Below are 57,671 nucleotides of genomic sequence, written 5' to 3'. Positions count from 1 at the left end.
TCCGCGCATGACGCCCGAAAAGGAAAAATCGGTGCGGGCATGGATGGCCGATGTGCCGCTGTTCATCGGCGTGGCGCAGAAGATCGCCCACGACAACACCAAGATCCCCGAGCAGGAGCAGCTGCTGGCCACCGGTTGCTCGGTGATGAACATCCTGAACGCGGTGCACATGCTGGGCTACGGCGCCTTCTGGAGCACCGGCATGGGCACGTACGTCGAAGACGTCCAGAACGCGCTGGGCTTTGACTCGCTGGATTACCGCTTCCTGGGCTTTTTGGCCGTGGGCACGCCTGCGTGCGCGGTCCCGCCCGCCAAGCGCCCGGACTACCGTGAATTCGTCACGGAGTGGACCGGCGCCGCCTAAGGAAAACCCGTAGTGCCGCAAGGGCCCGCCAGCCCGCCGGGCCCGCTCATCCGCCCTGTCCCCTGTGCTACTCTCGTCAACGGCCGCGCCCAAGTATCCCCGGGCAACGGCCGACGACGGCAGCGTCCGAGGTCACACGCCTCTGGCAACGCCTTGGTAGGAAGAAAACGCATGACACGATCAAGCGTGGAGACAAACCATGAGCCAATATGGGCCGCTGAAGTTGCACGTCCCCGAGCCGACAGGGCGACCGGGTTGCAAGACAGACTTTTCCTATCTGCATCTTTCGCCGCCCGGCGAGGTGCCCAAACCCCCCATTGATGTTGCCGCCGTTGACACCGGCCCCCTGGCGTACAGCCTGGTCCGGGTGATCGACGACGACGGCCGCGCGGTCGGGCCCTGGGCGCCCGAGATCAGCCACGAGATGCTGCGCGCCGGCATGCGGGCGATGCTCAAGACGCGCATCTTCGATGGGCGCATGCTGACCGCGCAGCGCAAGAAGAAGATTTCGTTCTACATGCAGAGCCTGGGCGAGGAAGCCATCGGCACCGCCCACGCGATGGCGCTGGAGAAGGGGGACATGTGCTTTCCCACCTATCGCCAGCAAAGCATCCTGCTGTCGCGCGACGTGTCGCTGGTCACCATGATGTGCCAGCTCATGTCCAACGAGCGCGACCCGCTCAAGGGCCGCCAGCTTCCGGTCATGTATTCCGACCGCGAAAATGGCTTTTTCACGATTTCGGGCAATCTGGCCACGCAGTTCATCCAGGCGGTGGGCTGGGCCATGGCCTCGGCCATCAAGGGCGATACCCGCATCGCGTCCGCCTGGATCGGCGACGGCGCCACCGCCGAAGCCGACTTCCATACCGCGCTGACCTTCGCGCACGTTTACCGCGCGCCGGTCATCCTGAACGTGGTCAACAACCAGTGGGCCATTTCCACCTTCCAGGCAATCGCCGGCGGCGAGGGCGCGACCTTCGCGGGCCGTGGCGTGGGCTGCGGCATTGCGTCGCTGCGGGTGGACGGCAACGATTTCCTGGCGGTCTATTCCGCCTCGCGCTGGGCCGCCGAGCGCGCCCGCCGCAACCTCGGTCCGACGCTGATCGAATGGGTGACCTACCGCGCCGGCCCGCACTCCACATCGGACGACCCCTCCAAGTACCGCCCCGGCGATGACTGGAGCCACTTCCCGCTGGGCGATCCCATCGAGCGCTTCAAGAAACACCTCATCCTGTTGGGCATCTGGTCCGACGCCGAGCACGACGCGGTCCGCGCCGAGCTCGACGCCGAGATCCTGGCGGCCCAGAAGGAAGCAGAGAGCTACGGCACCCTGGTGGACGGCCACGTCCCCAGCGCCGCCAGCATTTTTGAAGACGTCTACAAGGACATGCCGGAGCACCTGCGCCGGCAGCGCCAGCAGCTCGGAGTCTGACGATGGCAATCGATAACAACGCTGGTCCGGCCTCGGCGCCGATGACCATGATCCAGGCATTGCGCTCGGCCATGGATGTGATGCTGGAGCGCGACAACAACGTGGTGGTGTTCGGGCAGGACGTCGGCTACTTCGGCGGCGTGTTCCGCTGCACCGAGGGCCTGCAGGCCAAGTACGGCAGCTCGCGCGTGTTCGACACGCCCATCTCCGAAGGCGGCATCGTCGGCGTGGCGGTCGGCATGGGCGCGTACGGCTTGCGCCCCGTGTGCGAGATCCAGTTCGCCGACTACTTCTATCCGGCTTCCGACCAGATCGTGTCCGAGGCCGCGCGCCTGCGCTACCGCTCGGTGGGCGAATTCATCGCGCCCATGACGATCCGCATGCCTTGCGGCGGCGGCATCTACGGCGGGCAGACGCACAGCCAGAGCCCTGAGGCAATGTTCACGCAGGTCTGCGGGCTGCGCACGGTGATGCCGTCCAACCCGTACGACGCGAAAGGGCTCTTGATCGCCGCCATCGAAAACGACGACCCGGTGATCTTCCTGGAGCCCAAGCGGCTCTACAACGGGCCGTTCGACGGGCACCATGACCGGCCCGTCACGCCCTGGACGGGCCGGCCGGGCAGCGTCGTGCCCACCGGCTACTACACCGTGCCGCTGGAATCGGCCGCCATCGTGCGGCCAGGGGCGGAACTGACGGTGCTGACCTACGGCACCACGGTGCACGTGTCGCTGACCGCGGCCGAAGAGACCGGCATCGACGCCGAGGTCATCGACCTGCGCAGCCTGTGGCCGCTGGACCTGGACGCCATCGTCAACTCCGTGAAGAAGACGGGGCGCTGCGTGGTGGTCCACGAGGCCACCCGCACCTGCGGCTTCGGGGCGGAGCTGATCGCCCTGGTGCAGGAACATTGCTTCCATCATCTGGAGGCGCCCGTCGAGCGCGTGACCGGCTGGGACACGCCGTATCCGCATGCGCAGGAATGGGCGTACTTCCCCGGCCCGCGCCGGGTCGGCGAAGCGTTCAAACGCGCGATGGAGGCATGACATGGGGATTCATATCATCAAGATGCCCGACATCGGCGAAGGCATCGCGGAAGTCGAACTGGTGGGCTGGCACGTCAAGGTGGGCGACACGGTCGCCGAAGACCAGCCGCTGGCCGACGTGATGACCGACAAGGCCACGGTCGAGATCCCGTCGCCGGTGGTCGGCAAGGTGATTTCGCTGGGCGGCGACGTCGGGCAGGTCATGGCGGTGGGCGGAGAGCTGATCCGCCTGGAGGTCGAGGGCGAGGGCAATGTGAAGGCGGGGGCGGCTGCGCCCGCGCCGGCCGCGCCCGGAAAGGCGGCTGAAAAGGCGGCGCCCGAAACGGCGGCGCCTGAAAAGGCAGGTCCTGAGAAGGCGCCATCCGAAAAGGCCGCACCGGCGGTATCCGCGCCGCCGCCGGCCGCGGCGTCGGCGCCGTCCCGGACGCCGGCCTCGCGCCAGTCGGGCGGCGCGCCCGCCGCGTCCCGCCAGCCGGGCGAAAAGCCGCTGGCTTCGCCCGCCGTGCGCAAGCGCGCGTGGGACCTGGGCGTGGAACTGCGCTTTGTGCAGGGCAGCGGCCCGGCCGGGCGCATCCTGCACGAGGACCTGGACGCCTGGCTGCAGGGGCAGGGCTCGGCCAGCAACGCCCGCGCCGGCTCGGCCTACGCCGAACGCAACGATGAAGACGCCGTGCCCGTCATCGGACTGCGCCGGAAAATCGCGCAGAAGATGGCCGAGTCCAAGCGCCGCATCCCGCATTTCAGCTACGTCGAGGAAATCGACGTGACCGAACTGGAAGACCTGCGCGTGCAGCTCAACGCCAAGTGGGGCGAGTCGCGCGGCAAGCTCACGCTGCTGCCGCTGCTGGCCCGGGCCATGGTGGTGGCGCTGCGCGATTTTCCGCAGATCAACGCGCGCTACGACGACGAGGCCGGCGTGGTGACGCGCTACGGCGCGGTGCACATCGGCATCGCGACGCAGAGCGACGGCGGGCTGATGGTGCCGGTGTTGCGCCACGCCGAGGCCCGCGATCTCTGGTCCATGGCGGCCGAGATCGGGCGGCTGGCGCAGGCCGTGCGCAGCGGCTCGGCGGGGCGCGACGAGCTGTCGGGCTCCACCATCACCATCACCAGCCTGGGCCCCCTGGGCGGCATCGTCACCACGCCGGTGATCAACCATCCCGAGGTCGGCATCGTGGGCGTGAACCGCATCGTCGAGCGGCCCGCCTTCCGCAATGGCGCCGTGGTGGCGCGCAAGCTGATGAACCTGTCGTCGTCCTTCGACCACCGCGTGGTGGACGGCATGGACGCGGCGCGCTTCATCCAGGCCGTGCGCGCGCTGCTGGAACAACCCGCGCTGCTTTTCGTGGAGTAAGCATGAGCCAGATCACAAAGACAACGACATTGCTGGTGATCGGCGGCGGCCCCGGCGGCTACGTGGCCGCCATCCGCGCCGGGCAGCTTGGCGTGCCGACCATCCTGGTCGAGGGCGCGCAGTTGGGCGGCACCTGCCTGAACATCGGCTGCATCCCGTCCAAGGCCCTGATCCATGCGGCCGAGGAATTCGACAAGGCGCGCCACTACGCCGGCGAGTCCGCGCTGGGCATCGCCGTGGACGCGCCGCGCATCGATATCGCGAAGACCGTGGCCTGGAAGGACGGCATCGTCGGCAAGCTCACGGGCGGCGTGGGCGCGCTGCTCAAGAAGAACGGCGTGGAAGTCGTGCGCGGCTGGGCCACGCTGCTGGACGGCAAAACGGCGGAAGTCGACACCCCCGATGCGGGCCGCATCCGCATCCAATGCGAGCACCTGCTGCTGGCGGCGGGCTCCGAGCCCACGCCGCTGCCGTCCATGCCGTTCGGCGGGACGGTGGTGTCCTCCACCGAGGCGTTGTCCCCCGACAGCATCCCCAAGCAGCTCGTGGTGGTGGGCGGCGGCTACATCGGCCTGGAGCTGGGCACCGTGTACCGCAAGCTGGGCGCCGAGGTCGCCGTGGTCGAGGCGCAGGATCGCATCCTGCCCACCTACGACGCCGAGCTCACCAAGCCCGTGGCCGCCGCGCTGGCGAAGATGGGCGTGGCGCTGCACCTGGGCCGCAAGGTGCTGGGCCTCAATGGCAAAGGCGACGCGGTCCGGGTGCAGGACGCCAGCGGGGCCGAGACGCTGCTGCCGGCGGACCGCGTGCTGATCTCGGTGGGGCGCCGTCCGCGCACGCAGGGCTGGGGGCTGGAAAGCCTGCAGCTCGACCGCAAGGGCAACGCGCTGCGCATCGACGACCAATGCCGCACCTCGATGCGCGATGTCTGGGCCATCGGCGACATTGCGGGCGAGCCCATGCTGGCGCATCGCGCGATGGCGCAGGGCGAGATGGTGGCCGAACTGGTGGCGGGCAAGCGCCGCCATTTCCAGCCGGCGTCCATCCCCGCCGTCTGCTTCACCGATCCCGAGGTCGTGGTGGCGGGGCTTTCGCCTGGGGAGGCCGAAGGCGCCGGCCTGGACTGCGTCACGGCGTCGTTCCCGTTCGCAGCCAACGGCCGCGCCATGACGCTGGAATCCACCGACGGGTTCGTGCGCGTGGTGGCCCGGCGCGACAACCACCTGATCGTGGGTTGGCAGGCGGTGGGGCGCGCGGTGTCGGAGCTGTCGACGGCGTTCGGCCAATCGCTGGAAATGGGCGCGACGCTGGAAGACGTGGCGGGCACCATCCACGCCCATCCCACGCTGGGCGAGGCCGTGCAGGAAGCGGCGCTCAAGGCGCTGGGGCACGCGCTGCATATTTGAGGGCAGCACGCGGGCCGCGACGGCCCGCGTTTTCTTTAACGTGGCCCGCGGCCGTCCCTGAAAACCATATCAGGAAGCAACTGGGTTTGAGGTGAGGCCATTCTGGGGCCTTATCCCGGCTCCCTGCCCCCCAGCTCGGACATCAGCCCCAAAAACAACAAGGCCCCCAAAAGGGGGCCTTGCCGTCAAGCGGGCAAAACTAGGCAAAACGTCAATCAGCCTTGCGCCGTCTCCGCCAGCACGCGGCGGGCTTCCTCGGCCACGCGCTCGGGGGCGGTGCCGCCCACGTGCTTGCGCGCGGCGACCGAGCCTTCCAGGGTCAGCACCTGGTGGACGTCTTCGCCAATGCTGGCGTGGTAGGCGGTCAGTTCGGCGGTGGACAGGTCGGCCAGGTCGCAGCCGCGCTGTTCGCAGTCGCGCACGGCGTGGGCCACGACTTCGTGGGCGTCGCGGAAGGGCACGCCGCGCTTGACCAGGTAGTCGGCCAGGTCGGTGGCGGTGGCAAAGCCCTGCAAGGCGGCGGCGCGCATGTTGTCGGCCTTGACCTTGATGCCGCCGGCCATGTCCGCGAAGATCGTGAGCGTGTCGCGCAGCGTGTCCGCCGTGTCGAACAGGCCTTCCTTGTCTTCCTGGTTGTCCTTGTTGTAGGCCAGGGGCTGGCCCTTCATCAGGGTCAGCAGGGCGACGAGGTTGCCGTTGACCCGGCCGGTCTTGCCGCGGGCCAGTTCGGGCACGTCGGGGTTCTTCTTTTGCGGCATGATCGAGCTGCCGGTGCAGAAGCGGTCGGCCAGGTCGATGAAGCCCACGCGCGGGCTCATCCAGAGCACCAGCTCTTCGGACAGGCGCGAGACGTGCGTCATGATCAGCGCGCCGGCGGCGCAGAATTCGATGGCGAAGTCGCGGTCGGACACGGCGTCCAGCGAGTTGCGGCACACGCCTTCAAAACCCAGGGTCTTGGCGACGCGCTCGCGGTCGATGGGGAACGACGTGCCGGCCAGGGCGGCGGCGCCCAGCGGCAGGCGGTTCACGCGGCGGCGGCAGTCGGCCAGGCGCTCGGCGTCGCGGCCGAACATTTCGGCGTAGGCCAGCAGGTGGTGGCCGAAAGTGACGGGCTGGGCCACCTGCAGGTGCGTGAAGCCCGGCATGATGGTGGCGGCGTTTTCCAGCGCCACCGTGGCCAGCGCGTGGCGCAACTGGCGCAAGAGGACCTGCAGGGTGTCGATCTCGTCGCGCAGCCACAGGCGGATGTCGGTGGCGACCTGGTCGTTGCGTGAACGGCCGGTGTGCAGGCGCTTGCCCGCGTCGCCCACCAGTTCCACGAGACGCTTTTCGATGTTCAGGTGGACGTCTTCGAGGTCGAGCAGCCACTGGAAGCTGCCGGCGTCGATTTCGGACAGGATCTGGGTCATGCCGCGCTGGATGTCTGCCAGGTCCTGGGCGCCGATGATGCCCTGGGCGGCCAGCATGTCCGCGTGCGCGAGCGAGCCCTGGATGTCGTGGCGCGCCAGGCGCTTGTCGAAATCCACGGACGCCGTGTAGCGTTTGACGAGTTCGGAAACCGGCTCGGAGAACCGGGCGGACCAGGCCTGCGCCTTGTTGGCGAACTGGTTTTGATCGGGGGAGGGAGTCTTTGCCATGATGGGCGGGATTATAGGGCCTCGCGGCGCACCGGGCGCAGGCGGCCGCGGTTTTGCGGGGCCGGAACCCGCAGCCGGGGCGACTTGTCGGATAATCCCCGCTTGGTTTCAATGATCTGAGAAGCGAGTACGGATCCATGCCCCTGGAATGGGAAGAGCTAGTCACCCAATTTGATGCCCACCTGCCGCGCGAGATCTGGGCGCAGACGCTGATCGGCATCGGCGCGCTCATCCTGACCGCGCTGTTCGTCCAATGGGTCGTGGCCCGGGTCGTGCTGCTGCTGGCGCACCGGCTGCTCGTCGTCAGCGGGCATGGGGACTGGGACAAGGCGTTGCAGCGCCGCCGCGCGTACCAGAACCTCTGGTACGCGGTGCCGTTTGCGGTGGTGTCGATGGGCATCGGCCTGGTGCCGCACGCGGAAAGCGTGGTCACCATCGTGGGCCGCCTGGCGCACGCGGGCGCCTGGATCTGCGTGTTCGTGGCGGTTTCTGGGGTGCTGAGCGCCTGGCAGGACACCTATTCGGCCACCACCCGCGCGCAGACCCGCTCCATCAAGGGCTACATCCAGATCGGCAAGCTGGTCCTGGCGGCGGTCTGCACCGTCCTGGTGCTGTCCATCCTGATCGACCGCTCGCCGCTGTGGATGATCTCCGGCCTGGGCGCGCTGTCGGCGGTGTTGCTGCTGGTGTTCAAGGACACGCTGCTGTCGCTGGTGGCCAGCACCCAGCTCACCAGCAACGACATGCTGCGCATCGGCGACTGGATCGAGATGCCACAGTGCAACGCCGACGGCTTCGTCAAGGACATCGCGCTGCACACCGTGAAGGTGCAGAACTGGGACAACACCGTCACCACGGTGCCGACCTACAAGCTGTTCTCGGAAAGCTACCGCAACTACCGGCATATGTTCGAATCGGGCGGCCGGCGCATCAAGCGCACCATCCGCATCGACGCCGCCAGCGTGCGCTTCCTGGCCGACGACGAGGCGCAGCGCCTGATGAAGTTCCGGCTGCTGCACGATTACCTGCAGACCAAGACGCAGGACATCGTGCAGGCCAACCAGACCCTGGGCGAGCTGGCCAGCGTGCCGGCCAACCGGCGCCGCCTGACCAACATCGGCACCCTGCGCGCCTACGCGCTGGCCTTTCTGAAGCAGAACCCGGAGATCCGCCAAGACATGGCGATGATGGTGCGGATGATGGAGCCCACCTCCGAGGGCATTCCGGTCGAGGTCTATTGCTTTACCGCCGTGACCGCGTGGGTCGAGTACGAACGCATCCAGGGCGACGTCTTCGACCACCTGCTCGCGATCCTGCCGGAACTGGGCCTGCGCCTGTACCAGCAGCCGTCCGGGGCGGACATCGGCGCGATGGGCAGCTACCTGCGCGACAGCGCCATCCAGGCCGCGCTGACGGCCGAGCGCGACAGGCAAGGCCATGTCGCGGACGGCGACCCGGCGCTGCCGTTCGAGCGGGGCCTGACCGACAGCAAGATGCCGCGCTAGGCGGGCAGGCAAGGCCGCGTTCCGGAGCCCGTGAGATAATCCGGCGGTTGATTCCAGGGCCTCTTAACACCAGGCAACACCCCGCGAACCCCCAGGCGAAAACCCGATGTCGAACCCGTTCTTCAACCTGTATTCCCACGGCTTCGCCCGGGTCGCGGTCGGCGTGCCCGAGTGCCGGGTCGCCGATCCCGCGTTCAACGCCGCGCAGACCATCGCGCTGGCGCAGCAGGCCGCCCAGGGCGGCGCGGTGCTGGCGGCCTTCCCCGAGCTGGGCCTGTCGGCCTACACCTGCGACGACCTTTTTCACCAGAAGGCGCTGCTGGACGCTTGCGAGGCCGCGCTGGCCCGCGTGGTCGAGGCCACGGCCGAACTGGATATCGCCCTCATCGTGGGCGCGCCGCTGCGCGTGTCCCACCAACTGTTCAACTGCGCCGTGGTCGCGGCGGGCGGGCGCATCCTGGGCGTGGTGCCCAAGACCTACCTGCCCAATTACGGCGAGTTCTACGAAGCCCGCCAGTTCAGCGCCGCCGATTGCGCCATCGACGCCGAGATCACCCTGCTGGGCCAGACCGTGCCCTTCGGCGCGGAGCTGCTGTTCCAGATGGAAAAGCTGCCGCTGTTCCAGTTCCACGTCGAAATCTGCGAAGACGTCTGGGTGCCGATTCCCCCGTCCTCCTATGCCGCGCTGGCGGGGGCCACCGTGCTGGTCAACCTGTCCGCCTCCAATATCGTCGTGGGCAAGGCCGAATACCGCCACCAGCTCGTCTCGCAGCAGTCGGCGCGCTGCCTGTCGGCCTACATGTACACGTCGGCCGGTCGGGGCGAATCGTCGACCGACCTGGCCTGGGACGGCCAGGCCCTCATCTACGAAAACGGCGAGCTGCTGGCCGAATCCGAACGCTTCCTGAGTCATTCCCATCTGCTGTTCTCGGACGTGGACCTGGAGCGCCTGTCGCGCGAGCGCATGCGCCAGAGCACCTTCGGCCAGTCCGTGCGCCGCCACCAGGACGAAGTGCGTCGGTTCCGCCGCGTGGCGGTGCCGGTGAATCCCCCGCTGGAAGACGCCGAGCTGCCGCTGGAGCGGCGCGTGGCGCGCTTTCCGTATGTGCCGGCCGATCCGCAGCGCCGCGACGCGCGCTGCAAAGAGGTCTACAACATCCAGGTGCAGGCGCTGGCGCAGCGCCTGTCGGCCAGCGGCATGAAGAAGGTGGTCATCGGCATCTCGGGCGGGCTCGATTCCACGCACGCGCTGCTGGTCTGCGCCAAGGCCATGGACGCCCTGGACCTGCCGCGTTCCAACATCCTGGCGGTCACGATGCCGGGCTTTGCCACCAGCACTCGCACCTTGCAGCAGGCGCGCCGCCTGATGGCGGTGGTGGGCTGCACCGCGTCCGAAATCGACATCCGGCCGAGCTGCCTGCAGATGCTCAAGGACCTGGGCCATCCCTATGCGGACGGCGAGCCGGTCTACGACATCACTTTTGAAAACGTGCAGGCCGGCGAGCGCACCAATCACCTGTTCCGCCTGGCCAATTTCAGCAACGCCATCGTCATCGGCACCGGCGACCTCAGCGAGCTTGCACTGGGTTGGTGCACGTACGGCGTGGGCGACCACATGTCGCACTACAGCGTCAACGCCAGCGTGCCCAAGACGCTGATCACGCATCTGGTGCGCTGGGTGGCCGAATCCGGCCGCCTGGGCGACGACGGCGCGCAGGTGCTGCTGGACGTGCTGGGCACGGACGTCAGCCCGGAACTCGTGCCCGGCGGGGCGGACGACAAGCCCGAGCAGAAAAGCGAGGCCTCCATCGGCCCGTACGAACTGCAGGACTTCAACCTGTACTACACGCTGCGCTATGGCTTTGCGCCGAGCAAGGTCGCCTTCCTGTCCTGGACGGCCTGGCGCGACCGCGAGGCCGGCGCCTGGCCCGAGGGCGGCCACGTCGCCCGCAACCAGTACGACCTGGCCGCCATCAAGCGCAACCTGAAGATCTTCCTGGACAAGTTCTTCCGCCTCAGCCAGTTCAAGCGCACTTGCATCCCCAACGCGCCCAAGGTCGGTTCGGGCGGCTCGCTCTCGCCGCGCGGCGACTGGCGCGCGCCCAGCGATTCGGAATCGGTGGTGTGGATGCGCGAGGCCGACGGCATTCCCGACGAGGCGCCCAACACCTGACCGGCGGCGCCGCGCACCAAGTTGGGGCGGCCGCATGAATGCGCGCCGCAGGCAGGCCTGGCGCGCGTTTCCCCGTAGCCGCGTCCGCCGCTGTGCGGTGTTATTCTCTTATCCATTGCGCCCGGCGCCCGTCCGGCAGGACTGCGGGCGGCGCGGCAGGGCGACGCAACACATTAAAAACCCAGGACGACCAACGTGAAACAAGTCACCGCCATCATCAAACCCTTCAAGCTCGACGAAGTCCGCGAGGCGCTGGCGGAAGTCGGCGTCAGCGGCCTGACGGTCACCGAAGTCAAGGGTTTCGGCCGCCAGAAGGGCCACACCGAACTCTATCGCGGCGCCGAATACGTCGTGGACTTCCTGCCCAAGATCCGCGTCGAAGTGGTCCTGCCCGATGACCAGGTCGAAGCCGCCATCGAGGCGGTCGTCAAGGCCGCCCGCACCGGCAAGATCGGCGACGGCAAGATCTTCGTGACGCCGGTCGAACAGGCGATCCGCATCCGCACCGGCGAGAGCGACGAAGAGGCGCTCTGATCCTCGCTTTCCGCGGGCCGCCATCCAACGCGGCCCGCGCGCCTATCTGATCAACTGGTTCATCTCCAGGATCGGCATCATCACGGCCAGCACGATCAGCAGGACGAATCCCCCCATCAGCAATATCAGCGCCGGCTCCAAGAGGGCCGTCATGGCCATCGCGCGCCGCTCCAGGTCGCGCGAGAGATTCTGCGCGCCCCGGTCCAGCAGTTCGGGCAGGCGCCCAGTTTTCTCGCCGCTGGCGATCAGGTGCACCAGCAGCGACGGAAAGACCTTTTGCGCGCCCAGCGACGCCGATAGCGCCGCGCCTTCGCGCACGCGGGCCGAGGCCTCGTCCACCGCCAGGCGCAGCACGTCGTTGCCGAGCGTGCGACGCGCCGCCTCCAGCGCGGTCAGCAGCGCCACGCCGCTGCCGCACAGGATGGCCAGCGTGGACGCAAAGCGCGCGGCATTCACCCCCAGCACGAAGCGTCCGGCCAGCGGCAGCCGCAGCACGCGCGCATGCCAGGCCCGGCGCGCGGCCGGGGCGCGCAGCGTGTAGCGCCACAGCGCAATCGCCGCCACCACGCCTGCGCCCGTCACCGCGCCCCATTCGCGCACATAGTCCGACAGCCCCAGCATGATCTGCGTCAGCATCGGCAGTTCCTGCTTGGCCTGGCTGAACGCCGACACCACCTGCGGCACGACATAGCCCAGCAGGAAGATGACGATGATGACCGAGACGCTCGCCACCACCGCCGGATAGATGAACGCGGTCATGACCTTGCTGCGCAGGGTGTTGCGTTCCTCGATGTAGTCCGCCAGCTTTTCCATCACCTGCGCGAGGTCGCCCGATTCCTCGCCCGCGCCGATCAGCGCGCGATAGATCTCGGGAAAGTCGCGCGGCCGCGAGGCCAGCGCGGCGGACAGCCGATGGCCGGCGCGCACGTCGTCGCGCACGCCGCCCAGCGTGGCCGCGATGTGTTTTTTCTCGGCCTGTTCCAGCGTGGCGCTGAGCGCGGCATCCAGCGGCAGGCGCGCGGCGAGCAGGCTGGCAAGCTGGCGCGTCAGCCACGCGAGGTCCGCATCCGACAGGCGCGTGCGCAGCGCCGCGCCCATGCCTTCGGCGCGCGCCGCCAGCGAGGTCGACAGCGGCAGCAGGCCGCGTCCACGCAACTGGTTTCTGGCGCCGCGCTCGGAGTCGGCGTCGATCGTGCCGCGCACGATTTTCCCGAGCGCATCGGTGGCTTCATAACGGAAGGAAGGCATGACTGTAATAAAGCGGAAGCGCCTGCCGAAATCGCCAGGAGCCCCGAATTTAAAGGGTTTCCAGGCCGTTACCTTGCCTTGGAAATATGACCGGGATGTTGCAGTCACACCCCGTATACTCCGACGCGCTTTCACGTTTTTTCATACGACTTCACGTCTTGGGCACCTATCTCGTCATGCGTCACATCGCGCGTTTCAGTCTTGCATTCCTGCTTGCCGCAAGCCAACTCGGACCGGCCGCCAGCACGGCCCACGCACAACAGGCGGACAACCGCGTCAGCCTGAATTTCGTCGACACGGACATTCCCGCCGTGCTGCGTGCGCTGTCCCTGTTCACGCAGCGCAACTTCCTGGTGGATCCTCGCGTCAAGGGCAAGCTCACGCTCGTCTCGGACCGTCCCGTCGATAGCGCACAGGCGCTGTCCATGCTGACGGGGGCGCTGCGGCTGCAGGGCTTTGCGATCGTCGACGTGGACGGCGTGACGCGCGTGGTGCCCGAAGCCGACGCCAAACTGCAAGGCAGCGCAGTGGTGGGCGGGGCCAGGCCCGCATCCGGCGCGACGGCCGCGAGCAGGGCGCCCGTGCCGGTGTCGGCCTTCGCCAAAAATGGTGGCGGCAACAGCGGCGAGATGCTGACGCGCGTGTTCCCGCTCAAGTACGAAAACGCCGCGAATCTCGTGCCGGTGCTGCGCCCCATGGTGCCGCCCAACAATCCGATCAACGCCTATCCCGGCAACAACACGCTGGTCGTCACGGACTATGCGGACAACCTGGAGCGCATCGCGGCCGTCATCGCGCGCATCGACGTGCCCAGTTCGATGGACACGGACGTGGTGCCGGTGCAGTCCGGGATCGCGACCGACATCGCCATCCTGGCCTCGCAGTTGCTGGACACGCAGAGCAGCGATCCGACCCAGCGCATCGCAGTCGTGGCCGACCCGCGCAGCAACAGCGTGCTGGTGCGGTCGGGCAGCCCCGCGCGCACGCGCCTGGCCCGCGACCTGATCCAGAAGCTGGACGCACAGCAGAACCGCGCCGGCAATCTGCACGTGGTCTACATGCGCAACGCGCAGGCCACGCGCATCGCCGAGGTGCTGGGCGGGCTGCTGACGGGCCAGGCCAATTCCGCGCCCGGCGCGGCGCCGGGCGCAAGCAGCAGCGGCACGGCGCAAGGCGGCGCGCGCACGCAGAACACCGCCAACAGCACCAGCAACAAGGCCGGGCTGGGCATGTCCAGTTCGTCGGGGTCGTCGAGCGGCGGCCTGTCCGGCGAACAGGAGCGCATCGCGCGCGAAGACAATTCCTCGCAGGCGGTGTCGTACTCCGCGGGCGGCGCCACCATCCAGGCCGACCCGTCGACCAATTCGCTCATCATCTCCGCGCCCGAGCCGCTGTACCGCAGCCTGCGCGAAGTGATCGACCAGCTCGACCAGCGCCGCGCGCAGGTGCTGGTCGAAAGCCTGATCGTGGAGGTCAGCGAAGAAAAGGCCGCCGAGTTCGGCATCCAGTGGATGACGGGCGCGGGCAGCCTCAACGGCAATGGCACCAGCTTCGTCGGCGGCACCAACCTGGGCGGCAGCGGCATTACCGGCAACGGACCGACCTCGATCGACGCGCTGGGCGGCGGCCTGAGCCTGGGCGTGGTCAAGGGCACGGTGGACGTGCTGGGCAACGAGGTCATCAACCTGGGCGTGCTGGCGCGCGCCATGCAGAACACGGGCGAAGCCAACATCCTGTCCACGCCCAACCTGCTGACCCTGGACAACCAATCGGCCAGCATCCTGGTCGGCAAGACCGTGCCGTTCGTGACCGGGCAGTACGTGACCTCGGGCAGCAACGGCAGCTCCAACCCGTTCCAGACCATCGAACGCGAGGACGTCGGCCTGAAGCTGAACATCCGCCCGCAGATTTCCGAGGGCGGGGCGGTCAAGCTCGACATCTACCAGGAAGTCAGCAGCATCGACGAAAGCCGCTCGAACTCCACCACCGGCATCGTCACCAACAAGCGCGCCATCGACACCAGCGTGCTGATCGACGACGGCCAGATCATCGTGCTGGGCGGCCTGCTGGAAGACAACGTGACGCTCACCTCCAACAGCGTGCCCGGCCTGGGCTCGTTGCCCGTGATCGGCTCGCTGTTCCGCTACGACACCCGCAAGCGCACCAAGACCAACCTGATGGTGTTCCTGCGCCCCTACGTCGTGCGGGACGCGAACCGCAGCGCCAGCGTCACCATGGACCGCTACGATTACATGCGCCGCGCGCAGGGCGTGGTGCAGCCGCGCGAGCATTGGGCATTGCCGGACATGCAGGCGCCCATGCTGCCGCTGCCGGGATCGGCCCCGTCTGTGTCCAACAACGCCTATGATCTGCGGCCCGAACAGCAGGCGGCCACGCTGCGCCGCCCGCCGCCCACGACGGTGGAGACCTTTGCCGTGCGCCAGTATCCCGGCATGGCGCCCGCGCCCGCGCAGCAGCCCATCCGCGCGCCGCATCCCGTGATGATGACGGTGGCGGTGGACCCCGAGAAACTGCGATGAGCGCCCACCCGTTGCCCTATGCCTGGGCCCGCGCGCAGCGCGCGGTGCTGTCGCTGCGCGGCGGGCAGGCACAGTTGACGGTCAGCCCGCGCACGCCCGACTGGGCCGTGCGCGAGATCCGCCGGTGCCACGGCGACATCGCGCTCGCGCAGGTCGACGACGAGCAACTCGAAACGCTGCTGACCGCGGCCTACAGCCATTCGGAAGACGCGGCGTCGGTGATGGGCGTGGCCGAAAACGAAATCGACCTGGACCGGCTGCTGCAGGACATGCCCGAGGTGGCGGACCTGCTCGACGCCCAGGACGATGCGCCCGTGATCCGCATGATCAATGCGCTCTTTGCCCAGGCCGCGCGCGACGGCGCCAGCGACATCCACATCGAACCCTTCGAAACCCATTCCGTGGTGCGCTACCGCGTGGACGGCACGCTGCGCGACGTGGTGTCGCCGCGCAAGGCGCTGCATGCCGCGCTGATCTCGCGCATCAAGATCATGGCGCACCTGGACATCGCCGAAAAGCGGCTGCCGCAGGACGGCCGCATCGCGCTGCGCGTGGGCGGTCGACCCATCGACGTGCGCGTGTCCACCTTGCCGACCGGTCATGGCGAGCGCGCCGTGCTGCGCCTGCTGGACAAGGAGGCCGGCCGCCTGCAGCTGGAAAAGCTGGGCATGAGCCCCGGCGTGCTGGAACGGCTGGACCGCCTGATCCGCCAGCCGCATGGCATCGTGCTGGTGACCGGGCCCACCGGCAGCGGCAAGACCACCACGCTGTACGCGGCGCTAAGCCGCCTGGATGCCTCCACCAGCAACATCCTCACCGTGGAAGACCCCATCGAATACGACCTGCCCGGCATCAGCCAGACGCAGGTCAACGCCAAGATCGACATGAGTTTCGCGCTGGCCCTGCGCGCCATCCTGCGGCAGGACCCGGACGTGATCATGATCGGCGAAATCCGCGACCTGGAAACCGCGCAGATCGCGGTGCAGGCGTCGCTGACCGGCCACCTGGTGCTCGCCACGCTGCACACCAATGATTCGGTGTCGGCAGTCACGCGCCTGACGGACATGGGCGTCGAACCCTTCCTGCTGGCCTCGTCCTTGCTGGGCGTGCTGGCGCAGCGCCTGGTGCGCAAGCTGTGCCCGGCCTGCAAGGCGCCGTCGATGCTGGACGGCGTGCAGGTGTTCCATCCCGTGGGCTGCGAGGCATGCAACCACACCGGCTACAGCGGCCGCTCGGGCATTCATGAGCTGTTCACGGTGGATGATGAGGCGCGCCGGCTGATCCACGAAGGGCGTGATGAGCGCGAACTGCGCCGGGCGGCGGCTGCGGCGGGCATGCGGAGCATGCGCGAGGATGGGCAGCGCTGGGTGGATGGCGGGCAGACCTCGCCGGAGGAAATCCTGCGCGTGACGCGGGACGCGTAGGAATTACGGCGTCAGCGGGTGGGTGGTTTGCCGGGATGCGGTGTTTGATTAAACGAATCAGATGCTGGGCGGGGTGTCGTTTAAGTGCTTTGATCGAGGTGGCTTGGTAAATGCGCTACGCCTTTCCGATTTGCGTTGTGACATAGATTTTGCGTGCGCAACGTACCATGGCGCGAGATCCGCATGACCGGGCGAATGTATGCCGCGTTCGAGCCAGGCTTGCTAGTTCGGCGGGGCGATGCCTTCCGGATACTTTTCGGGTGGAATTTTGTCTTGAAGTTCTGTCGGACTGCGACTGGATGGGCAGTGGCGTAGGATTGCTTGGTGGGTTCGCATGAGGATGAGAGACTGCTCCCGGCCGATTCTGTTGAAAAACTCGATTGCGCGTCGCGATTGGTCGCGCTTACAACGCCGATGACCTGGCGGCTTTCGCCATTTTTTCGATTGGAACCGGGTACTGATGCCCGGTTGCCTTGTTAATCGGTGGGTTTCGCCTCAACTGGGGGGGCGTGTCAGAATTTTTGTGTTCTAGGCATTAATCTGACGTTGCCTCATTAACTAGCCAGCCGACTGCGATTCGATACGGGGCCGGGTAAATCGCTGCTCATAGAGGACGGCGAACTGTTGCATGGCCTCGGTCCAATGATGTGTTGCCGATCCCCATTTGACGGAGATGTTTCGTAGCGCCAACCAGAGCAGCTTAATGGCTGCATCGTCGGTGGGGAAGTGGCCGCGCGTTTTGATGATCTTGCGAAGCTGCGCATTTACGTTCTCTATCGCATTGGTCGTGTAAATCACCCGTCTGATCGCGGGTGGGAATACGAAGAACGGGATGACCTGCTCCCAAGCGTCTTTCCAGGCCTTGACGATCATGGGGTACTTCAGGCCCCATCGGCTCGCGGCGAACTGATCGAGCGCCTGTTGCGCGGCCTGAGCGTTCACGGCGGCGTAGATCGGACGCAGCGCCGCGGCGATGGTACGGCGCTCCTTCCAGCCCGCGTAGCTCAGGCTGTCGCGGATCAGGTGCACGATGCACGTCTGTAACGTAGTGGCCGGGAAGACGCAGCAGCCTGATCCGTAGGACATGTTCGCCGAGGCTGCTTTAGCAAACACCGGCTTGGGGCCTGTGGCAGGTGAATGCCATCTCAGTACAAAAAGCCAATTACGATATTGTTGCCACAATTCTGTGTCTTCGCTACGATGCCGGCTCCCAAGCGCGTCTCATCAACTAATCGTCCATGAGTTCGGAATGAAGCAATCAGAAAAGAAAAAAGGCCAGCTACCGAAAAGCGAAAATTCGGCGATGACTTGGCAAAGCCTTGAGCGATTGGTGCGCAAGTTCTCTGAAGTAAAGTTTGGCGCATCTGCGCGCGCCGAAGATATCGCAGGGGTAAAGTGCGATTGTGTAATTCGCCTGAACGACGGCAGTGCCGTGATCGTTGAGATCAGTAAGAGCGATACTGTTGAAAAACTTCGAGTAGATTTAGCGAAATTCAACGCGATAAGACCGTATTTCTTTCAAAGAAATATTTTTCCAAAGTGCTTCTTCGTAACTTTGGGAACGCCTACGCCACCGCTTATCGCGACAGGACAAGAGAACTATGTTTCAGTTTTCTCGATTGAGCAGTATTTCGATTTTTTGCTTGGTCATGACAAGTACGTAACTACGCGACAGGCGCATGCTTTTGGGTCTGCCGTAGATTTATATTCGGGGAAGCCTGATCAACAAAAGTACGTTTCTGTCGATTATTTCTCGGATGATGGTCACGCCTATAGCGTTGCGAAGATTGCCGGTGAAATAATTAAAGGAAGAACGGTTGTCCTGATAGGCGATTATGGATCTGGCAAAAGCCGTTGCGTAAAGGAAATTTTTAGTTGTATCAATGATACTCGTCAAAATCACTACCGTTATCCACTAGCTATTAATTTGCGAGAGAACTGGGGGTTGAAGCGTGCGACCGAGGTTTTAACCCGCCATTTCACAGATCTAGGGTTGGGTGAACTAGTCGAGGATATGCTGAAAACCGCGTTTTCTAAGGGAATCGTTTATCTGCTAGATGGGTTTGACGAAATTGGCGCTCAGACGTGGAGCGATGACCCAACGAAGTTGAAAGAAATTCGAAAGCAATCGCTCGTTGGAATTAAAGAGATCATTCAAAGGGCAGAGGGCGGAACGCTGATTACCGGCCGAGAGCACTATTTTAACGATGATGCCGAGATGGTAGAGTGTCTGGGGCTCGGATCGAAGGACGTGCTTGTACTACGTTGCAATCAAGAACTTGATCCAAGCCAGTTTACAGAGATGGTCGGGCGTCCCATCACCGACTTGCCCACTTGGGTTCCGAAAAAGCCGCTGATTGGTACGATCATTCGGGACATGGAGCCCGGGACTATCGATGCACTATTTTCTACAAGCACAGGACAGATTGACTTTTGGGATATGCTGTTGACTACGTTTTGCGAACGTGAAGCGAACATCAACCCCATACTGGATCCCTCGATCATTAGGGCCCTTTATTCAAGAATCGGCAGACTTTCTCGCACGACGGTAAATCCTCTTGGGCCAGTTGCAATCAAAGATATAAATGACGCGTTTGAGTCCGTTACAGGACGTCCGCCGACTGATGAGTCGGCTATTATTCTTCAACGTTTGCCGGGTCTCAGCCGAGTCGGCGCTGAAAGCCTTGATAGACAGTTCGTCGATTCATATATTTTGGACGGGCTTAAAGCTGAAGACGTGTTGGCCATTTATCAAAGTGGCGACCAGGCAGTTTTGAAGTTGGAGTGGCGTCATCCAATTGAATCGTTTGGGTCGTTCTATCTCGGCGCAAGGATCGAGAGTATAAAACAAGTCCCGGGGTTTATATCTTTTATAAAGAGACATAAGGATGTAAATAATAAAGTGCTGGTTTCCGATTTCATCTCGGCGTTATTTTTGACTGAAAGTGGAGTGTCCGATCTCGGAGGAGCGCAGTTGCGGCAGGGGCGGTTTAGTAATATTTCTTTATCCGGTCATAATGTTATTAATTTTGAGCTTGTTGATTGCTACATCGGTGATCTTGATGTGATTGATGCTGCGCCGACCGGCGTCAAAATTATTGATTCCGTTATTGATAGGCTTGACGGGGTAGCCGCACAGGAACACTTGCCCGAGTGGGTTGTGAATCCATTGGTGGGACAGTACCAATCGATCAATACGCTTTCGGCAATTCGTCATGCTGGGCTTACAGTTGCGCAGACATTTCTATTAAGCAGCTTGCGTAAATTGTTCCTTCAACCCGGTGCTGGACGAAAGGAAAGTAGCATGTACAAGGGTTACGGCGACTCTGCTACAAAGAAGATCTGCGAGAAGGTAATAACCTCGTTAATCCAGCACAAATTTTGCTCACGGTTCAAGGGAACGAGCGATCAGTTATTTCTCCCTAATCGTAGTCTGACACCACGTGTCCGAGTAATCATGAATCAGATGACGCAATCTAAAGATGATCTTTGGTTGGCGGTATCAAGGATTAGCTGATGGCGAAGGTTTCTCTCTAACTGATGGGATACCCTTGGCAGGCCTGTGTTCTTGGCACCTCGCACGACCGATCGAGCGACCGCTTCACCCGTGAGGCTGCCGGAGAAGTTGCGCTGGATGGACGGGCAGATCAGGGTCGGGAGCATTACCCAGCCCGCCAAGATTTCCCACCGCCATGACCCGGCCCATCTCCCCGCACGCATCGGCTGATGTCTTCCGTCGACGCAGCAGTCTCAGGCGTGCCAAACACCAGTTTGGCTGCCCCGCCTATCGCGCGGAGGCACCCGTCCCGAACCTCACCGTGTCGCCCGAGCGCCGGCCCAGCGTCGACATCAGCCCGTCCAGGGCGGCGCGATCGGCTTCGCTTGCCGATTTGGCGAACGTCGCTTCCCCCTGAAAGCTCAACCCACGGCCGCCCGTGCTGCCCTGGCCCTTCACATCCAGCAGTCCGCTCTCCGTGCTGAGGACCAGCGTGGCGCCGGCCTTGCCGCCGCCTTGCACGCGTAACAGGTAGGTGCCCACCGGCGTGACGGAGGTGAGCGCGGTGCCGGCGTTGCGCCAGCGCAGGTCCACGGCCGGTCCCGGCGGCAGCGGGGCGCCCAGGCGCAGCGGCTGCCAGTTGATTTCCAGCATGCCCTGCGGGGCCAGCGTGTTCCACGGCGCGCCCAGCGCGGGCAGCACCGTGGCGGGCACGCGCAGGGATTGCGCCGGGACCGCCAGCCCGTTCCATCCGGGCCGCGCGCGCAGCGTGCCTTGCAGCCAGGGGTGGGAAAGGTCCAGCGCCATGGCGTCCCAGCGCCATTGCCATTGCACGGGCTGCGGCAGCACCCGGCGGGTGCCCGGCGGGCCGAGCGCGATCCACGCGCTGCCGCGCCACAGGGTGCCGCTGGCGTCGGCCAGCGTGACCGGCGCGTCGTCGGGCAGTAGCGCCAGCACCCAGCGCGCGGGCAGCACGGCCGCGCCTGCCGCCGCGGCGCACAGCGCGCCGGCCAGCCACAGCCCGGCGCTGCGTGGGAAGGGAAGTCTCCAGCGCATCAGCGGCTCCCTGCCGCCTGCGGCGGCAAGAGGACGACCTTGCCGTTGACCAGGCCCGGCAGCGGGCGTCCATTGGGGTTGGCGGCCCGCGTCAGGTCCACCTGCGCAATGGCCAGGCCCCAGTCGCGCCCCGCGCCGTCCAGCCAGCGCATGAGCGCGGATGACGGCGCCTGGTTCAGCGTCAGTTCCACGCCGCCCGCCTCGCCATCCGACAGGGTCCACAGCCCCGCGGGCAAGCCCGCGCGTTCCAGGCTGGCCGCCAGTTCCGTCCGGGCGGGCATGGTTGCGGCGGGCGCGGCGCTGCGCTGGCGCAGGACCGTGGCCTGCGCCGTCAGGTCGGCGACGGTGGCGGCCTGCGCGCGCAGCCCGGGCAACTCTGCCTGCAGCGTGCGCATCGTCTTCAGGGCGGGCTCGATGAGGCCGACGAAGACGATCGCCGCGCCCAGCAGCAGCGCGGCGCCGGTGACGAGGCGGCGTTCGCGCGGCGCCATCGCGCCGTAGCGCTGCCGGGCGCGCGCCAGCGCGGGGTCCAGGGGTTTGCGGGCGGCTTGCCACGCGTTGTGCAGTCGGTCGAGCGGTTTCATGGTTGGCTGCGCACGATGCGCCAGGTGTTGTCGGTGTCGCCGCGTTCCAGCTTCAGCCCCAAAGCGGCGGCCTGCTGGATCAGCGCGGGGGTTTCGGCGACGCGCTGCGCTTGCGGGCCGGCGTCGGCGAGCTGCAGCGTGAGCGCCTGGTCGGCGTAGGTCAGGTGCGCGACCTTGTCGGCGGCGAAGGGCAGGGCCTGGGCCGCCGCGCGCGCGAGCGGCAGGAAGTCGCCGGCGCTGGCTGCGCCGCGATTGGCCAGCAGCGCGTCCAGGCCCTGCTGCGCCTGGCGTGCCGGGTCCAGCACGACGGGCAGGTTGGGAAAGGCGGCCAGCACCTGGTCGCGCATGCCGTTCTTCAGGGCATCGGCTTCGCTACGCAGTTGCGCGGCATGCAGGTTCAGGCCCGCGATCCACACGACGGCGGCCAGCGCGCCCCAGCGCCAGACCGGCCGCCAGCGCGACACGCTGGCCGGCGCAAGCTGCGGCATGGCCAGCGACCAGGGGGGCGAGGGCGCAAGCCAGCGCGGATCGGCCGGATCGCGCAAGGGCGCGTCCGTCGCCGGCGCCAGCGTCTGGGGCGCGATCAGCGCGCGCACGCGCAGGCCCTGGGCGTTGAGCAGGCTCCATGCGCGCCGCACGGGCTCGCGCGGGGACCAGGCCAGCGCCACGGATCCATCGGCCGCGCGCGTGCCGTGGCCTACCGCCAATCCTTCCAGATCGCTCAGCACCAGCGGTTCCAGCGCGCCGCGCACGGCGGCGCCGAAATGCGCGCGCGCCACCGCCGGAATCTGCACGGTGGCCGCGATGACGTCGGCGGGGTGCAGCACGGCCTCGCACAGGGCCTGCGGCCAGGCGTGGCCGAGGGCGCGCAGCGCCAGCTCGCCTTGCCGCACGCAGCGCCCGCGCCGGTCGAACCAGGCATAGGGCAGGGGCGAATCGGCGCCAAATTCCTCAAGCAGGGGCAACGCGATGCGCAGGGTGTTCTTCACGGTGAGTCTCTTGTCCAGATCGTTTCGGGAGCGGCCGGCGGGACGCTGCGCAGCAGCGCCTGCATGGAGACGCGCGCCCGTTCGTAGACCACGGTGCCGCTGGCCAGGAACCAGCCGCTGTTGGTGGCGACCGACGGCGCGGGCGTCTTGATGCCCGTGCTCGTCAGCCGGTTGGCGAAGTCGCCGGGGTTGTTGAACCAGTTGCCGCGGTCGCGCTCGCCCGCCATGGCGCGCGCCTGTGCCAGCGACAGGCCGGGCACCAGCGCGGCGATGACCTCCGCGGGCGCCGTGTTGACGTTGACGTTGGTGGCCGCCGGCAACAGCGTCATCGTGCGGCGCAGCGCATTGCGCATCGGCGGCTCCAGCGCCAGCAGCGCCGCCACTTCGTCCACGCCGCGCGGCAGCGGCGCGCGGGCCTGGGGCGCGGGGCGCGCCGGATTGGTCGGCGCGTCCGCCGCCAGGGCGGGCGGCTGCGCGGACGCGACGATGTCGACGATGCGGGCGGCCAGCGTATCGGGCAGCTCCAGCGTGGCCAGCAGGCGGCGCAGGATCTCTTCCTGCTCGGGCTGGGGCACGCCGTTGCGCGCGAGGTTATAGAGGTTGTATTTGCCCTGTTCGTCCTGCACGGCGCCTGAAAACACCGCCACGCGGTCGTCGTCCGGGCGCTCGATGCGGGTGTCCAGCACGGGCGTGGCCCAGATCTGGTCGCCGCGCGTGATGGGTTCGCGCCGGCCGTGGTCGCGCACGACCAGCCGGGCCCAGTCGATCCCGCCCGCCAGCATCGCGCGCGCCTGCACGCGGGCCATTTCGTTTTCCACGCGCCGGGTGCTGGCGGTCTGCCGCTGGAAGAGGCTGGTGGTCAGCGCGGCCACGATCGCCACGATGATGAGCGCGCTGACCACGGCCGCGCCGCGTTCGCGGGCCGTATGTCCGGGCGCGGTGTTCGCCGGGGCCGCCGCCGGTCTCATGGCAGCTCCAGGACGCGCGTGTAGCGCCGCAGGTCGCCCGGCGCGCCGCGTTCGAAGGCGATCTCCAGGCCCGTGGGCGCCGCCGCGAACGAGGCGTTGGCGTCCACCCAGCCCACGCCCGGCACCCAGGCGCGCAGTGCAAGGATGCGCACGCCGGGCAGCAGCAGCACGCCCGCGTTGGCCGCGGGCAGGGGACTGCGCGGCGCGGACGGGCCGCTGGCGCGCCACAGGCCATCTGCCCGCACCTGCCAGTGGACGCGCTGCCACAGGCCGTTGCCGTCGGGGTCGGGACGCAGGATTTCCAGGGTCTGGCCGCCCGCCGCGCGTGGCAGCAGGCGCAGCCCGGTCGTGAACGCCACCGCATCCAGGCCCGGGGAATCGAAGGCCGGGCCGGTGTAGGACAGCTCCACGTCGCGCGCCATCTGGCCCAGCGTGCGGACGATGGCGTCGGTGTCCTCGGCCTGCGCGGCGATGAGGTCGCGCGCGCCCGACACGCTGGCCAGGCCGCGCCAGGCCATCAGGCTGACCAGCGCCATCAGGGCCAACGCGACCAGCACTTCGATCAGCGTGAAGCCGGCCTGGGATCTGGGGGTACGGCGCATCGTCATCGCAGGCTGGACAGCAGTCCGTCGAGCTGCAGCAGGATCGCGCCTTCGCGCGCGGACGCCGCGTCGTGGACCTTGACGGCCACCTGGCGAAAGCTGCGGTTCATGGAGTTGGTGAAGACCAGTTCGCATTGCAGGGCCAGGCCGCCTTGCGGACAGGGCACGGTCTGCGAGCCGGCGCGCGGCAAGGCCTGTTCCAGCCGCAGCTGCGTCAGCGCGTTCTGCGCGGCCAGCAGCGCCAGCGTCTTGTCCTGCAGGGCCCGGTTGTTCGCGGCCATGACGCCCGTGGCGCGCAGGGCCGCGCCCATCGCCACGGCGATGATGGCAAGCGCCACCAGCACTTCGATCAGCGTGAAGCCGCGCTCGCGCCGGGACGCAGCGGGGAACGCGACCGTGGAATCGTCCGGGGATGCCTCAGCGGATGTCATAGCGTCCGGCGGCGTCGCGCTGCAGCGTGACGTGCGCGTCTCCCGCGCTCAGGTTCAGTGTCATGGGCGCGGCGACCCACTCCGTGTTGAATACCAGCGGCCGGTCGGGGTCCAGCCGCCACTGCACGGGGGCTGCCGACCACGCTTGCGGCCGCAGCACCTCGTCATGGTCGAACCGGTCGGCGGCCACGGGGATGTCGTCCTGCGCCGTCGGGCCGGGCGGCCGGCCCGCACGCTCGAACGACCAGCCCTGGCCGTTGGCCAGCCAGCGGATGGATCGCCCGTCGCTGCGCGCCTCGCTCTGCGCCACGGTGAACGCGTCGGCCAGGCGCTCGGCGTCGCCGCGCAGGCGGTTGTCGCCGCGGCCGATGGACAGGCTCACCATGCTGGCGGCGATGGCCACGATCACCAGCACCACCAGGACTTCGACCAGCGTGAAGCCGCGTTCAGAGTTCCCACGAACCGATGTCGGCATCGCCGTTTTCTCCGCCGGGCTTGTTGTCGGCGCCGAACGAGAACACGTCGACGTCGCCTTTGACGCCGGGGCTCAGGTATTGATAGGGGTGGCCCCACGGATCGTTGGGCAGCTTGTCCAGGTAGCCGCGCCAGTTGGCGACGCCGTCCGGCTTTTGCGCCAGCGCGCGCAGGCCCTGGGCGGTGGTGGGATAGCGGCCGTTGTCCAGGCGGTAGAGCTTGAGCGCCTGCATGATGCCGCCGATGTCCTGACGCGCCGCGGCCTGCCGGGCCTGGTCGGGGCGGTCCAGGACGCGCGGCACCACCAGCGCGGCCAGGATGCCCATGATCACAATGACCACCATGATCTCGATCAGGGTGAAGCCCTGCTGGCGGGCAAGCCCGCGCGGTAACTGACGCACTTTCCGACTCCGGTCATTCTGTAGAAGCCCGGGATTGTGGACATGAAATATGACAGTAATGCGCACGCAGCCGGACGCCTGCGCAACGCGCGGTGCGCGCGCCTTCCTACTTTTCGCGGGTGATGCCGCCCGGCGCGTCCTGCGCCGCCGGCGCCGCCAGGCGGCTCGCGCGGCCCGACTGCTCGACCGTGACGGCGTCAGCCGCGATGTCGCGCAGCACGATGCCCGGCGCCACTTCCGCGCCGGTGCGCCAGGCCAGCGGCGGGCCGCCGTCCACGCTCAGCACCGCCGCGCCGTCGGGGCCGGCCGCGATCACGCCCAGCACGGTGATCTGCGTGCGCATGGCTTCGTCTTTGCCGAACCACTGCGCGACCGGTGTATTGTCGGCCGCGCGCGGCGCGGCGGCCGAGACGGCGGGTGGCAACGGGCCGGGCCGCGGCGCGAGGAGGACCGAGGCCCACACGCCCACGCCCGCCGCAAAGGCCAGCACGGCAAGGACACGCAACGCGGTGGGTGCGGAGGGCAGGGGCAGGCGCAGGGACAGGGGCATGGCAATCGATGGCGAACGAAACGACGCGGCCGACTATAGCGGCCTTTCATGACAGCCATGCAATGGCGGGCCGCCGCGTGGCAAGCGCGCTCGCGGGCCCGCCCGGACAAGCGCTTTACCGCGCCCGCTGCCTTGCGTTGCGCGTAAACGGATCGCGCGTGCGGCGTCCCGGCCTTGCGTCTTGCGCAAAAGAATCCTGATCCAACGATCAAGGTTTCTCTTCTTTGTTTCACGGGTCTTTCACCTTGGACCGCCACCATGTCGGCCAGCGCAAGACCCCCTTCATAAACCGAGAAGAGAAGCAATGCAGACATTGAATTGGAGAAGATGGTGCGCCATGTTGCTGGCGACCAGCGCATTGGCCGGCTGCGGAGGCGGCGATGACGACGACGAGGAGCCCGTGGCCCCGCCGACGCAGCCGCCCGCGACTTCGCCCGGCGAGGCGAGCGTCGACAAGGTGCTGTTCGTGGGCGTCGACGGCCTGACTTACGACGCGCTGCGCCGCGGCATGACCGACAAGACCCTGCCCAACATCGGCCAGCTCACCGCCACGCGCGCCTGGACGGGCGGGGTGACGGGCACGGTCACGCAGCAGCCCACGCTGGCCGCGCCGGGCTGGGCCACCTTGCTGACCGGGCAATGGGCCGACGTGCATGGCGTGCGCTCCAATGCGCTGGGCCAGGCCATGAAGGCGCCCAGCCTGTTCCAGCGCGTCAAGACCGCGCAGCCCGAGGCCCGCATTGCCGGCGCGTTCAACTCGCCGCTGCTGGCCGGCCTGCTGGGCGTGGACCGCGACGCGGGCTACGTGCAGGTGGTGACGGACTGCGCCGGCGTGGACGACTGCGTCGCCTCGCAGGCCCGCGACCGCATCGCCGAGGGCTATGACGTGGTGGTGGCGCAGTTCGGCGCGCCGGAACGCGCCGCCGCCGAGAGCGGCTTCGGCACGACCTACGAAGCCGTCATCCGCCAGACCGACGCCGCGATCGGCGTGCTGGCCAAGCAGCTTGCCGACCGCCGCGCCGATCATCCCGGCGAAAACTGGCTGATGGTGGTGGCGTCCAGCCACGGGCTGGACAAGACCGGCGGCAGCGACGGCCTGCCGTTCTCGACCAACAAGACCATCCTGCTGGCGGCCAACCAGCCCGCCTTGTTGGGCGGCAGCGCCGACGACGCATCGTTCGACGGCCTGTGGGACACCAACTGGTACGCGCTGCCCAGCGCCGCCGACGTGGCGCCCACCGTCCTGTCGCACCTGGGCGCGCTGCCCGCTGCCGACGCCTACGACATGGCCGGCACTTCGCTCAGCGAACCGCTGGCGCTGCGCCGCGTCGCCACCACCACGTCCATGGACAACAAGAGCGTGACCGTGACCTGGGTGCGCGTCGGCGAGCCCGAGGGCGACATCGTGGTCAGCCGCGACGGCGTGGAAGTGGCGCGCCTGCCCGGCACCGCCACGCAATACGTGGACACGGGCTTCACGTTCGACACCGAAGGCGTGCACGCGCTGCATTACAGCGTGTCGGCCGGCCGCGCGGTCAGCGCCGCGCGCGCCACCGTGGTCTACGCCAAGCCCGTGCCGCTGCTGGCCTCGCTGCGCACCGGCCTGACGATGTTCTTCCCGTTCGAGGGCGACGTGGCCGACAAGGCGGCGGGCGGCGGCGCGATCACGCCGTACGACGGCACGCAGGCGCCGGCCTACGCCGACCCCGGCGTGTTCGGCAAGAGCTTCCAGAACGAGCGCAGCGCGGCCGCCCTGGGCGCGTTCAAGCTGGACTATCCGGCGGGCCTGCTGGACAGCGTTCAGGCGTTCACGATTGGCTTCTGGTATCAGTCCGACGGCACGGCGAACGACCGCTCCATCGTGGGCAACAAGGACTACAACTCCGGCGGCAACCCTGGCATCACCATCGCCCAGTGGGCCGGGCCCGAGCTGCGTTTCAACATCGCGGGCGGCGGCAAGCGGGCGGACATCAACGGCGTGAAGTTCACGGCCAACAAGCCGGTCTACATCGCAATGACCATCGACAAGACGGCCAAGACGATGACGGCCTACCGCTACGACAGCGAGCTGGGCTTTGTGCGCACCGTCACATCCACGGCCACGCCGGGCGTCGACCTGACCGCGGTGGCGGGCATCTTCGGTCCGCACATCGGCCTGAACGAAGACGGCAAGGGCACCTACGGCATCTGCTGCGCCGGCACCAAGGGCCCCTACACGATGATTTTTGATGACCTGGCGTTCTGGTCGCGAGCCTTGACCGAGGAAGAAGTGAAGTCCCTGGCCATGTCCGGCAAGTCCGTCTCCGAATTGTTCCCCTGATGTCCAAGGATAGACACCCCATGAGCAAGTCCATGATTCTGCGCGGTTTCCTGCGCGCCGGCGCGGTGCTGATGCTGACCGCCACCCTGGCCGCCTGCGGCGGCGACGACGGCGGCGACGATGACGCCGGCACCCCGGGCAACCCCACCCAGCCCGAGACGCCCACGACGCCGCCCACGCCGGCCAAGCCCGAACTGCGTTGCGCGCCCTGAGCCGCGCCCTCTGTAGACCCATAGGAAAACCATCCGTGAAGTCCGAAAAAGACACGATCCACGCCGGCAAACGCCGCTTCCTGCGCAACGCCGCCGCCTCCACCGCGGGGCTGACCGCGCTGTCGATGTTCCCGCCGGCCATCCGCCGCGCGCTGGCCATTCCGGCCAACAACCGCACCGGCACCATCAACGACGTCGAGCACGTGGTCATCCTGATGCAGGAAAACCGCTCGTTCGACATGTACTTCGGCACGTTCAAGGGCGTGCGCGGCTTTGGCGACCGCTTCACCATCCCGCTGCCGGACAATCGCTCGGTCTGGGAGCAGACCAACGGCACCCGCGTCGTGATGCCGTACCACCTGGACAGCACGCAGGGCAACGCCCAGCGCGTGGCCGGCACGCCCCACGATTACGTGGACGCGCAGATGGCCTGGGACGGCGGCCGCATGGACCAATGGCCGCGCTACAAGCAGAACCAGTCGATGGGCTATTACCGCCAGAAGGAAGTGGACTTCCAGTTCAAGCTGGCCGACGCCTTCACGTTGTGCGACGCCTATCACTGTTCCACCCACGGCGGCACCAACACCAACCGCCTGTTCCTCTGGACTGGCACCAACGATCCGCTGGCGCAGGGCAACGGCCCGTCCACCCGCAATCAGTGGGACAGCCTGGGCGCCTCGTCCACCGGTTGGACCTGGAAGACGTATCCGGAACGCCTGCAGGAAAACGGCGTCACCTGGAAGGTCTACCAGAACCTGCCGGAGAACTTCGGCGACAACTCGCTGGCCGGCTTCCAGCAGTACCGCCGCGCCAATGAACTGGCGGGCAACGCGAGCAATGGTTCGCCGTACCCGGCCTGGACGCCCAGCATGGATGCCGCCAACCCGCTCTACAAGGGCACGGCCAACACCATGCCGGACGGCGGCTTCCTGCAGGCCCTGCGCGACGACGCGTTGAACGGCACGCTGCCGCAGGTGTCGTGGATCGTGGCGCCCGCGACGTATTCGGAACACCCCGGCCCGTCCAGCCCCGTCCAGGGCGCCTGGTACATCCAGGAAACGCTGGACGCGCTGACGGCCAACCCGGACGTCTGGAGCAAGACGGTCCTGCTCATCAACTTCGACGAGAACGACGGCTACTTCGACCACGTGCCGCCGCCCGCCGCGCCGTCGCTGAATGCCGATGGCTCGATGGCCGGCGCCTCCACCGTCAACACCGATCTGGAGCGCCACACCCACGCGTCCGCCCAGGATGCCGCGGACAACCGCGTCTACGGTCCGGGCCCGCGCGTGCCCATGTATGTGGTGTCGCCGTGGAGCCGCGGCGGCTGGGTCAACTCCCAGGCGTTCGACCACACGTCGGTGCTGCGCTTCCTGGAAGCGCGCTTCGGTGTGAAGGAAGAGAACATCAGCCCGTGGCGCCGCGCGGTGCTGGGCGACCTGACCTCGGCCTTCAACTTCGCCACGCCGAACGACGAGACGCTGCCGGACCTGAACCTGCTGACCCGATCCGGCGCCGACCAGGAACGCGCCGCGCAGCAAGCGCTGACCGCGGTGCCGCTGCCCGATCCGTCCACGCAGGCCAAGGGCGTGCAGGAGAAGGGCGTGCGCTATTCGCGTCCCTTGCCGTACGAACTGCACACGAGCGGCCGCAGCCAGCCCGAGACCGGCAACATGTGGCTGGTGTTCTCCAACACGGGCAAGCAGGCCGCGGTGTTCCACGTCTATGACCGCCTGCACCTGGACCGCCTGCCGCGCCGCTACACGGTGGAACCCGACAAGCAGCTCGAAGGCAGCTGGGACACGGCGGCCGACGGCGGCAAGTACGACCTGTGGGTGCTGGGTCCCAACGGCTGGCACCGCCACTTCGCGGGCGACCTGGCGCAGGACCGCACGGCGCAGCAGGATGCCGAGATCCGCGTCTGCTACGACATCGCCAACGGCGACGTCTACGTCAGCTTCATCAACGCCGGCAAGACGCCGTGCACCTTTGAAGTGACGCCCAACGCCTACTACGCCAACCACGAACGCTGGACGTTCACGGTGCCGGCGGGCGGCCAGGTCGAGCAGCACTGGGCGCTGGCGACCAGCCATGCGTGGTACGACTTCACGGTGCGGCTGGCCGAGGATCCGTCGTGGCTGCGCCGCTTTGCCGGCCGCGTCGAAACCGGCAAGGCGTCGGTGACCGACCCGGCGATGGCCGAGTAAGCCTCAGGCGGCGGCCTGCGGTTCGCGTGCGCGAAAGGCTTTCGCGCACGCCTCGCAGATCGCCGCCGTGATGCCCTGGCGGGCATGTTCGCGCCGTTCCAGCATGCCGATGGAGCGCGACAGCGGTCCCAGGTCCGCGGGCAGGTGCAGGATCCGCAATTCCGGGCTGTGCTGCCAGTTCGCGCCGTTGATGAGCGGCAGCAGGGTCACGCCGACCTCCTGGCGCACCAGCTCCACCAGCGTCTCGATGGCGTTCAATTCCAGGAAATCGTTCACCGGCACGGCCATGCGGCGCAGCAGCCGGTCGATCTGCAGACCGGTGCGCTGGGTGCGGTCAAAGCGCAGGAAGGGATTGCCTGCCAGCACCTGACGGGCGTCATCGCCGGCCGCCGAGCGCGGCGCGATCACCACCATCTGTTCTTCATAGAGCGGGGTCCAGCGCGTGCTGGCCATCTTGCGGCCGGCTTCCACCAGGAAGGCCGCGTCCAGCTCGCCGTCTTCCACCTTGCCCGCCAGTTCGCTGGCCTTGCCCGACAGGATGCGCACGTCCAGCTTGGGATGGGCTTTCTTCAGGCCCGAGATCACCTTGGACAGCGTGCCCATGCAGGACACGATGCTGCCGACCGAGACCGAGCCCGCCAGTTCGCCGGGCGCCGTGCTGGGCCGCCTCAGTTTGTCGTATAAATCCAGCAAGTGCTTGATTTCAGGAAGCAATTCCCGGCCGGCTGCGTTCAGCATGGCCAGGCGCCCGCTGCGGTCGAATAGTTCGCGTCCCAGCTCGGCCTCCAGCGACCGCATCTGGAAGCTCACGGCCGCCTGCGTCAGCGCCACCTGCTCGGCGGCCTCGGAGAAGGAACCGTGGTGCGCGACCGCCAGAAAGGTGCGCATGAAGCGGATCGTACTCATAAAAAATTCTTTTATGACGGAACAAAAAATCAAATTGATTTAATTAAAGCACGAGAGTAACTTCGCCCGCTTAACCCTATGCCTTAAGAGCCTTAAGAGACCCGCCACATGAAATCCTTCGACTGGGGCAACCCGTATCCTTCCGTTCGCATCCCGCTGTTCGCCCGCAACGTGGTCTCCACGTCGCATCCGCTGGCGGCCCAGGCGGGGCTGCGCATGCTGCTCAAGGGCGGCAACGCCGTGGACGCCGCCATTGCGGCCGCGGCCACCATCGTCCTGGTCGAACCGGTTTCCTGCGGCCTGGGCGGCGACTGCTTCGCCATCGTCTGGGACGGCAAGGAACTGCACGGCCTGAATTCGTCGGGCGTCGCGCCCGCGGCCTGGAGCACCGAGTACTTCAAGCGCAAGTACGGCACGGGCCCCGACGGCCTGGCCATCCAACCCAAGCGCGGCTGGGACGCGGTTACCGTGCCCGGCGTGGTCGCCGGCTGGGCCGCGCTGCATGAAAAGCTGGGCAAGCTGCCGTTCGAGCAACTGTTCGAGCCCGCCATCGAGATCGCCGAGCGCGGCTACGCCGTGCCGCCCGTGGTGGCGCACAAGTGGGCCGCCGCCGCCGACGAACTGAAGTCGCAGCCGGGCTACGCCCAGGCCTTTCTGCCCGAGGGCCGCGCGCCCAAGGTGGGCGAACACTTCCGCTTCCCCGACGCCGCCAACACGCTGCGCCGCATCGCCGCGTCCAAGGGCCGCGACTTCTACGAAGGCGAACTGGCCGAGCGCATCGCCGCCTTCAGCAAGGAATGCGGCGGCGCGATGACGCAGGAGGACCTGCGCAACTACCGTCCGGAATGGGTCAAGCCCATCTCCAAGTCCTACCGCGGCTACGAGCTGCACGAGATCCCGCCGAACGGGCAGGGCATCGCCGCGCTGATCGCGCTGGGCATCGTCGAACGCTTCGACATGGCCGACATTCCGGTGGACTCGGTGCAATCGCAGCACATCCAGATCGAGGCCATGAAGCTGGCCTTCGCCGATCTGTACAAGTACGTGGCCGACCCGCGCGCCATGCAGGTCACGCCGGAACAGATGCTGTCGGACGCCTACCTGGACAGCCGCGCCAAGCTGATCCGCCTGGACCAGGCCACGCATTTCGAGGCCGGCCGTCCGCACGCCGGCGGCACCATCTACCTGACCGCCGCCGACGAAAACGGCATGATGATTTCGTTCATCCAGTCCAACTACATGGGCTTCGGGTCGGGCGTGGTCGTGCCGGGCACGGGCATCAGCATGCAGAACCGCGGCGTGGGCTTCTCGATGGATCCCAAGTCGGCCAACGTGGTCGAGGGCGGCAAGCGGCCCTTCCACACCATCATCCCGGGTTTCCTGACGCGCGGCGGCAAGCCGGTCATGAGTTTCGGCGTGATGGGCGGCGACATGCAGCCTCAGGGCCACATGCAGACCGTGATCCGCATGATCGACTACCACCAGAACCCGCAGGCCGCTTGCTGCGCGCCGCGCTGGAAGGTCAACCGCGATTTCACGCTCGACATCGAGACCAATATGCAGGCTTCTACGATTGCGGGACTGAAAGACCTGGGGCATGCTTTGAAATCCGTTGACGATCCCTACATGGACTTCGGCGCCGGCCAATTCATCTGGCGCATGTCCGAGAACGACAACGAACTGGGCTACGTCGCCGCCAGCGACAGCCGTCGCGACGGCCAGGCGGTGGGCTTCTAATCAACCGGCATGCAGCCACAAGGGGAAAAAACACAAATGAAACGCTTTGCCTTGACTTTCGGCGCCAGCCTGCTGGCGCTGGCCGCCGGCGCCGCCAGCGCCCAGAACATCCGCATCGGCCTGCAGGAAGACCCGGACGTGCTGGATCCGCACCGCGCCCGCACCTACGTGGGCCGCATCGTGTTCACGTCGCTCTGCGACAAGCTGGTGGACATCGATCCCAAGCTGCACTTCGTGCCGCAACTGGCGACCTCCTGGTCGTTCAGCGACGACAACAAGGTGCTGACCTTCAAGCTGCGCGATGACGCGTTGTTCCATGACGGCTCGAAGTTCGACGCCGCCGCGGCCAAGGCCAATCTCGAACGCGCCATGAGCCTGCCCGACAGCCTGCGCAAGGGCGAGCTGCGCTCGGTGGCCAAGGTCGACGCGCCCGACGCCACCACGCTGGTGCTGACCCTCAAGGAACCGGACGCCACGCTGCTTGCGCAACTGTCCGACCGCGCCGGCATGATGCTCTCGCCCAAGACCTTCTCGGACGACGTCGCCGCCGTGGGCCGCAAGCCGGTCTGCTCCGGCCCGTACAAGTTCGTCGAGCGCATCCAGAACGACCGCATCGTGCTGGAAAAATTCGACCAGTACTACGGCGCGAAGGACTACGTCTTCAAGCGCGTGACCTTCCTGCCCATTCCCGACACCACCGTGCGCCTGTCCAACCTGCGCGCCGGCGACCTGGACATGCTGGAACGCCTGAATCCGTCGGATGCGCCGCAGGTCAAGGAAGACGCCAGCCTGACGTTCGCGCCGGTAGCGGGCCTGGGCTTCCAGCAGTTCATGTTCAACGTGGACAACGGCAAGCGCGCCCAGGACAACCCGTTCAAGAACAAGCTGGTGCGCCAGGCGTTCCAGCTTGCGCTGGACCGCAACGCCATCAACGAAGTGGCCGGCGGCGGCATCTTCGAGCCGGCGCAGCAGCCGTTCCCGCCCGCCAGCCCCTACCACAGCGACAAGTTCCCCGTGACCAAGCGCGACGTGGCCAAGTCCAAGGCGCTGCTCAAGCAGGCGGGCTTTGACCGCGTGAAGGCCGAGCTGGTGTTCGGCAACAACACCACCACCTCGACCATCGCCGAGATCGTCCAGGCAATGGCGGCCGAGGCGGGATTCGACCTGTCGCTGCGTCCCACGGAATACGCCGCGCTGCAAAAGGAAGCCTCGGGCGGCAACTTCCAGATCGTGATGCTGGGCTGGTCCGGCCGGGTCGATCCCGACGGCAACATCCATGCCTTCGTGACCTGCAAGGGCGCCCTGAACGACGGCCACTACTGCAACCCGGAAGTGGACAAGCTCCTGAACCAGGCCCGCACCGTGCCCGACGAAACCAAGCGCAAGGCGATTTACGAGCAGGCGCAGACCATCATCCAGGACGAACTGCCCGGCGTGTACAACTACTACCAGCCGTGGCCCTTCGTGATGAGCAAGAAGGTCAAGGGCTTCACGCCCTATCCGGACGGCATGATCCGCCTGAAGGGCGTGACGTTCGCCCGGAATTGATGTTGGCGCGGCGATTGCCCGCCGCGCCCGCCGGACGCGCTTGCGCGTCCGGCCGTTGTTTTGCGGCGCCCGCGTGCCGCGCCCGATCCGTCCGGCGCCGTCCGCCGTCCCTGTTTTACGGTTTCCCACATGCTTAAACTCATCTTGCGCCGCGTGATCGTCGCGATCCCGACACTGATACTGGTGTCGATGATCGTCTTCATGCTGCAGAAAATCCTGCCCGGCGACCCCGTGCTGACCCTGGCCGGCGAAGAGCGCGATCCGGCCGTGCTGGACTACCTGCGCGACAAATACCGCCTGAACGACCCCTTGCCGATGCAATATGCGGCCTGGGCCGGACAGGTCCTGCAAGGCGACCTGGGCAAGTCCCTGCGCACCGACGTGCCTGTCACCACGCTGATCGCCCAGAAGCTGCCCGTGACGCTGCAACTGGCCGCCATGGCCATGTTCTTTGCGCTGCTGGTGGGAATCCCCATGGGCATCATTGCCGCCGTGCGCAAGGGCAAGCCCGTTGAAATGGGCGCCAACATCGCGGCGCTGTCGGGCATGTCCATTCCCAACTTCTGGCTGGGCATCATCCTGATCATGGTGGTGTCGGTGCAGTGGAAGCTGCTGCCGGCCTCGGGCTACGTGTCGCCGTCCGAAGACTTCTGGCTGTCGATCAAGACCATGCTGATGCCGTCGCTGGTGCTGTCCACCGCGATCGCGGCGTATCTCATGCGGCACACGCGTTCGTCCATGCTGGAGGCGCTGTCCGCCGATTACGTGCGCACGGCCCGGGCCAAGGGCGTGTCGCCGCGCGGCGTGGTGCTGCGCCATGCGCTGCGCAACGCGCTGATGCCGATCGTGACGCTGGTGACGCTGCTGTTCGGCGAACTGCTGGCGGGCGCCGTGCTGACCGAGCAGGTCTTCACGATCCCGGGCTTCGGCAAGCTGGTGGTCGACGCGGTGTTCACCCGCGACTACGCGGTGGTGCAGGGCGTGGTGCTCTGCGTGGCGGTGGGCTTCATCCTGATGAACCTGCTGGCCGACATCCTGTACATCCTGGTCAATCCCCGCCTGAGGCACTCATGAGCGCAATTCCTGCAACGGCCGCAGCCGTCACGCCGCCCCGCAGCCGCAATCGCGCGTGGGGCAAGTTCAAACGCAACCGCATCGCGATGCTCGGCCTGGGCATCGTGCTGTTCTTCGTGGTGGTGGCCGTGCTGGCCCCCTTGATCGTCAATCACGATCCGCTGCAGACCAGCTTCACGACCATCCGCAAGGCGCCCTCGGCGGCCCACTGGCTGGGCACGGATGAACTCGGTCGCGACATCTTCAGCCGCATGGTGTATGGCGCGCGCGCCTCGCTGATGGCCGGCCTGGTGTCGGTGCTGATCGCGCTGATCGTGGGCGTGCCGTTCGGCCTGGCCGCGGGCTACTTCGGCGGCTGGACCGACAGCGTGATTTCGCGCGCCACCGAGGCGCTGCTGGCGATTCCCTTCCTGATCCTGGCCATTGCGCTGGCCGCCTTTCTGGGGCCCAGCCTGACCAACGCGATGATCGCCATCGGCGTGTCGGCCGCGCCCAAGTTCATCCGGCTGACGCGCGGGCAGGTGCTGGCGGTCAAGAACGAAGACTACGTCCAGAGCGCCCGCGCGCTGGGGGCGTCCGACCTGCGCATCATTGGCCGGCATGTGTTTCCCAACGTGATGCCGCCGCTGATCGTGCAGGCCACCATCACGATCGCCACGGCCATCATCGCCGAGGCCAGCCTGTCCTTTCTGGGCCTGGGCCTGCAGCCGCCGACGCCGTCGTGGGGCTCGATGCTGAACACGGCCAAGAACTTCATGACCCAGGCGCCCTGGATGTCGATCTTTCCCGGATCGGCCATTTTCCTGGTGGTGCTGGGCTTCAATCTGCTGGGCGACGGGTTGCGCGACGCGCTCGATCCGCGTCAGGAAAAGTAATCGCTATGGCAACCATGGACCCCAAGCGCGTCGTGCAGGTCAACGACCTGACGGTGCGATTCAAGACGCCCGAACGCATCGTGGAAGCGGTGCGCAATGTTTCTTTCCACGTCGACCGCGGCGAAACCCTGGCCATCGTGGGCGAGTCCGGTTCGGGCAAGTCGGTGACCTCGCTGGCGCTGATGCGCCTGGTGGAGTATGGCGGCGGGCAGATCGTCAATGGCGGCATGCTGCTGCGCCGGCGCAGCGGCGACGTGCTGGACCTGGGCAATGCGCCCGATTCCACGTTGCAGCGCGTGCGTGGCGCCGACGTGGCCATGATCTTCCAGGAGCCGATGACGTCGCTGAATCCCAGCTTCACGGCGGGCAACCAGATTGCCGAGGCCTTGCAGCTGCACCAGGGACTGGACGCGGCGGCGGCGCGGGCGGAGACGCTGCACATGCTGGAGCGCGTGCGGATTCCGGAGGCGCGCGCCATCCTGGACCGCTATCCGCACCAGTTGTCGGGCGGCATGCGCCAGCGCGTGATGATCGCGATGGCGCTGTCTTGCAAGCCGCAACTGCTGATCGCCGACGAGCCGACGACGGCGCTGGACGTGACGATCCAGGCGCAGATCCTGCAGCTGATCCGCCAGCTCCAGGAAGAAATGGACATGGGCGTGATTTTCATCACGCACGATATGGGCGTGGTGGCCGAAGTGGCCGACCGGGTGCTGGTGATGTACCGCGGCGACAAGGTGGAAGAGGGCGGTTCGGACGAGATCTTCGCGCGGCCGCAGCATGCCTATACGCGCGCTTTGCTGTCGGCCGTGCCGCGCCTGGGCGCGATGCAGGGCACGGACGAGCCGGCGCCGTTTCCGCTGCTGAAGGTGGACGAGGCCGCGCGGGTGCCGGATCCGGCCGGGCTGGTGGATACGCCCGTGGCCGAGCCGTCCACGGTGCGCCGCGAAAACGGTCCGGTGCTCAAGGTGCGCGATCTGACGACCAGCTTCGATATCCCGGGCGGCATCCTGGGCCGGGTGCAGAAGCGCGTGCACGCGGTGGAAAAGGTCAGCTTCGATCTGTACCCGGGCGAGACGCTGTCGCTGGTGGGCGAGTCGGGCTGCGGCAAGACGACGACGGGCCGGTCGCTGCTGCAACTGGTCAAGAGCAAGAGCGGATCGATTGAATTCGACGGCAAGAATCTGGGCGCGCTGCGCGGCAGCGCGATGCAGACGTTGCGCCAGCACATGCAGTTCATTTTCCAGGACCCGTTCGCGTCGCTGGATCCGCGGATGACGGTGGGCTATTCGATCATGGAGCCGCTGCTGATCCACAAGGTGGCGCGCGGCAAGGAGGCGCAGGAGCGCGTGCGCTGGCTGATGGACAAGTGCGGGCTGCTGCCGGAAATGATCGACCGGTATCCGCACGAGTTTTCAGGCGGGCAGCGGCAGCGGATCTGCATTGCGCGGGCGCTGGCGTTGAATCCCAAGGTGGTGATCGCCGATGAGTCGGTGTCGGCGCTGGATGTGTCGATCCAGGCGCAGATCGTGAATCTGCTGCTGGATCTGCAGCGCGAGCTGGGGGTGTCGTTCCTGTTCATTTCGCACGATATGGCGGTGGTGGAGCGGGTGAGCCATCGTGTCGCGGTGATGTACCTGGGGCAGATCGTGGAGATCGGGCCGCGTCGGGCGATCTTTGAAAATCCGCAGCATCCTTATACGAAGAAGCTGATGGCGGCGGTGCCGATCGCGGATCCGCAGCGGCGGCATCGGGAGCGGTCGCTGCTGGTGGATGAGATTCCCAGTCCGGTGCGCCGGGTGGGGGATGATCCGCTGGTCGAGCCGCTGGTTGCGGTGGGGGACGGGCATTTTGTGGCCCGGCATGCTATTGGGGTTTATTGAGGCGGTAGGGTTGGGTTGCTGTCATTGCTGGCTTTGATGTCTCTGATGGCTTTGCTGGCTTTGCTGGTGGCGGGGGTGGTTCTTGGGCCGCGGCCGGCGCCGGGCCGGGCGCGAGCGAGGGGCCACGATTGCGGTCCGGAGCCTTCGCTCCGGACGGACCCTGCGTCATCCTCGTTGCCGCCTGCGGCGGCGGCCTTCGGATTCCCTTGGGCGCATCGACGCCCCTCGCTCACGCCCGACCCGTCACCGACCGCTCCGTCGATTGCTGGCGCAGGGTGGCGGGGCGAGTTGTTTGCTTGGCGTTCTGGCGGCGGTCGGGGTGTTTAGGGAAGATCTTGCGGGGTCGCCAAAGTCGGCCGCGCGGGCGGCCTTTTTTGGCGTTTGGGCGTCTTGCGTCGTGGTGATGACGCTGCGCGCCTTTTTCGGGGTCTGACACCCTTGTGATCTCCGTCAATCCGCCGCGGGCATTCGCGGGCGTCAGGCACCGTTGGCGTTGGCGTGCCCGGCCGCCTTGGCGCCGGGGGCGGGCGGTTATCATGGCGGCCTTCCCGAAATTCGCTTTTTTGAACGGACTCTCGCCATGGCCCTGCGCGCCACCATCTACAAGGCCGACCTGAATGTCGCCGATACCGACCGTCACTATTACGGCAGCCACGGGCTGACGGTGGCGCGTCATCCTTCTGAAACGGATGAACGGATGATGGTCCGCCTGCTGGCGTTTGCCCTGCATGCGCAGGAAGAGCTGTCGTTCACCAAGGGGCTGAGCGACACGGATGAGCCGGATCTGTGGGTGAAGGACCTGACCGGCGAGATCAAGTTGTGGATCGAGGTGGGCCAACCCGAAGAGCGTCGCATCCTGCGCGCCTGCGGCCGCGCCGACGAGGTGATCGTGTATTGCTATGGCGGGTCGGCCAGCAAGATCTGGTGGGACGGGGTGCGCAACAAGCTGGAGCGCACGCGCAATCTGAAGGTGGTGAATCTGCCGGCGGAGCAGACGCGGGCGCTGGGCAAGCTGGCCGAGCGCACGATGCAGTTGAACGCCAATATCTCGGACGGCGTGGTGTATTTTTCGGCGGAAAAGGGCGAGGTCAGCATCGAGCCGGAGGCCTGGCGCTGAAATTGGGGCCGGGGGTTGCGCGGCGGGCGCGGGCAGGCTTAATATGACGATCATCATATTTTGATTGCCCCGATCATGGCCACTTCCCGCCGCAAGGAACAATCCCACGAACGCATCGTCGATGCGGCCGCGCGCGCCATCCGGCGTGGCGGGTATGCGGGGGTAAGCGTCGCGGACATCATGAAGGAGGCCGGGCTGACGCACGGCGGCTTTTATGCGCATTTCCCGTCGCGCGACGCGTTGCTGGCCGCGGCGATGGAACGTGCCGGTCAGGATGGCGCCGACCGCCTGAACCAAGCCATGGCGCGCCGCCGTGCCGAAGGCGCCAGTGCGCTGCGCGCCTGGGTGGAGTCCTATCTGGGGCCCGCGCATCTGGCGGGTTGCGAAACCGGCTGTCCGCTGGCCGCGCTGGCCTCGGAGATTCCGCGTCAATCCGAAGGCGTGCGCGAGGCCGCCGCGGGGCGCGTCGAGCGCCTGCTCGACACTATCCGGCGGCTGCTGCCGGCCAGCGCTGGCGAGCACGCGGCGGCGGCGGTGCTCAGCACGTTGGTCGGCGCTTTGCAGTTGGCCCGCGCGCTGGGCGACAACGACCGCGGCCGCGCGGTGCTGGCGTCGGCCCGCCAATCGATCCTGGACCAGTACGACCACGAGGGTGCCGCCGCCTCCCACTGATTGCTTATCCATTGGCCGCATGCGCGGCCTTTCTTTCATCCAAAAATATGATGATCATCATATTTGTGGGTAATCCCCTCCCCCCATCATCCGCTTACACCACCGATCAGGACTGACATCATGGAACTCAAGAACGCCGTTGTTTTCATCACCGGGGCCAATCGCGGCCTGGGGCTGACTTTTGCGCGCGAGGCGCTCGCCCGAAGCGCCCGCAAGGTCTACGCCGCCGCGCGCGATCCGTCTGGCATCACGCTGGAAGGGGTGGTGCCGGTCAAGCTGGACGTGACCCGCGCCGAGGACGTGGCCGCCGCGGCCGAGCAGGCCGGGGATGTGACGCTGGTCATCAACAATGCGGGCATTGCGGAGATGGGCGGATTCCTTGCGCCCGGCAGTGTGGCGTCGGTGCGGCGCCATCTGGACGTCAATGTGTTTGGCCCGCTGCTCGTGGCGCAGGCGTTTGCGCCGGTGCTGGCGGCGAACGGCGGCGGCGCGATGCTGAACGTGCTGTCGATCGCAAGCTGGACCAACAATCCGGTGCTGGGCGCGTACGGCCTGAGCAAGTCGGCCGCCTGGGCGCTGACGAACGGCCTGCGTCATGAGCTGCGCGGCCAGGGCACCCAGGTGCTGGGCCTGCACATGGGGTTCGTGGACACGGAAATGACCAAGGACATCGACGCGCCGAAATCCACGCCGCAGGCCATCGTGGCGCAGGCGCTGGACGCGCTGGAAGCGGGCGACGAGGAGGTGCTGGCCGACGAGCGGACCCGCCAGGTCAAGCAGGGCCTGTCCGCCAATCCGGCCGTTTATCTTTGATCGGGAGCCATCGGCCATCATGCGTGCCCATTCGACTTCCACCGCTTCCCTTCCTGGCGCCGGCGACAGCGCCGCGGCCGCGCCGCCCGCCGCATCTCCCTGGCCAGTGTTCTGGGTCGCCAGCATCGCGGTGTTCCTGGTGTCGCTGGACAGCACGATGCTGTACGCGGCGTTCGGCGCGCTGCGCGAGGGGTTTCCCCAGGCGTCGGCCGCCGACATGTCCTGGGTGCTCAATGCCTATACGGTGGTGTATGCCGCCATGCTGATCCCCGCGGGGGGACTGGCCGATACCCATGGCCGCAAGCGCATGTTCATGGGCGGGGTGCTGCTGTTCCTGGCGGCGTCGGCCGCCTGCGGGCTGGCCGGCACCGAACAGTGGCTCATCGCCGCGCGGGTGCTGCAGGCGGTTGGCGCGGCGCTGCTGACGCCGGCCTCGCTGTCGATCGTGCTGGCGGCGTTTCCGGCGTCGCAGCGTGCGGTCGCGGTCAGCCTGTGGGGCGCCGTGGGCGGGCTGGCGGCGGCGGTCGGGCCCAGTTTGGGCGCCTTCGTGGTGGACGTGGCGGGCTGGCCGTGGGCGTTCTACATCAACCTGCCGCTGGGCGCGGTGTCGCTGTGGTTCGGCGCGGGGCTGCTTCGGGAGTCGGTCAAGCCCGAGGCGCGCCGCCGCGTGGACGGCGTGGGCATGGCGCTGCTGATCGTGGCCGTGGGCGCGTTGGCGCTGGCCATCGTGCAGTCGGAATCGCCGTCATGGCAGCGTGGCGAGCTGGCGGTGGCGGCCGCGGTGGGCGTGATTTCCATGATCGCCTTCGTTGCATGGGCCCGCGCCACGCCGCACCCGCTGGTGGACCTGGCGCTCTTTCAGCACCGGACGTACCGCTACGTGAATCTGGCGACGTTCAGCTTCGGCATTGCGTTCGCCATGATGTTCTTCGCGTTCTTTTTCTACATGACGGGCGTGTGGCATTACAGCCTGCCGCGCGCGGGGCTGGCGGTCACGCCCGGGCCGCTGCTGGTGATGCCCACGGCTATCATCACCGGACGTCTGGCCGCGCGGATGGGCCATCGTCCGTTCCTGGTGGGCGGCGCGCTGGTGTATGCGGCCAGCGGCTTGTGGTTCCTGCTCGTGCCCGGCGCGGAACCGGCGTACCTGCGCGAATGGCTCCCCGGGCTGGTGCTGAGCGGCATCGGCGTGGGCATGGTGCTGCCGTCGCTGTCCGGCGCGGCGGTGAACCGGCTGCCGGCCCGGCATTACGCGGTGGGCAGCGCCGTGAATCAGGCCACGCGCCAGATCGGCGGGGTGCTGGGCGTGGCGATCACGGTGTTGTTGCTGGGGCAGGGGGCGGCCAGCCACGCCGATTTCTCGCTGATCTATGCCGGGCACGTGGCGTTGGCGCTGCTGACGGCGCTGCTTTGCCTGCCGGTGGATACGCGGCCGAAGGCGGCCTGAACGCGGTTGCAATGCGGGCGGGCCGGCGCGATTCCTGATCGGCGCGCCGGCGGCCATTTTTGCCGCTGCGTTCGGGGACAGCTAGACGGGACCGGCACAGGCGCATGGCGTCGCGCCACGCATGGCTCTGAAACGCCGTTTGGGACAGGGAACGATCGTACCGGCGCACCAACGAAATGATGCAATTTTGGTGCGGAACGTGACAGAATGTCAGCCACGCTCAGCTCGGCCGTATTGATGAATCCCGTATTGATCAGGTCCCGAAATGCCCGCTACCGGTGACGCGTCTCCATCCCCTGCGCGTGTCGACGACGCGGACGGCGCGCAGCCTGAAGCCGACGGCCCGTTGGACAAGCTGGCGCGCCTGGCCCGGCGCCTGTTCGGCGTGGACATGGCGCGGGTGGCCTGCACCGACGCCGATGGCGTGTGGCAAGCGGTGTCCGGCGCGCTGCCCTCCGCGCTTCCCTCCATGACGGCCGATCTCCCCTGGTCCCTCGAATGCCCCGTGCGCGCCGCCGATGGCCGTCTGCTGGGCGCTTTCCGGCTGCTGCACGGAAAGCCGCGCGAGGTCACCGACGAGGACCGGCAGGCGCTGCAGGATCTCGCCAGCCTGGCCGCCACCGCCGTCGAAAAGCGCCATGCCCTGGCCTGCGAACGCGCCGACGAAGACACCTGGCGCGACGAGGCCCGCAAGCTGTCCCTGGCCATCGCGGGCAGCGGCACGGGCGTGTGGGACCGCAATGTGGTGACCGGCGAAATCACCTATTCGCCCGGCTGGAAGGCGCTGCTCGGCTACAGCGAATCCGAACTCTCGACACGCATCGAGGACGCCTACACCCGTCTGCATCCGGACGACCTGGAGTACGTCTGCGCGGCCATGCAGGACCACTTCGACGGCAAGACCGACAGCTACGAGGTCGAGCACCGCATCCGCTGCAAGGACGGCAGCTACAAGTGGATATGCAGCCGCGGCAAGGTGGTCAGCCGCGACGAGTCGGGCAGGGCGCTGCGCATGATGGGCACCACGACCGACATCAGCGCGGTGCGCGCCATGTCCGAGCGCCTGCAGCGCACGGCGGACCTCGTCGTCAACCTGACCGACGCCGTGCCCGGCCTGGTCTTCCAGTGCCGGCCGGTGCCCGAGGGCGGGTCGTGGTTCTCGTACGTCAGCGCGGGCATCTGGGACATGTTCGAGCTCACCGCCGACGACGTGCGCGCCCGCACCACCGCCATCGAGCAGCGCATCCATCCCGAGGACCTGCCTGCCTACCTGTCGTCGCTGCAGGCCGCGGCGGCGGCGCAGACGCCCTGGCACCTGGAATTCCGCGTATGCCTGCCGCTGCAGGGCGTGCGCTGGCGGCAGGGCGATGCCAGCCCGCGGCGCGACGCGGACAACGGCGTGATCTGGCATGGGTTCGTCACCGACATCACGGACCGCAAGCGCGCCGAACTCGAACTGCGCGAACTGGCGGCCACCGATGCGCTGACCACCTTGCCCAACCGCCGCCATTTCATGACGCGCATCGCCGCGGAGCTGGCGCGGCTCAAGGGCCACGGCGGCCCGGGATCGGCGGTGCTGATGTGCGACCTGGACCACTTCAAGCACATCAACGACACGTGGGGCCATGCGATCGGCGACGGTGTGCTGCAGCATTTCGCGGCCATGCTGCGCACGCAGTTGCGCGAGATCGACCTGGTCGGGCGCATCGGCGGCGAGGAGTTCGCCGTCGTGCTGCCCGACACCGACATCGAGCGCGCGCACGTATTCGCCCGCAACGTGCAGCGCCGCATCGCGGATACCCCGTACTCGTCGGGCGGCCGGCACATTCCGCTGACGGTCAGCATTGGCATTTCCGCGCTGCATACGAAGGACGACGACGCGGAGCTGGCGCTCAGCCGCAGCGACCGCGCGCTCTATTACGCCAAACAACGAGGGCGCAACCGGATCGAATCCGTATTCTTCCGATAGACCGACCCGCGTCTATCCACAACAACGTGGACGATGTAGTGATGTCGAGTAGATAGCTGGGCAACCTGCTTAATAGGGACGCAGACAACAATAAATATGAAGCATCCCTAAATTTTTGCGCTGACCCGCCGATAACAGGGGTAGTCGGCGCACGGTTTTGTCATCAATCCGGCAATTTCCACGGGTCGGAATTAGCTGCGCTGATTGAATAAGAAAAGAACAGCGGCGCCCGGCAGGCCGTACTGACGGCCTTGCCGCATCCCCCATGTTTGCTTCGCCTGTAGTGGCACGTCCGATTGACTATCCCGGCCAACAATAAACCTTGTATGCCGGGCTTGCTTGCGTCAACAACAACAACCCTCTCACCTGAGACATTGCCCATGCGTACCCCCTCTGCCGCCCGCAAGCTGAGACTTAGCCCCGGCTATCTGGCGCTTGCCGCTGCAACCTGCATGCCTCTTGCGGTAACCCCGTCGTTCGCGGACAGCCTGCTGGTGGGCAACGGTGGCAATGGCGGCGTGGCGTCTGGCGCGTCTTCCGCTGGCAGCGGTGGAGGCGGTGGTATTGGTGGCGGCGGCGGCGGCGGCGGGGCTGCCTTCAGCGGCGGCGCGGGGGGTGGTTTGGCGCGCGGTGGCGATGGGACCGTGGGTGATGGCTCGAGCGGCGCAAGCAGCGGCGGTGCCGGCGGTGGCGCTGGCGGTGCATCTGGCACCTCAGGCGGGCAGAGCGGCGTTGGGGGCGGCGGCGGCGCAGGCGGCCCACCGGGCAGTTCTGGAGGCGGCGGCAGCGGCGGTGGCGCGCTGGGGGCTGGCGGCGGCGTGGGCAACGGTGGGGCTGGCGCCGATGGCGGCGCTATTGTCCGCCTCGACGGAACGCCTTTTGCGGGCACGGCAGGCCAGGGCGCCCAGGGGACTCCCTCGGGCGCTCCCAACCCGCTAGTTCCAACGTACGACTACATCGGTATTGGTGGGGGGGGCGGTGGTGCCGGTACATTCGCGGACGGTGGGGACGGCACGGCGGGCAGCCTGACGGTCATCGGTGGGACGGTGTTCGTAACCCGCTCAATGCTGGTGGGCGGGGCGGGCGGAGGTAACAGCCTGGGAGCCGCCGGTGGCCGCGGCGGAGACGGCGAACTGTCGCTGACAGGCGCCACGTTTTTTCTGAATGAGACGCTACAGATCGGCGGCGCTGGCGGCGGTGGTTCGGCGTCCGTGCCGACAGGCGGCCAAGGCGGCGACGGCACGGTGACGGTAGACGGCAATTCCTCCCTGCACTTCCTCGGCGCGGGGAGGGCGCTGGTGGTAGGCGGCGGAACCGGTGGCGGAGCCGGCGTGCTGAACCTGGGTCCGGGGACCGTGATTTTCCCGGGTCTTGGGACGTTCACCATTAACGCCAATGGCACCCTCAATATCGGAAACGAGTCGCCCAACGCCGCGACGGGCGGCATGATCGCCGTCCTGCCCACCCTGATCAACAACGGAACGATCAACTTCAACCAGTCCGGGTCCTACGCGCTGAGCGCGGGCATCACAGGTTCAGGTTCCTTGGCGGTCAACAGCAGCAGCGGGGCGACGCTTACCGGCACTAACACGTATACGGGCGGAACGACCGTATCCGCGGGTACCCTGTACATCGGCCAGGGCGGCGCCGCGGGCTCAATCGCGGGCGATATCGTCAACAACTCGTCGGTCGCTTTCAACAGAAGCGGCATCATCGACTACGCCGGCGACATCAGCGGCTCGGGTTCGTTGATCAACCTGGGCACCGGCCTGCTGCGGCTGTCGGGTGCCAGCACCGCGACAGGTCAGATCATTGTTTCCAACGGCGGCATGGAGTTGACGGGCGCTTCGGCGCGGTTGGGAAGCGTGACGTCCGATGTATACGTCGGTGCGGACGCCGCTGCGCAATTGACCGTCAGCAACGGCGCGCAATTGACGTCCCATGACGTGCGGGTCGCTTCCTCTTCTTATGCCGGTGCCGCAACCGTGACGGGAGCAGATTCGACGTGGTCGGCCAACTACCTTGCGATCGGTGGGGCCCCGGGCGGGGATGGCTCGTTGCAAGTCATGGACGGCGCTCGGCTATCGGCCGCGAAGAGCTTCGTCGGCAATGCTGCAAACGGGACCGCCCTGGTCTCTGGCGCAAATTCACGATGGGACAGCCAATTCGGGTTGATCCTGGGCAGCGGAGGAGGCGGGACGGGCTCGGTGGTCGTGGACGGGGGCGCCACATTGAGCGCCCAGCAGGTAGAGATCGCCGGTGTGGGCGGATCTGCGGAAATCAACGGTTCGGACGCGACCGGCCGAGGGGTGCTGCAGACAGCGTACGTTGACAGACATGCCGGCACCTCGATAGGCACCGTCGACTTCAATGGCGGTGTGCTGCGGGCGACAGCCTCGGAAACCGACCTCTTCCGGGGCTTCATCGCCGGCGACATTACGCTGGGCGCGGGCGGCATGTACCTGGATTCCAACGGCTTCGACGTGGGCGCCTCGACGGTGCTGGACGGCGCCGGTCGGCTCACCAAAACCGGCGCGGGCACGTTGACGCTGTCCGGTGCCAACACGTATTCGGGCGGCACCGCGATCCAGGGCGGCACGCTGTCGGTATCGGCCGACGTCAGTCTGGGCGCGGCCATCGGCAACCTGGAGATGGCCGGTGGCACGCTGGCTACGACCGCCAGCTTCGACACGAGTCGCAACGTCTCCCTGGCGCAGAACGGCGCATTCAATGTGGCAAACGGTACGCAACTGGGCTTGACCGGCACGGTCTCGGGCCCGGGTGCTCTCGTCAAGGACGGCGCCGGCACGCTGACGCTATCGGGCACCAACACGCATGCCAGCACGCGGGTGCTGGCCGGCACCCTGATCGGCAACAGCGCGTCGATCCGTGGCGACTTGCTCAACAATGGCTCGGTCGTCTTCGACCAGGGCGTGGACGGCAGCGCCGCGGGTTCGATGTCAGGCACCGGCAGCAATACCAAGCGTGGGGCGGGCGTCCTGACCCTGGCCGGCACGAACGCGCTGAACTGGAACATCGAACAAGGCACGCTTGCCAGCGAGGCCTCGCGTTACAGCGGCAACGCCACCATTGGCGCCGCGGGCACGCTGCGCCTGGCACAAGCGGCCAACGGCAGCTACGCCGGCCAGATCTCCGGCAGCGGCATCTTCGAGAAAACCGGCGCGGGCGCACTGACCCTGAGTGCGGACAACAGCGCCTACACCGGCACGACGCGCGTGCAGGCCGGCATGCTGACCGTGGCCAATCAACTGGGCGGCAATGCGGACGTGGTGGGCGGCCGCCTGCATGTGACGGGCGTGCTAAGCGGCAATGCCGCCATCGGCAATACCGCCATCCTGTCGGGCACCGGCACCATCGGCCAGAACGTCACGCTGACGGGCGGCACACTGCAAGGCGCGCAAGGCGACACGCTGACCATCCGCGGCGATCTCACGCTGGACAGTGCCAGCCAGGTCAATGTGGCGTTGGGCAATGCTCCGTCCAACGCGCTGTTCGATGTGCAGGGCAACCTGGCCTTGGCCGGCACGCTGAACGTCACCGACGATGGCGGGTTTGGCCCCGGCGTCTACCGCCTGTTCGACTATGGCGGCACGCTGACCGCGAACACGCTGGCCATCGGCGCCGCACCCACAGGTGTGACGGCCGCTGACCTGCGCATCCAGACGGCCGTCAACGGCCAGGTCAACCTGATGTCCACCGCCGGCGCCACGCTGAGCTTCTGGGACGGCAGCAATGCCGCGCTGCGTGACAACAGCGCGATTGATGGCGGCGTGGGCACGTGGCGCACCGATGGCAGGAACTGGACCAACGCCGACGGCACCCTGAACGGCCGCTTCCAGCCCAACCCCACCTTTGCCGTGTTCCAGGGCCAGGCAGGCACCGTGGCGGTGGATGACACGGCGGGTGCGGTGAGCGTGACGGGCATGCAGATCGCGTCGAACGGTTACCGCATTGAAGGCGATTCGATTGCGCTGGCTGGCGGCGCGGAAACCATCCTGCGCGTGGGCTCGGGCGATGTGTCCGGCGCGGCCATCACCGGCACCATCGCGTCGAACCTGACCGGGGCAAGCAAGCTGGTGAAGGCCGACTACGGCACGCTGGTGCTGACGGGCGCCAACGCTTATACGGGCGGCACTGAAGTCCGCACGGGTACGTTGGTGGGCGATGCGGCGTCGATTCGGGGCAATCTGCTGAACAACGGCGCTGTCGTGTTCAACCAGGCTACCAATGCTGCCTACGCGGGCTTTGTGTCGGGCACGGGCACGATGGCCAAGCAAGGCGCGGGCACGCTGCAGCTGTTGGGCGACAGCAGCGCCTTTACCGGCCAGACGCAGGTCCAATCCGGGATGCTGTGGCTGTCGGACAAGCTGGGCGGCTCGGCCTCGGTCACGGGCGGTCGGCTGCATGCTGACGGCATTCTGGGCGGCGATGTCACCGTAAGCGGCGCGGGCATCCTGTCTGGCTCCGGCCGCGTGGATGGCAACGCCACGCTGGCGGGCGGCGTGCTGGAAGGCGTGGATGGACAGACACTGACCATTGGTGGCGACTTGTCGCTGTCCGGCGCCAGCCAGGTCAACGTGACACTGGACCGGGCGTCGAACAACGCGCTGTTTGATGTCGGCGGCAACCTGACCCTGGCCGGCACGTTGAACGTGACGGACCAGGGCGGCTTTGGCGCAGGCGTTTATCGCTTGTTCGACTACGGTGGCAGCTTGGTCGACAACGGCCTGACCGTGGGCACCACGCCCGCTGGTATCGATGCCAACACGTTGGCCGTGCAGACGGCGGTGGGCGGACAAGTGAACCTGGCCTCGATATCCGGCGTAACGCTGGGCTTCTGGGACGGCGACGACACGGCCCGCCACGATAACGGCGCCATCGACGGCGGCGCGGGCACCTGGCGCGCCGATGGCCGCAACTGGGCCAACACGCACGGCACGCTGAACGGTCCGTTCCAACCCAACCCCACCTTCGCGGTCTTCCAGGCGCGGGCGGGAACGGTCAGGGTGGACGCCTCGGCCGGCGCGATCGGCATCACCGGCATGCAGATTGCCACCGATGGCTATCGCATTGAAGGCGACGCCATCGCGCTGCAAGGCGCGGGCGGTGAGAGCATCATCCGCGTGGGGGCGGGGTCGTCGGCGGACGCCAGCATGACGGGCACCATTGCCTCGAGCCTGACCGGCGCCAGCAAGCTGGCCAAGGCCGATTACGGCCGCCTGGTGCTGACCGCCGACAACACCTACACCGGCGGCACGGATGTGCGCCTGGGCACGTTGTCGGTGTCCAGGGACGCCAACCTGGGCGCGGCCACGGGCGGCGTGACGCTGAGCGGCGGCGTGCTGGCCACGACGGCCAGCTTCACGACAAACCGCGCCATCACGCTGACGCAGGCGAGCGGCATCGATGTGTCGTCCGGCACCACGCTCGGCTTGTCCGGCGCGATCAGCGGCAGCGGTGACTTGAGCAAGGCAGGGGCGGGCGTGCTTACCGTGTCGGGCGACGGCAGCGGCTACACCGGCAGCCTGCGGGTGCAGGAAGGCGCGCTGAACCTTGCATCGACCGGCAAGCTCGGCGGCGCCTTGACCTTGGCCAGCGGCACGCTGTTGCAAGGCGCGGGCCAAGTCGGCACGACCACGCTGCAAAGCGGCGCCATTCTGGCGCCGGGCAAGGTCAACGGTACCTTGAACGTGGCGGGCAATCTGACCTTCATGCCGGGGTCCGTCTATCAGGTGGCGGCCGATCCGGCGTCATCCGACAGCGCCCGCGTGGCCGTCAGCGGCGTTGCCAATCTGGCCGGCGCCGTGGTGCACGTCGGGCCGGAAGGCGGTTTTGAAACCACGCGTCAGTACACCATCCTGAGCGCCAACGCCATCAACGGCCAGTTCGACAACGTGTCGTCGAACTACGCCTTCCTGGCGCCAGCCCTGCGCTACGGCGCGCAGGATGTCACGCTGCAACTCGGGCGCAAGCAGGTGCCGGCAGAGCCCGGCACGCCCTCTCGCCCCATCGCCTTTGCCGACGCCGCGCGCACCGGCAACCAACGCGCCGTGGCCAATGCGCTGGACAGCCTGCCGGCCGACAATGCGCTGCACCAATACATCCTGACCTTGCCCGACGGCGCGCCGCCGGCCGCCTTCAACAGCCTGTCCGGCGAAGCGCACGCCAGCGTCGCGTCCAGCCTGATGGGTTCCAGCAGCATTACGCGCACGCTACCGCTGTCGTACCTGCGGGCGAACCTGAACGCGGGCATGCGTCCGGGCGCGCCCACGGCGCAAGCGGGCGGCACGCTGTCCGCGTCCGCCTTGCCGTCGTCGAATGCCCGGCCCGCGTGGGCCGAGCTGGTCGGCAACTGGCAAACGCAGAACGCCACGGACAACACCGCGCAAGTCCGGCAGCACACCGGCGGCGTCTTCGTTGGCGCCGATCATGCCGTGGGCAACGGCTGGCGGGTGGGCGGGGCCGTCGGCTACACCGACAGCAAGATCCGGGTTGACGATCGCTCGTCGAACGCCGACGTGTCCGGCTACAGCGCGGCCATCTATGGCGGCAAATCGTTCGAGGCGGGTGCGGGCAAGCTGAACCTGCTGGTCGGGACGTCGTACACCTGGCACGACGTCAGCACCGAACGCTACGCCGCCGTGGCCGGCGCATCGCAAAAGCTGACCGCCGACTACGGCGCCAGCACCACCCAGCTCTTCACCGAACTGGGCTATGCCATGCCCTTATCAGACCGCAGCACGCTTGAGCCCTTCGTGGGCCTGGCGTGGAGCGAACTGCGCAGCCGCAGCTTCAAGGAATCGGGCGGCTCGGCGGCCTTGAACGGCCAAAGCAGCAGCGACACGCAAACCAGCAGCACGCTGGGCATGCGCGCACAAACGGACTTCACGGTCAGGGGCGCCGAAGGCCGCTTGCAAGCCACGCTGGGCTGGCGCCATGCGTTTGGCGATGTGTTGCCGCAATCCACCATGGCGTTTGATGGCGGCCAGGCGTTCACGGTGTCGGGTGCTCCGATTGCGCGTAACGCGGCGGTTGCCGAGCTGGGCGCGGAAGTGGCGGTGTCCAGGAATGCGTCGCTGGGCTTGAACTACAGCGGACAGTACGGCGGCGGAAATCGCGAACACGCGGGGTCGTTGAACGCGCGCTGGCGGTATTGAGGAAATCGCACGTCAGTGTTTTCCCGATAGAACAACCCGCCCAGCCATTTGTTCCATTGACGGTACATTAGGACACCCCTAGAGTTCCCGTCATGGGAACCTCATTACCGCTTCCGAAATACCACCAGATCTACCTCGTCCTGCGCGAACAGCTGCAGGAGGGGCGGTTTGACCAGGACGGCGTGCCTGGCGAGCACGCGCTGGCGGACCAGTTCGACGTGGCGCGCATCACCATCCGCAAGGCGATGGAGATGCTGGTGGCGGACGGCCTGGTCTCGCGCCGGCCGGGCCTGGGCACCTGGCCCCTGCGCGGCGCGCCCAGCGCCCAGCGCGCCCCGGCGCCCACCGCGCAGCAGAAGGCGCACCTGACCGGCCTGCTCGAAAACATTGTGAACATGGGCCTGCGCACGTCGGTGCAGGTGCTGGACAGCACGCTGGTGTACGCACCGCCCGCCGTGGCCGAGGCGCTGCATATCGCGACAGGCACGCCCGTGCACAAAAGCCTGCGGGTGCGCAGCACCGAGGCGGGTCCGCTCTCTTACATCACTACCTATGTGCCCCAGTCCGTGGCGGACTTCACGCGCGAGGACCTCGAACGCGAGCCGCTCCTGATGCTGCTGGAAGCGGCCGGGGTGGAATTCGGCGGCGCGACGCAGACCATTTCCGCGCGTCTGGCCGATGCGCAGGTGGCGCGCCACCTGGACGTGGCGGTGGGATCGGCGCTGCTCGCCGTGACGCGCCTGGTGCGCGACGTCGACGACCGGCCCGTGCAATGGCTGCAGGGCCTGTACCGGCCTGACCGCTACCAATATCAGTTGCAGCTATCGCGCGTCGGCAGCATCGACGCCAAGGTCTGGGTCAGCGAAGAGCTGTCGGCCCAATTTCATTGAACCCCGTCGGAGATCCCCCCATGAATTCGCGCCGCACTTTCCTCTATCAATCCGCCGCCGCGGCGGCCCTCGTGTCCGCGCCCTGGGTGGCCCGGTCGCAGGGCGCCACGCCCATCAAGGTCGGCGTGCTGCACCCGGTGACCGGCGCGCTGGCGTATTCCGGCCAGCAATGCCGCCTGGGCGCGCTGCTGGCGATCGAAGACATCAACAAGGCGGGCGGCATCAAGTCGCTGGGCGGCGCGCCGCTGCAGGCCGTGCTGGGCGATGCGCAGTCGCGTCCCGAGGCGGGCTCGGCCGAAGTCGAGAAGATGAACGAGGCGGGTGTGGCGGCCATCGTGGGCGCCTATGCGTCGGCGATCTGTCTGGCCACGACGCAGACGGCCGCCAAGTACAACCTGCCGCATGTGGTGGACGTGGGCGTGGCCGACCAGATCGTCGAGCGCGGCCTGAAGAACACCTTCCGCTTCGGACCGGGCTATCGCGCCTGCAGCGAACGCGCCATCCTGGACCTGGCCGCGCTGAACGACGCCGCCGGCAAGCCGGCCAAGACCGTGATGATCGTGCACGAGGACTCGCTCTTCGGCACCGGCACGGCGGCCCTCTTGTCCAAGTCGCTGCCGCAGCATGGGTTCGAGGTGAAGGAAGTGGTCAAGCACCCGAACCCGACGCGCGACTTCAACAACATCGTGCTGCGCATGCGGTCGGTCAATCCCGATATCGTGATTCCGGCCAACTATTACAACGAATACGCCTTGCTGCTGCGCGCCATGAAGCAGCAGAAGGTGCAGCCCAAGGCCATCTACTCGGTGCTGGGCGGGGCGGCGTCCAGCTACAAGTTCCTGAAGGAATTCCCGGACATCGCCAACGGCATCATCGACTGCAACCACTGGTTCAACCCCAAGGATGCGCGCGTGGCGCCGCTCAAGGCCCGCGTCGAAGAGAAGGGCGCGTATTTCAGCTACGAGGTCTTCATGACCTACACGGCGATGCTGCTGCTGGCCGACGCGCTGGAGCGCGCCAAGTCCGCCGACCGCGCCGCCATCATCGAGGCGCTGGCGTCCAGCACGTTCCAGGACAACATGATGCCCTACGGCCCGACCAAGTTCGTCAACGGCCAGAACACCGGCGCTCAGCCGCTGCTCACGCAGGTGATCGGGGGCGACATCAAGGTGATCTTCCCGGCCGAATACCGCCAGGCCGACGCCGTGTTCCCGCTGAAGGCCTGATCCGACCCATGCTCGATCCCGCCATCCTCTTTTCCTCGGTGCTGAACGGCCTGACGACGGGCGCGGTGTACGCGCTCATCGCTCTGGGCCTGACCCTGATCTACGGGGTGCTGCACATCATCAACTTCGCCCATGGGGCGGCGCTCATGGTGGCGCTGTACGCCGTATACCTGCTCAAGGACCGCCTGGGCATCGACCCGTACGCGGCCCTGCCGCTGGTGGTGCCCGGGATGTTCGCGCTGGGCTATGCGTTGCAGCGTTTTGTCATCAACCGCGCCAGCCATGGCAAGGACGAGAACATCCTGCTGGTGACGCTGGGCCTGGCCATCGTGCTGGAGAACCTGGCGCTGGTCTGGTTCAAGTCCGACACGCGCAGCATCGACACCGCGTACACGCTGTCCACGGTCGAGATCGGGCCCGCCATGATCGCGCTGCCCAAGGTCATCGCGTTCTGTGGCGCGCTGGCGGTGGCGGCGGTGCTCTTCTGGGTCATCCGCAGCACCGACCTGGGCCGCGCGATCCGGGCCGTGGCCCGGGAAAAGCAGGGCGCCAAGCTGATGGGCATCGACGTCGAAAAGGTTTATGCGGTGTCGTTCGGCATCGGCATGGCCTGTCTGGGCGCCGCGGCCTGCTTCCTGCTGCCCGCCTATTACGTCAATCCTCAGGTGGGCAGCGGCTTCGTGCTGGTGGCCTTCACCATCGTGGTGCTGGGCGGCATGGGCAGTTTCGTGGGGGCGCTGGTGGGCGGGCTGCTGATCGGCGTGGTGGAGTCCATCGGGGGCCTGTTCCTGGGCGACTCGCTGGGCCAGATGGGCATCTTTGCGATCTTCATCGCGGTGCTGCTGTTTCGCCCGCAGGGGCTGTTCGGGGCGAGGGGCTAAGCATGAAACGGGATCTCTGCGCAATCGCGCTCTTTGCCGTGGCCCTGGCGGCCGTGGCCACGTTCGCCCAGTCGGGCGTGCTGCTGACCTTCGTGATGATGTCGCTGTATGCGGCCCTGCTGTCGCAGGCCTGGAACATCCTGGGCGGATACGGCGGCCAGTTGTCGTTCGGGCATGCGCTGTTCTTTGGCGTGGGCGCGTATGCGCAGGCGCTGGGCCAGCTCAACCTGGGCCTGAACCCCTGGCTGGTGCTGCCAATGGCGATCGCCCTGGGCGCGCTGGTCGGCCTGGCGGTGGGCGGGCTGACGTTCCGCTACGGGCTCAAGGGTTCGTATTTCGCGCTGGTGACGCTGGCGTTCGCCGAAGTGTTCCGCATCCTGGCGCTGTCCGTGTCCTTCACCGGGGGCGGTGTGGGGCTGATGGTGCCGCTGCAGGAAGGCGTGGCCAACATGCAGTTCGGCTCGCGCCGCGGCTACATCTACCTGCTGCTGGGCTTCGTGCTGCTGGCCCTGCTGGTGACGGCATGGCTGCGCCATTCGCGCTTCGGCGCCTACCTGCAGGCGGTGCGCGACAACGAGGACGCGGCGCGCGCCATCGGCGTGAATCCGCTGCGCGTGAAGCTGGGCGGCATCGCGCTGTCCGCGGCGTTCATGAGCGTGGCGGGGGCCTTCTACGTGCAGGTCTTCCAGTACATCGACCCGGGCATCGCCTTCGGCTCGGCCGTGTCGGTGGAAGCCCTGGTGGGCGCCATCGTCGGCGGCATGGGCACCCTGTGGGGCCCGCTGCTGGGCGCGGTGACGCTGCATGCGCTGGCCGACCTGACCCGCAACCTGTTCGGCGAACTGCCGGGCATCAGCATGGTGATCTACGGCGTGGTGCTGATCCTCATCGTGATGTTCATGCCGCGCGGCATCACCGGCGGTGGGCAGTCGCTGGGCCGCCTGTTTGGAATGAAGGAGCGCGCCCGTGTCTGACATCCTGCTGCAAGCGCGCAATCTGTCCATCACCTTCGGCGGCCTGAAAGCCGTGCAGGACGTGAGCCTGGACGTGCCGCAAGGCTCGCTCACCGCGCTGGTGGGCCCCAACGGCGCGGGCAAGACCACGCTGTTCGGCCTGTTGTCGGGCTTTCTCAAGCCCGGTTCGGGCACCGTGCATTTCGCGGGCCAGGACATCACCGGCATGGCGCCGCACGAATCCGCGCGGCTGGGCCTGACCCGCACTTTCCAGATCGTGCAGCCGTTCGGCGCGCAGACCGTGCGCCAGAACATCGCCGTGGGCGCGCACCTGCGCCTGGCGGACCGCCAGGAGGCGCTGGCCGCCGCCGAGGCCGTGGCCGCGCGCGTCAACCTGCAGGCCTCGCTGGACAAGCCGGCCGCCGACCTGACCGTGGCGGGACGCAAGCGCCTGGAACTGGCGCGCGCGCTGGCCACGCGGCCGCGCCTGCTGCTGCTGGACGAGGTGCTGGCGGGGCTCAATCCCAGTGAGATCGACGAGATGATTCCGGTGGTGAAAAAGCTGGTGGACGATGGCGTCACCGTGCTGATGATCGAACACGTGATGCGCGCGGTGATGAGCCTGGCCGAGCACGTGTGGGTGCTGGCGCAGGGGCGCCTGATCGCCTCGGGCACGCCCGGCGAAGTCACGCGCGATCCCAAGGTGATCGAGGCCTATCTGGGCCACGGCGCGGCGGCTCGGCTGGCCGCGCAGGGAGCGCCGGCATGAGCGCGCTGCTGGAGGTCAAGGGCCTGCGGGCAGGCTACGGGCGCATGGAAGTGCTGCGCGGCGTGGACCTGGAGGTGGGCGCGGGCGAGATCGTGGTGCTGCTGGGCAGCAACGGCGCGGGCAAATCCACCCTGAACAACACCGTGTGCGGACTGTGCCGGCCATGGGGCGGCGCCGTGCGCTTCGAGGGCCAGGACCTGACCGGCCGCCACTACCGCCAGGTGGTGCAGGCCGGCCTCATCCAGGTGCCCGAAGGGCGCCGCATCTTTCCGAACCTTAGCGTGCGCGAGAACCTCGAACTGGGGTCGTTCACCCGGGCGCGCGAGCGCCGGGCGCAGAACCTGGACAAGGTGCTCGACATCTTTCCGCGGCTGCGCGAACGCCTGGAACAACTGGCCGGCACCATGTCGGGCGGCGAACAGCAGATGCTGGCCATCGGCCGGGGCCTCATGGCCGAGCCGCGCCTGCTGATCCTGGACGAGCCCTCGCTCGGCCTGTCGCCGCTGATGGTCGAGGAGCTGTTCAGCCTCATCAAGCGGCTGCACGGCGACGGCCTGGCCATCCTGCTGGTCGAGCAGAACGTGGGCCAGTCGCTGGAAACCGGACAGCGCGCCTATGTGCTGGAGAACGGCGCCGTGCGCTACAGCGGCGCCTGTTCCGACCTCTTGGCCAGCGACGACGTGCGCCGCGCCTATCTGGGGATGTGATCATGGCCCAGCCTCAAACCCTGGCCCAGAAGCTGATCGCCGCCGCCTGCGGGCGCGAGGCGGTGGCCGAGGG

The 57,671-nt window shown here is 67.2% G+C and carries 44 protein-coding genes and 1 pseudogene (2 of these 45 only partly in view); 32 read left to right on the top strand and 13 right to left on the bottom strand.

Going from position 1 to position 57,671, the window contains the following annotated elements; genetic code table 11:
- The 5 genes from BXA00_RS27000 to lpdA form a co-directional block, all read left to right on the top strand.
- Positions 1 to 364 carry the 3' portion of a nitroreductase gene (locus BXA00_RS27000; RefSeq protein WP_076521430.1) on the top strand. The gene continues 230 nt to the left of window position 1, outside the view, so 364 of the gene's 594 nt are visible here — the last part of the coding sequence; its start codon lies beyond the left edge, outside the window; its stop codon occupies positions 362 to 364.
- A 199-nt stretch (positions 365 to 563) separates the two neighbouring features.
- Positions 564 to 1,796, top strand: a complete 1,233-nt coding sequence (locus BXA00_RS26995; protein WP_076521429.1) for a 3-methyl-2-oxobutanoate dehydrogenase (2-methylpropanoyl-transferring) subunit alpha — start codon at positions 564 to 566, stop codon at positions 1,794 to 1,796.
- A 2-nt stretch (positions 1,797 to 1,798) separates the two neighbouring features.
- Positions 1,799 to 2,842, top strand: coding sequence for an alpha-ketoacid dehydrogenase subunit beta (locus tag BXA00_RS26990; protein ID WP_076521428.1), 1,044 nt, complete (start codon positions 1,799 to 1,801; stop codon positions 2,840 to 2,842).
- Between the two features lies 1 nt (position 2,843).
- Complete coding sequence (locus tag BXA00_RS26985; RefSeq protein ID WP_076521427.1) at positions 2,844 to 4,196, top strand: dihydrolipoamide acetyltransferase family protein; 1,353 nt, start codon at positions 2,844 to 2,846, stop codon at positions 4,194 to 4,196.
- Between the two features lie 2 nt (positions 4,197 to 4,198).
- Positions 4,199 to 5,602, top strand: coding sequence for a dihydrolipoyl dehydrogenase (gene lpdA, locus BXA00_RS26980; protein WP_076521426.1), 1,404 nt, complete (start codon positions 4,199 to 4,201; stop codon positions 5,600 to 5,602).
- A gap of 215 nt (positions 5,603 to 5,817) precedes the next feature.
- On the opposite strand, the gene argH is transcribed toward lpdA, so the two are convergent.
- Positions 5,818 to 7,239: an argininosuccinate lyase gene (argH, locus tag BXA00_RS26975; protein WP_076521425.1), complete on the bottom strand. Its 1,422-nt coding sequence runs from the start codon at positions 7,237 to 7,239 to the stop codon at positions 5,818 to 5,820.
- Positions 7,240 to 7,376: 137 nt separating this feature from the next.
- Between argH and BXA00_RS26970 the strand changes: the two genes are divergently transcribed.
- The 3 genes from BXA00_RS26970 (at position 7,377) to BXA00_RS26960 (ending at position 11,451) form a co-directional block, all read left to right on the top strand.
- Positions 7,377 to 8,744, top strand: coding sequence for a mechanosensitive ion channel family protein (locus BXA00_RS26970; protein ID WP_156902875.1), 1,368 nt, complete (start codon positions 7,377 to 7,379; stop codon positions 8,742 to 8,744).
- Positions 8,745 to 8,850: 106 nt separating this feature from the next.
- Positions 8,851 to 10,917, top strand: a complete 2,067-nt coding sequence (locus tag BXA00_RS26965) for an NAD(+) synthase (RefSeq protein ID WP_076521424.1) — start codon at positions 8,851 to 8,853, stop codon at positions 10,915 to 10,917.
- Positions 10,918 to 11,112: 195 nt separating this feature from the next.
- Positions 11,113 to 11,451, top strand: a complete 339-nt coding sequence (locus BXA00_RS26960; protein WP_006386376.1) for a P-II family nitrogen regulator — start codon at positions 11,113 to 11,115, stop codon at positions 11,449 to 11,451.
- 42 nt (positions 11,452 to 11,493) lie between these two features.
- Here the strand turns inward: BXA00_RS26960 and gspF are convergent, their stop codons facing one another.
- Entirely contained in the window at positions 11,494 to 12,699 is a 1,206-nt protein-coding gene (gspF, locus tag BXA00_RS26955) for a type II secretion system inner membrane protein GspF (protein WP_076521423.1), read from the bottom strand.
- Between the two features lie 176 nt (positions 12,700 to 12,875).
- On the opposite strand from gspF, the gene gspD reads away from it, so the two are divergent.
- Positions 12,876 to 15,239 carry a type II secretion system secretin GspD gene (gspD, locus tag BXA00_RS26950; RefSeq protein ID WP_076522142.1) on the top strand — a complete coding sequence of 788 codons (2,364 nt, stop codon included), beginning with the start codon at positions 12,876 to 12,878 and terminating at the stop codon, positions 15,237 to 15,239.
- On the top strand, positions 15,236 to 16,663 hold the full coding sequence (gene gspE / locus BXA00_RS26945) for a type II secretion system ATPase GspE (RefSeq protein WP_076521422.1): 1,428 nt from the start codon (positions 15,236 to 15,238) through the stop codon (positions 16,661 to 16,663). Before gspD ends, gspE begins: the two co-directional genes overlap by 4 nt.
- 558 nt (positions 16,664 to 17,221) lie before the next feature.
- On the opposite strand, the pseudogene BXA00_RS26940 reads toward gspE, so the two are convergent.
- Positions 17,222 to 17,725, bottom strand: a pseudogene (locus BXA00_RS26940) (transposase); the annotation flags it as partial.
- A gap of 187 nt (positions 17,726 to 17,912) precedes the next feature.
- On the opposite strand from BXA00_RS26940, the gene BXA00_RS28995 reads away from it, so the two are divergent.
- Positions 17,913 to 20,180 (top strand): hypothetical protein, encoded by a 2,268-nt coding sequence (locus BXA00_RS28995; RefSeq protein ID WP_156902874.1) that lies wholly within the window; start codon positions 17,913 to 17,915, stop codon positions 20,178 to 20,180.
- 267 nt (positions 20,181 to 20,447) lie between these two features.
- Here BXA00_RS28995 and BXA00_RS26935 read toward each other — a convergent pair whose 3' ends face one another.
- The 9 genes from BXA00_RS26935 to BXA00_RS26895 all read right to left on the bottom strand — a co-directional run bounded on the left by BXA00_RS26935 (position 20,448) and on the right by BXA00_RS26895 (position 26,214).
- On the bottom strand, positions 20,448 to 21,215 hold the full coding sequence (locus BXA00_RS26935) for a type II secretion system protein N (protein ID WP_076521421.1): 768 nt from the start codon (positions 21,213 to 21,215) through the stop codon (positions 20,448 to 20,450).
- The gene (gene gspM, locus BXA00_RS26930; protein ID WP_076521420.1) at positions 21,215 to 21,799 is read right to left on the bottom strand and encodes a type II secretion system protein GspM; all 585 of its coding nucleotides are present in this window, start codon (positions 21,797 to 21,799) and stop codon (positions 21,215 to 21,217) included. Before gspM ends, BXA00_RS26935 begins: the two co-directional genes overlap by 1 nt.
- Positions 21,796 to 22,788 carry a type II secretion system protein GspL gene (gspL, locus tag BXA00_RS26925; protein ID WP_076521419.1) on the bottom strand — a complete coding sequence of 331 codons (993 nt, stop codon included), beginning with the start codon at positions 22,786 to 22,788 and terminating at the stop codon, positions 21,796 to 21,798. The genes gspM and gspL overlap by 4 nt, the downstream gene beginning before the upstream one ends.
- Positions 22,785 to 23,756: a type II secretion system minor pseudopilin GspK gene (gene gspK, locus BXA00_RS26920; RefSeq protein WP_076521418.1), complete on the bottom strand. Its 972-nt coding sequence runs from the start codon at positions 23,754 to 23,756 to the stop codon at positions 22,785 to 22,787. The genes gspL and gspK overlap by 4 nt, the downstream gene beginning before the upstream one ends.
- Positions 23,753 to 24,358: a prepilin-type N-terminal cleavage/methylation domain-containing protein gene (locus BXA00_RS26915; protein ID WP_076521417.1), complete on the bottom strand. Its 606-nt coding sequence runs from the start codon at positions 24,356 to 24,358 to the stop codon at positions 23,753 to 23,755. Before BXA00_RS26915 ends, gspK begins: the two co-directional genes overlap by 4 nt.
- Before the next feature lie 2 nt (positions 24,359 to 24,360).
- Positions 24,361 to 24,789, bottom strand: coding sequence for a type II secretion system minor pseudopilin GspI (gene gspI, locus BXA00_RS26910; protein ID WP_076521416.1), 429 nt, complete (start codon positions 24,787 to 24,789; stop codon positions 24,361 to 24,363).
- Positions 24,776 to 25,264 carry a type II secretion system minor pseudopilin GspH gene (gene gspH / locus BXA00_RS26905; protein WP_076521415.1) on the bottom strand — a complete coding sequence of 163 codons (489 nt, stop codon included), beginning with the start codon at positions 25,262 to 25,264 and terminating at the stop codon, positions 24,776 to 24,778. The genes gspI and gspH overlap by 14 nt, the downstream gene beginning before the upstream one ends.
- Positions 25,236 to 25,664 (bottom strand): type II secretion system major pseudopilin GspG, encoded by a 429-nt coding sequence (gene gspG / locus BXA00_RS26900; protein ID WP_076521414.1) that lies wholly within the window; start codon positions 25,662 to 25,664, stop codon positions 25,236 to 25,238. The genes gspH and gspG overlap by 29 nt, the downstream gene beginning before the upstream one ends.
- 106 nt (positions 25,665 to 25,770) lie before the next feature.
- Positions 25,771 to 26,214: a general secretion pathway protein GspC gene (locus BXA00_RS26895; protein ID WP_076521413.1), complete on the bottom strand. Its 444-nt coding sequence runs from the start codon at positions 26,212 to 26,214 to the stop codon at positions 25,771 to 25,773.
- A 304-nt stretch (positions 26,215 to 26,518) separates the two neighbouring features.
- Between BXA00_RS26895 and BXA00_RS28990 the strand changes: the two genes are divergently transcribed.
- Genes BXA00_RS28990 through BXA00_RS26880 form a run of 3 tightly spaced genes read left to right on the top strand, consistent with a single transcriptional unit; the run spans position 26,519 to position 30,953 of the window.
- The gene (locus tag BXA00_RS28990) at positions 26,519 to 28,534 is read left to right on the top strand and encodes an alkaline phosphatase family protein (protein WP_076521412.1); all 2,016 of its coding nucleotides are present in this window, start codon (positions 26,519 to 26,521) and stop codon (positions 28,532 to 28,534) included.
- A 20-nt stretch (positions 28,535 to 28,554) separates the two neighbouring features.
- Positions 28,555 to 28,746 (top strand): hypothetical protein, encoded by a 192-nt coding sequence (locus BXA00_RS26885; protein ID WP_083714346.1) that lies wholly within the window; start codon positions 28,555 to 28,557, stop codon positions 28,744 to 28,746.
- 35 nt (positions 28,747 to 28,781) lie between these two features.
- Positions 28,782 to 30,953, top strand: a complete 2,172-nt coding sequence (locus BXA00_RS26880; protein WP_076521411.1) for a phosphocholine-specific phospholipase C — start codon at positions 28,782 to 28,784, stop codon at positions 30,951 to 30,953.
- A 3-nt stretch (positions 30,954 to 30,956) separates the two neighbouring features.
- Here BXA00_RS26880 and BXA00_RS26875 read toward each other — a convergent pair whose 3' ends face one another.
- Positions 30,957 to 31,859: a LysR substrate-binding domain-containing protein gene (locus BXA00_RS26875; protein ID WP_076521410.1), complete on the bottom strand. Its 903-nt coding sequence runs from the start codon at positions 31,857 to 31,859 to the stop codon at positions 30,957 to 30,959.
- A 108-nt stretch (positions 31,860 to 31,967) separates the two neighbouring features.
- Here BXA00_RS26875 and ggt point away from each other — a divergent pair, with 108 nt between their 5' ends.
- The 18 genes from ggt to BXA00_RS26775 all read left to right on the top strand — a co-directional run.
- The gene (gene ggt / locus BXA00_RS26870; RefSeq protein ID WP_076521409.1) at positions 31,968 to 33,596 is read left to right on the top strand and encodes a gamma-glutamyltransferase; all 1,629 of its coding nucleotides are present in this window, start codon (positions 31,968 to 31,970) and stop codon (positions 33,594 to 33,596) included.
- A gap of 36 nt (positions 33,597 to 33,632) precedes the next feature.
- Positions 33,633 to 35,144: an ABC transporter substrate-binding protein gene (locus BXA00_RS26865; protein ID WP_076521408.1), complete on the top strand. Its 1,512-nt coding sequence runs from the start codon at positions 33,633 to 33,635 to the stop codon at positions 35,142 to 35,144.
- Between the two features lie 129 nt (positions 35,145 to 35,273).
- Positions 35,274 to 36,218, top strand: coding sequence for an ABC transporter permease (locus BXA00_RS26860; RefSeq protein WP_076521407.1), 945 nt, complete (start codon positions 35,274 to 35,276; stop codon positions 36,216 to 36,218).
- Positions 36,215 to 37,093, top strand: a complete 879-nt coding sequence (gene nikC, locus BXA00_RS26855) for a nickel transporter permease (RefSeq protein ID WP_076521406.1) — start codon at positions 36,215 to 36,217, stop codon at positions 37,091 to 37,093. Before BXA00_RS26860 ends, nikC begins: the two co-directional genes overlap by 4 nt.
- Before the next feature lie 14 nt (positions 37,094 to 37,107).
- On the top strand, positions 37,108 to 38,976 hold the full coding sequence (locus BXA00_RS26850; RefSeq protein ID WP_156902962.1) for a dipeptide ABC transporter ATP-binding protein: 1,869 nt from the start codon (positions 37,108 to 37,110) through the stop codon (positions 38,974 to 38,976).
- Positions 38,977 to 39,556: 580 nt separating this feature from the next.
- Entirely contained in the window at positions 39,557 to 40,093 is a 537-nt protein-coding gene (locus tag BXA00_RS26845) for a YaeQ family protein (RefSeq protein WP_076521404.1), read from the top strand.
- A 75-nt stretch (positions 40,094 to 40,168) separates the two neighbouring features.
- On the top strand, positions 40,169 to 40,765 hold the full coding sequence (locus BXA00_RS26840; RefSeq protein ID WP_083714344.1) for a TetR/AcrR family transcriptional regulator: 597 nt from the start codon (positions 40,169 to 40,171) through the stop codon (positions 40,763 to 40,765).
- A gap of 120 nt (positions 40,766 to 40,885) precedes the next feature.
- Complete coding sequence (locus tag BXA00_RS26835; RefSeq protein ID WP_076521403.1) at positions 40,886 to 41,578, top strand: SDR family oxidoreductase; 693 nt, start codon at positions 40,886 to 40,888, stop codon at positions 41,576 to 41,578.
- A 19-nt stretch (positions 41,579 to 41,597) separates the two neighbouring features.
- Complete coding sequence (locus tag BXA00_RS26830; protein WP_076521402.1) at positions 41,598 to 43,025, top strand: DHA2 family efflux MFS transporter permease subunit; 1,428 nt, start codon at positions 41,598 to 41,600, stop codon at positions 43,023 to 43,025.
- Positions 43,026 to 43,290: 265 nt separating this feature from the next.
- Positions 43,291 to 44,994, top strand: coding sequence for a sensor domain-containing diguanylate cyclase (locus tag BXA00_RS26825; protein WP_076521401.1), 1,704 nt, complete (start codon positions 43,291 to 43,293; stop codon positions 44,992 to 44,994).
- A 1,046-nt stretch (positions 44,995 to 46,040) separates the two neighbouring features.
- On the top strand, positions 46,041 to 52,172 hold the full coding sequence (locus tag BXA00_RS26810; protein ID WP_156902873.1) for an autotransporter domain-containing protein: 6,132 nt from the start codon (positions 46,041 to 46,043) through the stop codon (positions 52,170 to 52,172).
- Between the two features lie 92 nt (positions 52,173 to 52,264).
- Positions 52,265 to 53,062 (top strand): GntR family transcriptional regulator, encoded by a 798-nt coding sequence (locus BXA00_RS26805; RefSeq protein WP_076521398.1) that lies wholly within the window; start codon positions 52,265 to 52,267, stop codon positions 53,060 to 53,062.
- A gap of 20 nt (positions 53,063 to 53,082) precedes the next feature.
- Positions 53,083 to 54,288 carry an ABC transporter substrate-binding protein gene (locus BXA00_RS26800; protein WP_076521397.1) on the top strand — a complete coding sequence of 402 codons (1,206 nt, stop codon included), beginning with the start codon at positions 53,083 to 53,085 and terminating at the stop codon, positions 54,286 to 54,288.
- Positions 54,289 to 54,296: 8 nt separating this feature from the next.
- Positions 54,297 to 55,169 (top strand): branched-chain amino acid ABC transporter permease, encoded by an 873-nt coding sequence (locus tag BXA00_RS26795; protein WP_076521396.1) that lies wholly within the window; start codon positions 54,297 to 54,299, stop codon positions 55,167 to 55,169.
- Between the two features lie 2 nt (positions 55,170 to 55,171).
- Entirely contained in the window at positions 55,172 to 56,143 is a 972-nt protein-coding gene (locus tag BXA00_RS26790; protein WP_076521395.1) for a branched-chain amino acid ABC transporter permease, read from the top strand.
- Positions 56,136 to 56,891 carry an ABC transporter ATP-binding protein gene (locus tag BXA00_RS26785; protein ID WP_076521394.1) on the top strand — a complete coding sequence of 252 codons (756 nt, stop codon included), beginning with the start codon at positions 56,136 to 56,138 and terminating at the stop codon, positions 56,889 to 56,891. Before BXA00_RS26790 ends, BXA00_RS26785 begins: the two co-directional genes overlap by 8 nt.
- Complete coding sequence (locus BXA00_RS26780; protein WP_076521393.1) at positions 56,888 to 57,598, top strand: ABC transporter ATP-binding protein; 711 nt, start codon at positions 56,888 to 56,890, stop codon at positions 57,596 to 57,598. The genes BXA00_RS26785 and BXA00_RS26780 overlap by 4 nt, the downstream gene beginning before the upstream one ends.
- A gap of 2 nt (positions 57,599 to 57,600) precedes the next feature.
- A protein-coding gene (locus BXA00_RS26775) for a 3-isopropylmalate dehydratase large subunit (RefSeq protein ID WP_076521392.1) crosses the window boundary here: on the top strand, positions 57,601 to 57,671 show its beginning. Its footprint extends 1,198 nt past the window's final position; only the first 71 of its 1,269 coding nucleotides appear in the window; its start codon is at positions 57,601 to 57,603; the stop codon falls past the right edge of the window.

It is taken from the genome of Achromobacter sp. MFA1 R4, assembly GCF_900156745.1.
Taxonomy (GTDB): domain Bacteria; phylum Pseudomonadota; class Gammaproteobacteria; order Burkholderiales; family Burkholderiaceae_B; genus Achromobacter.
This window is presented reverse-complemented; position numbering and strand designations above follow the sequence as displayed.

Excerpts from the sequence above, each read along its gene's own strand:
- BXA00_RS28995 (WP_156902874.1), top strand. The coding sequence starts at position 17,913 with ATGAAGCAATCAGAAAAGAAAAAAGGCCAGCTACCGAAAAGCGAAAAT.
- BXA00_RS26995 (WP_076521429.1), top strand. The coding sequence starts at position 564 with ATGAGCCAATATGGGCCGCTGAAGTTGCACGTCCCCGAGCCGACAGGG.
- gspH (WP_076521415.1), bottom strand. The coding sequence starts at position 25,264 with ATGCCGACATCGGTTCGTGGGAACTCTGAACGCGGCTTCACGCTGGTC.
- BXA00_RS26795 (WP_076521396.1), top strand. The coding sequence starts at position 54,297 with ATGCTCGATCCCGCCATCCTCTTTTCCTCGGTGCTGAACGGCCTGACG.
- BXA00_RS26985 (WP_076521427.1), top strand. The coding sequence starts at position 2,844 with ATGGGGATTCATATCATCAAGATGCCCGACATCGGCGAAGGCATCGCG.
- ggt (WP_076521409.1), top strand. The coding sequence starts at position 31,968 with ATGAAATCCTTCGACTGGGGCAACCCGTATCCTTCCGTTCGCATCCCG.
- BXA00_RS26800 (WP_076521397.1), top strand. The coding sequence starts at position 53,083 with ATGAATTCGCGCCGCACTTTCCTCTATCAATCCGCCGCCGCGGCGGCC.
- BXA00_RS26835 (WP_076521403.1), top strand. The coding sequence starts at position 40,886 with ATGGAACTCAAGAACGCCGTTGTTTTCATCACCGGGGCCAATCGCGGC.
- BXA00_RS26935 (WP_076521421.1), bottom strand. The coding sequence starts at position 21,215 with ATGCGCTGGAGACTTCCCTTCCCACGCAGCGCCGGGCTGTGGCTGGCC.
- BXA00_RS26825 (WP_076521401.1), top strand. The coding sequence starts at position 43,291 with ATGCCCGCTACCGGTGACGCGTCTCCATCCCCTGCGCGTGTCGACGAC.
- gspF (WP_076521423.1), bottom strand. The coding sequence starts at position 12,699 with ATGCCTTCCTTCCGTTATGAAGCCACCGATGCGCTCGGGAAAATCGTG.
- BXA00_RS26965 (WP_076521424.1), top strand. The coding sequence starts at position 8,851 with ATGTCGAACCCGTTCTTCAACCTGTATTCCCACGGCTTCGCCCGGGTC.
- BXA00_RS26830 (WP_076521402.1), top strand. The coding sequence starts at position 41,598 with ATGCGTGCCCATTCGACTTCCACCGCTTCCCTTCCTGGCGCCGGCGAC.
- BXA00_RS26895 (WP_076521413.1), bottom strand. The coding sequence starts at position 26,214 with ATGCCCCTGTCCCTGCGCCTGCCCCTGCCCTCCGCACCCACCGCGTTG.
- lpdA (WP_076521426.1), top strand. The coding sequence starts at position 4,199 with ATGAGCCAGATCACAAAGACAACGACATTGCTGGTGATCGGCGGCGGC.
- gspI (WP_076521416.1), bottom strand. The coding sequence starts at position 24,789 with ATGACATCCGCTGAGGCATCCCCGGACGATTCCACGGTCGCGTTCCCC.
- BXA00_RS26860 (WP_076521407.1), top strand. The coding sequence starts at position 35,274 with ATGCTTAAACTCATCTTGCGCCGCGTGATCGTCGCGATCCCGACACTG.
- BXA00_RS26990 (WP_076521428.1), top strand. The coding sequence starts at position 1,799 with ATGGCAATCGATAACAACGCTGGTCCGGCCTCGGCGCCGATGACCATG.
- BXA00_RS26875 (WP_076521410.1), bottom strand. The coding sequence starts at position 31,859 with ATGAGTACGATCCGCTTCATGCGCACCTTTCTGGCGGTCGCGCACCAC.
- gspD (WP_076522142.1), top strand. The coding sequence starts at position 12,876 with ATGCGTCACATCGCGCGTTTCAGTCTTGCATTCCTGCTTGCCGCAAGC.
- gspE (WP_076521422.1), top strand. The coding sequence starts at position 15,236 with ATGAGCGCCCACCCGTTGCCCTATGCCTGGGCCCGCGCGCAGCGCGCG.
- gspK (WP_076521418.1), bottom strand. The coding sequence starts at position 23,756 with ATGAGACCGGCGGCGGCCCCGGCGAACACCGCGCCCGGACATACGGCC.
- gspM (WP_076521420.1), bottom strand. The coding sequence starts at position 21,799 with ATGAAACCGCTCGACCGACTGCACAACGCGTGGCAAGCCGCCCGCAAA.
- BXA00_RS26780 (WP_076521393.1), top strand. The coding sequence starts at position 56,888 with ATGAGCGCGCTGCTGGAGGTCAAGGGCCTGCGGGCAGGCTACGGGCGC.
- BXA00_RS26970 (WP_156902875.1), top strand. The coding sequence starts at position 7,377 with ATGCCCCTGGAATGGGAAGAGCTAGTCACCCAATTTGATGCCCACCTG.
- BXA00_RS26790 (WP_076521395.1), top strand. The coding sequence starts at position 55,172 with ATGAAACGGGATCTCTGCGCAATCGCGCTCTTTGCCGTGGCCCTGGCG.
- BXA00_RS28990 (WP_076521412.1), top strand. The coding sequence starts at position 26,519 with ATGCAGACATTGAATTGGAGAAGATGGTGCGCCATGTTGCTGGCGACC.
- argH (WP_076521425.1), bottom strand. The coding sequence starts at position 7,239 with ATGGCAAAGACTCCCTCCCCCGATCAAAACCAGTTCGCCAACAAGGCG.
- BXA00_RS26840 (WP_083714344.1), top strand. The coding sequence starts at position 40,169 with ATGGCCACTTCCCGCCGCAAGGAACAATCCCACGAACGCATCGTCGAT.
- BXA00_RS26865 (WP_076521408.1), top strand. The coding sequence starts at position 33,633 with ATGAAACGCTTTGCCTTGACTTTCGGCGCCAGCCTGCTGGCGCTGGCC.
- BXA00_RS26915 (WP_076521417.1), bottom strand. The coding sequence starts at position 24,358 with ATGCGCCGTACCCCCAGATCCCAGGCCGGCTTCACGCTGATCGAAGTG.
- BXA00_RS26850 (WP_156902962.1), top strand. The coding sequence starts at position 37,108 with ATGGACCCCAAGCGCGTCGTGCAGGTCAACGACCTGACGGTGCGATTC.
- nikC (WP_076521406.1), top strand. The coding sequence starts at position 36,215 with ATGAGCGCAATTCCTGCAACGGCCGCAGCCGTCACGCCGCCCCGCAGC.
- BXA00_RS26845 (WP_076521404.1), top strand. The coding sequence starts at position 39,557 with ATGGCCCTGCGCGCCACCATCTACAAGGCCGACCTGAATGTCGCCGAT.
- BXA00_RS26805 (WP_076521398.1), top strand. The coding sequence starts at position 52,265 with ATGGGAACCTCATTACCGCTTCCGAAATACCACCAGATCTACCTCGTC.
- BXA00_RS26885 (WP_083714346.1), top strand. The coding sequence starts at position 28,555 with ATGAGCAAGTCCATGATTCTGCGCGGTTTCCTGCGCGCCGGCGCGGTG.